Genomic DNA, 43,295 nt, shown 5'->3' with positions numbered 1-43,295 from the left:
GGCGGGGGAGGTCTGGTTGGGTGGTCGGCCTACTTGCGTTGCCGGCTCGCTGTTGCGGGGCGGGAGGCAACCTCAGCGATCATGCCCGCAAAGCCGCCGTCAGCCACTCCACCGCCGGCACCCGCGTGGGCACCTCCGGCCATCCGTTCATGATCGCCATCAGTTGCCAGTACCGTTCGGCCCTGCGGTCGGTCCCGACGGCGATCCGGTCGGCCACCGAGGCGCGGAACGCCGGATCCGCGGGGTCCTGCCCGTCCGGCGCCCACCCCCGCGCGATGTCGTCGGCCAGCTCGCGCCCCTCCGGTGAATCCGGGGCCAGCCCGGCTTCCAGTGCCTTCTGCGCCCGCTCGCTCCAGCCGATCCAGTCCTCCTGCGCCGGCACGGCCGCCTGGCCCGCCCGCAGGTCGTCGGCGTGCCGTTCGCTCATCCGCCGCGTCACCGCGCGGAACTCCGGGTCCTGGATAAGCTCGGCGAACTCGATCCACGCCTCCAGCTGCTCGGGCGACGGGTCGTCGGGCAGCTCCGGTTTCGCCGAACGCATCCGCTCGTAGAACTCCGCGTCGACCGGTAGGCCGTCGGTCACCTCCTGCCAGAACTCGTCGACCAGGCGGGCCCGCTCTTCGTCGGACATCGCCGCCAGCCTGTTCATCAGTTTCACTTCCTCCAGCTCGGATTCGCGTTTCACGACCGCACGCAGAACCGCGCGCCGCAGCCGCAGCCTGCGCATCTGCTCGTCGAGCGCGTCGATGTGCCGCCGGGCGAGGCGGGGGACGCTCGTCTCCCGCGCGAGCACAGCGGCCACATCCGTTAGCCCGAGGCCGAGTTCGCGCAGCGTCTTGATCAGTTCGAGCCGGGCCATCGCCGTCACGTCGTACAGCCGGTAGCCGGAACCGGTGCGGTCGGCGGGCGGGAGCAACCCCTCGTCGGAGTAGAACCGGATGGTCTTGACCGGCAACCCGGTCCGCCGGCTCAGCTCGCCGATCGTGAACGTCCCGTCCGCGCGTCCCATGCTCAACCCTCCAGCCGGTGGAGAGTCAACTGTGCCACGATCACCTGGGTACCGTGGCGGTATGCACTTCACCCGGACCCGAGAGCTGGTGATCGCCGGGCTGGTCGGGCTCGTGGCCGCGTACCTGTTGTTCAGGTTCGCCTACGGGGACCTGCCCCGCCTGCCGCGGCCGGTCGGCGTCACGCTGTTCGTGCTCGCGGTGATCGAAGTCGCACTGGCCTTCGTGATGCGGTCGCGGGTCAGGTCCGGCCGGCTCGTCAACGCGGTCTCGGCGGCGCGCACGGTCGCGCTCGCGAAGGCCTCCTCGTTGCTCGGCGCGATCATGCTCGGCGCGTGGGCCGGGATCGCCGGCGCGTTGATCCCGCGGGCGTCGGAGCTGGCCGCGGCGTCGAGCGACCTCCGCAGTGTCGCGATCGGAGCGGTGTGCGCGGCCGTGTTGATCGCCGCGGCGCTCTGGCTCGAGCACTGCTGCCGCACGCCGGAAGACGACGAAAGTGATCCCGATCATCACCCGACCGGTTAACGCTGAGAACCGACCGCTCGAAGTACCAACTAGGTCTCGGACGCATAACTAGCGGGTACGGTGTTGGTCATGACTGGCGAGGGTGACGAGACGCGCGGCCGCGTCGTGGGCAGGCCGTGGTTTCTCATCGGCCTGGTCCTCGCGGTCGGCGCCACGATTCCGCTGGTGGTCGCCGACGACATCCGCTACCTGCGGCTGGGGATCGTCGCCGCGTTGTGGGCGGCTCTGATCGGCGCGTTCCTCGCCGTGCGCTACCGCCGCCAGGCGACGAACACCGAAGAGGCCGTCGCACAGGCGCAGGAGGTCTACGAGCTGGAGCTCGAACGCGAGATCGCCGCGCGGCGCGAGTTCGAGCTGGAGGTCGAAGCCGAGACGCGGCAACGGGTCGAGTCCGAGTCCCGCAGCGAACTGGACGCACTGCGCACGGAAATCGCTTCCCTGCGGGACAACCTGCAGAGCCTGTTCGGCGGCGAGGTGCTGCTGGAGCGCGTCGCGCTGACCGCGCAGGCGACCCGGATGCGGGCGCTGCACGAGGAGCAGCGGGTCGTCGAGTACGGCACGAGCCAGCCGCCGCAGATCACCGCGGCGAAGAAGCGGGAGATCACCGACCGGCCGACCGAGTTCATCGAGCGGGTGCGGGAGAAGGAGCCGGTGCGCGCAGGCGGCCGTCCGAGCGCGCCGGAGCCGCGGCGGCCCGAGGTGTCGATGGACCTCCCCGTCCGCCGGGTCGCGAACGCCGAACCCGTCGACCCCGAGCGCACGCGGGTGCAGCCGGCGGCGAAGAAGCCGGAACGCCCACAGACCCGGCCCGTGGAGCCGAGCCGTCCCGCGCCGAGCCGTCCCGATCGTGGGCGCCCGACAGCCGCGACGACGCCGGTCAAGCGGGAACCGCAGCGGGTGGAGCAGCCGACGCAGGTCGCCAAGGCCGTCGATCCGGACTGGACGCCGCGAGCCGAGCGTTCGGCGACCGACCTGTCGGCGGCGTTCCCGACCCGCGTGACGCGGCCAGTGCAGCCGGAGCCGTCGCCGGTGGTCCCCGAGGACCACCCGGTGGTCAACGAGACGTTGCCGGTCGAGGTCCGGCGGCTGGCGCAGCAGGGCAGGCCGGGTGGCCGTCGGCGCCGCGCGGAGGAGGATGAGGCCCCCGCCGGCCGCCGTCGCCGCCCCGACGAGGCGCCGCGGGTGCCGGACGCCGACGAGGCGCCGCCCGGGCTGCGTTCGGACGCCGATGTGCCGGCGAGCCTGCGGACACCGGAGGCCGACGCGGGCCGTCGAGGCGCGGAGCGCGCTCCCGAGGCCGAGGCACTGCCGCGGCTCTCGGTGGCCGCGGAGGCGGAGGGCCCGGCACGCCGATCGAGCGCGGGCGCCGCGGTCGCCGGACGCCGCTCCGCGGAGTCGACCGGGTACCGTTCCGCCGCCGCGATCTCAGGCCGCCGCAGCGCCGAAGCGAGCGGCCACCGGGCAGCCGACGAGACGCCCACGGGCCGGCGCAGCGCTGAAGCGACGGGCCACCGCGCGACGGACGAGACACCCGCGGGCCGCCGCAGCGCCGAGGCAACGGGCCACCGCGCGACGGACGAGACACCCGCGGGCCGCCGCAGCGCTGAAGGAACGGGCCACCGTGCCGCCGATGAGACGCCCACGGGCCGCCGCCACCGCCCCGACGACGAAGCCGCCACGTGGGCGAGCACCGGCCGCCGGGCGAAGCCCGAGCCGGAAACCCCACGCGGCCGCCGCGCCGCGGTGGAGGAGCACACCGGTTCCCACTCCGCGGGCCGCTCGGTGAGCGAACTCCTGGCAGCGAACGGCAAAACGGCGACCCCCCGACGCCGCCGCCGCGCCGAGGACTGACCACTTCCGCGGATTGCTGTGAACTACGGCGATCCCGCCGCTGCCGACGACAGTGCGCCGCGATTCCGCGGGACGCGGCCGACCTGCCCCGCGCCGATCCCGCGCGGCGGAGGTTCTGAACCGTGGCGGTTTCGCGGGGGCGCCGACCTGGGCCGCCGCGATTCGCGGGGGTGGTGGATCTGAACCGCGACGATTGCGCGCGGTGGGGTTCTGAACCACGGCGGTTTCGCGGGCTGTGGATCTGCGTCACTGTGATCCCGCGGCGGCCGACCTGCCTCGCGACGTTTCCGTGCGGCGGGTTCTGAACCGTGGCGATTTCGCGGGGCTGCCGACCTGGGCCACCGCGATTCGCGGGCTGCCGATCTGCATCGCCGCGATTCCGCGGCCAACCGGAACCACGACGATCCCGCCGGCGGTGGATCTGACTAAGGACGATCCCGCGCGGCGGCTCACAGCAATTCCGCGGGGGTGGCCACCGTGCATCACGGCACCGCGGCGTTGCCGGAGGCAGTGCGCCGCCGAGCACCGCCGCCCGCGGCGGTTGCACGCTTCGCCCCACTGCGTCACTGACCGCCGCCGTGCCGCTCTCGCGGCAGCATCATCGCCGTGCTGCTGTGGTGGCTGACCGCCGCCGTGCTGCTCCGGTGATTGCGCCCGCAGCGGCTGTGCCGCTCCACGGCTGTGCCGCCCGCCGACCAGTGGCCTTCGTGGCTGCCCCCTGTCCCGCTTCTGCTGAGCCGGGGACACCGCCGAGGTGCCCGGCTCGCCGCTGCGCGGCCGGGCGACTCGGCGCTACGCCACCGCATCGCACGGCGCCGGCGCTGCGGCTGAGCCCGCTGCACCGGGGGCCCCGAAGCACCGCCCACCCCGCCCGCCCCCGCAGTCCGTCACCGTAGAGTGCCGGGCTGTGACGGCACCCCCTCGCAGGCTCACCGTGCTCCTGCCCGTGCTCGGCCTCGTCATCCTGGCCGTGTGCGGCCTGACCGTTCTCGGCCTGGTCACCGTGCAGATCGGGCCCCTCGCGGTGGCCATCGGCGTCGCCGCGGCGCTCGTTCCCGTCGCGGTCGTCGTGGCGACTATCCTGTGGGTCGACCGCTGGGAACCGGAGCCGGCGAAGTTCCTCCTGGTCGCCTTCTTCTGGGGCGCGTGCCTCGCCGCGATCACCGCCCTGCTGATCAACAACACCGCCGAAACGGTGGGCGACCTGCTCCTCGGCGAGGGCAGCGGCAGCAAGCTCAGCGCGCTCCTGTCCGCCCCGCTCGTCGAGGAGGCCGCGAAGGCCTCGTTCGTGCTCGCCGTCCTGCTGCGCCGCGCCGACGAGTTCGACGGGGTCATCGACGGCATCGTCTACGCGGGGTTCACCGCGGCCGGCTTCGCGTTCACCGAGAACATCTACTACTTCGGCCGCGCCTTCGCCGACTACGGCTTCGGCGACGCCACCAGCACCGGCGTGATCGCCGCGTTCGTGCTGCGCGGCGTGCTGTCGCCGTTCACGCACCCGCTGTTCGCCGCGATCACCGGCATCGGCCTCGGCTACGCCGCCCGCGCCGACAACCGGGCCGTCAAGATCCTCGCCCCGATCGGCGCCTACCTGGGCGCCGTCCTGCTGCACGCCCTGTGGAACGGCGCGGCGGTCCTCGGCGGGGCGCAAACGTTCCTCAACGTCTACTTCCTGATCATGGTCCCGATGTTCATCGCGGTCGTGATGCTCGTCCTCCTGCAACGCCGCCGCGAACAACGCATCGTCACCGCCGCCCTGCCCGCGATGGTCCAGGCGCGGCTGATCGCCCCGTCGGAGGTCGAGCTGCTGTCCACGCTCGCCGGCCGCCGCGAGTGGCGGCGGCAGGCCAGGCAGCAGTCCGGCCGCGAGGCCGCGAAAGCCGTGGCGCGCTACCAGGCCAGCGTGACCGAACTCGCGTTCCTGCGCCGCCGCAAGGAGACCCCGGACCACGAGAAGCGCAAGCGGGAACTGCTGGCCACGCTGCGCGCGGCCCGCGCCGACGCGGTCCGGCTGGCGGGTGAAGGCAGTCATACCGGGTAAACCGGGTCGGGTGAAGCTGGTCACCCGCCGCCGACCCGGGGCGTTTCCGCGAGCTACTCTCGCCCCGTCGTCCGGTACCCGCGAACGGAGCGGGACTGGAACGAGCTGAGGAGTTCTGCTGCCATGAGCGTCCACAGGGGCACGCCGTGAGTCGTCCCGCAAGGCTCGGTGTCGGAGTGATCTCCGCCGGCCGCGTGGGCAGCGTCGTCGGCGCCGCGCTGACCCGGTCCGGGCACACGGTGGTCGCCGCCTCCGGCATTTCCGCCGCTTCCCAGGCCCGCGCCGAGCGCATGCTGCCGGGTGTCCCGCTCAAACCGCCGGACGAGGTCGCCGCGGCCGCGGACCTCGTGCTGCTGGCCGTGCCCGACGACGAACTCGCCGGCCTGGTCCGCGGTCTGGCCGCCACCGGTTCCTGGCGCCCCGGCCAGATCGTCATCCACACCTCCGGCGCGCACGGCCTCGACGTGCTGGCCCCCGCCGCCGCGGCCGGTGCGCTGCCGCTGGCCCTGCACCCGGTCATGACGTTCACCGGCCGCTCCGAGGACCTCGACCGGCTCACCGCCTGCAGCGTCGGCGTCACCGCCGCGGCCGACGACGAGGCCGCATGGAGCGTCGGCGAGGCGCTGACCGTCGAGATGGGCGCGGAACCGGTGCGGGTGCCGGAAGCCGCCAGGGCGCTGTACCACGCGGCGCTCGCGCACGGCGCCAACCACTTGATCACGCTCGTCGACGACTGCGCGGACCTGTTGCGCGGCGCGGGGATCGGCGACGCGGAGCGCATGCTCGGCCCGTTGCTGTCGGCGGCGCTGGACAATGCGCTGCGGCACGGTGACCGAGCCCTGACCGGTCCGGTCGCCCGCGGTGACACCGGTACCCTGCGCAAGCACCTGGGCGTGCTCGAAGCCACCGAGCCCGCGATCGTGCCCGCCTACACCTCGCTCGCCCGGCGCACCGCGCAGCGAGCCGAAGCGGCCGGCCTGCTCGACGCCGGCGCCGCCGCCGAGATCACCGAACTTCTGGAAAGGCCGGAAAACCCGTGACCACACCGAAATTCAGCCGCGGGCAGCTGAACACCTACCAGACGCCCGGCGACGTGCACCGGGTCACCGCGGCGCTGCACTCGGTGGGCCGCAAGGTCGCGCTGGTGCCGACCATGGGCGCGCTGCACGCCGGTCACCGCGAACTGATCCGTCGCGCCAAGCGCCTGCCGAACACCGTCGTCGCCGTGTCGATCTTCGTGAACCCCCTGCAGTTCGGCGAGGGCGAGGACTTCGACGCCTACCCGCGGCCGCTGGAGCGGGACCTGGAGATCCTCGCCGAGGACGGCGTGGAGATCGCGTTCGTGCCCAAGGTCGGCGACCTCTACGCTGAGGGCCACGCGGTGACCCTGCACCCGGGCCCGCTCGGCGACGAGCTGGAGGGCGCCCACCGCCCCGGCCACTTCGCCGGTGTGCTGACTGTGGTGGCGAAGCTGTTCAACATCGTCACGCCGGACTTCGCGTTCTTCGGCGAGAAGGACTACCAGCAGCTGGTCCTGATCAAGCGAATGGTGCGCGACCTGAACCTCGACGTCCGCGTGATCGGGGTGCCGACGGTCCGGGAGTCCGACGGCCTGGCCCTGTCCTCGCGCAACGTCTACCTCTCGCCGGAACAGCGGGAAGCCGCCGTGGTGTTGTCCGCGGCGCTCGCGGCAGGCGGGCATTCCGGACCGAAGGGCGGGGACGCGGTCCTCGCGGCGGCGCGCGCGACGCTGGCCGCCCGCCCGGAGGTCGACGTGGATTACCTCGAATTGCGGGGAACCGATCTCGGTCCCGCACCCGTCGATGGGGAAGCACGGTTGCTGATCGCCGCCCGGGTCGGGCGGACCCGGCTGATCGACAACGTCCCGGTGGTGCTGGGCGCGTCGGAGGAAGAGGGATAACCATGTACCGCACGATGCTGAAGTCGAAGATCCATCGCGCGACGGTCACCCAGGCCAACCTGCACTACGTCGGGTCGGTCACGATCGACGAGACGCTGATGGAGGCGGCCGACCTGCTGCCGGGCGAGCTGGTGGCCATTGTGGACGTCACGAACGGCGCGCGGCTGGAGACCTACGTGATCCCGGGCGAGCGGGACAGCGGCGTCATCGGCATCAACGGCGCCGCCGCGCACCTCGTGCACCCGGGCGACCTGGTCATCCTGATCTCCTACGGTCAGATGGACAACGCCGAGGCGGCCACCTACCAGCCGCGGATCGTGTTCGTCGACGACGAGAACCGGATCAAGCACGAGGGCAGCGACCCCGGGCACGCGCCCGACGGCTCCGGCCTGGTGAGCGGCAGCATCCCGATCGCCTCGCCGGACCGGGAGAACCCGTTCCCGGTCGCCGAAACCGTCGACGCCGCACGGCTCGACGCGCTGCTGCACGCCGAGGGCTGAACTCCCTTGCTCCTGGCGATCGACGTCGGCAACACGAACATCGTGCTCGGCCTGTACGAGGGCAGTGGGGACGCGGCCAAGCTCGTCGGGGACTGGCGGATGCGGACCGACGCGCAGATGACCGCCGACGAGCTGGCGCTGACCATGCGCGGCCTGCTCGGCGAGCACGCCGACGCGATCACCGGGCTCAGCGCGTTGTCCACCGTGCCCGCGGTGCTGCGCGAGATGCGGGTCATGCTCGGCCGGTACTACGCGCGGGTGCCGAAGGTCGTCGTCGAGCCCGGCGTCCGCACCGGCGTGCCGCTGCTGGTGGACAACCCGCGTGAGGTGGGCGCGGACCGGCTGGTCAACACGCTCGCCGCGCACCACCTGTACCGCACGGCGTGCGTCGTGGTGGACTTCGGGACCTCGACCAACGTGGACGTGATCTCCGCGAAGGGCGAGTTCCTCGGCGGCGCGTTCGCGCCCGGCATCGAGATCTCGGTCGACGCGCTGGCCTCGCGCGCGGCGGCGCTGCGCAAGGTCGAGCTGGTCCGGCCGCGGTCGGTGATCGGCAAGAACACCGTGGAGTGCCTGCAGTCCGGCATCGTGTTCGGGTTCGCAGGCCAGGTCGACGGCCTGGTGCGGCGGATCGTGCGCGAGCTGACCGCGCGCACGCACGAGCCGGTCACCGTGCTCGCGACCGGCGGGCTGGCGCCGCTGGTGATCGGCGAGTCGGAGACGATCACCGAGCACGTGCCCGACCTGACGCTGCTGGGCCTGCGCCTGGCCTTCGAACGCCAGACGCGTTAGCGGCGGACGGCGCGCAGCACCGTCGTCAGCAGCGGCAGGTCGAATTCGCCGTTCGCGGTGGCCGGGTTGGCGCGGAGGAATTCCAGCGTCCGCCGCCGCGTCTCCACACGCTCGGCATCGTCCGCGACGAGCAGATGGGAATGCGTGGAGATCGTTTCGACCAGGCTTTCGGGTGTGCGGCGGTGCGAGTGCCGGAACGTCTTCTCCTCGAACGCGCTGAACGCGGGGTGTTCGGGCAGAGTCGCGACCGACCGGCCGCGCTGCACGAAACCGGACACGCGGGCGAATTCGGCGACCCACGGGACGGAATCGTCGTTGCCGTTCCACAGCCCCGCGACCACGCCGCCAGGGCGCAGCACGCGTGCGATTTCGGTGAGCGCGGCGCCCGGGTCGAACCAGTGGAACGCCTGGCCGGCGAGCACGGCGTCGGTGCCGGCGTCGGGCAACGGGATCCGTTCCGCCGTGCCGTCCAGGACTTCGATGCCGGGATGGCGCCGGGTGAACGCGGCGCGCATGGCCGGATCGGGTTCGACCGCGGTGACGCGCAGCCCGAGCGCACGCAGGCCGCCGGTGAGCTTGCCGGTGCCCGCGGCCAGGTCCACCACTTCCGCGGCACCGGGCGGCAACGCCCAGCGGAGACCGTCGAGCGGGTAATCGGGACGGTGCTCGTCGTAGGCGTCCGCGTGCCCCCCGAATGAGCGGGACCGCCGGTCCCACAGCTCACGATCGGCGGATGAAGTGGCTTCGCTCACTCGCGCGATGCTATCGGTGCGCTTGTGCTGGTCGATACAGGTAATCCGGTTGGCCTAGTAGTCACGGGGGTTCGTACCCTATCGGCATGACGGATTCCCCCTCCCCGGATCGCCCGGTGCCCGCTGACGACCTGCCCGAACAAATGCGGGTCCGTCGGGCCAAGCGCGATCGGCTGCTCGCGGAGGGCGTGGAGCCGTACCCGGTCGAAGTGCCGCGCACCCACACGCTCGCCCAGGTGCGCGCGGCGCACCCGGACCTGCCCGCCGACACGGCCACCGGCGAGGTCGTCGGCGTGACCGGTCGCGTCATGTTCTCGCGCATCGGCGGCAAGCTGTGCTTCGCGACGCTGCGCGAAGGCGACGGCACCGAACTGCAGGCGATGATCAGCCTCGCGAACGTCGGCGAGGAAGCGCTGGCCGCCTGGAAGGCGGACGTCGACCTCGGCGACCACGTCTACGTGCACGGCGAGGTCATCACGTCCAAGCGCGGCGAGCTGTCCATCATGGCCGACGAGTGGCGGATGGCCGCGAAGGCGCTGCGCCCGCTGCCGGTCGCGCACAAGGAGCTGGCCGAGGAGACCCGCGTCCGCCAGCGCTACGTCGACCTGATCCTGCGCCCGCAGGCCCGCGACGTGGTGCGCACGCGCGCGTCGGTGGTCCGTTCGTTGCGGGATTCGTTCCACCGCAGGGGTTTCACCGAGGTGGAAACGCCGATGCTGCAGACCCTGCACGGCGGCGCCTCGGCGCGGCCGTTCGTCACCCATTCGAACGCGTTCGACATCGATCTGTACCTGCGGATCGCGCCGGAGCTGTTCCTCAAGCGGTGCGTGGTCGGGGGGATCGAGAAGGTCTTCGAGATCAACCGCAACTTCCGCAACGAGGGCAGCGACTCCTCGCATTCGCCGGAATTCGCGATGCTGGAGTACTACGAGGCCTACGCCACCTACGACACGAACGCGGTGATGACGCGGGAGCTGATCCAGGAAGCGGCGCAGGCCGTTTTCGGCGGCCTCGAGGTCACGCTCGCCGACGGCTCGCCGTACGACCTCTCCGGCGAATGGACGTCGCTGAGCATGTACGACTCGTTGTCCGACGCGCTCGGCGAGGAAGTGACGCCGGAAACGTCGGTGGAGAAGCTGCGCGGGTTCGCCTCCGCGCGTGGCCTGGAGGTCGATCCGAAACTCGGCCACGGGAAGCTGGTCGAGGAACTGTGGGAGCACCTGGTCGGTGATCACCTGCACGAGCCGACTTTCGTACGGGATTTTCCGATCGAGACCTCGCCGCTGACGCGGCAGCACCGGACCAAGCCCGGCGTGGCCGAGAAGTGGGACCTCTACGTCCGCGGATTCGAGTTGGCCACCGGATACTCCGAGCTGGTCGACCCGGTGATCGAGCGGGAAAGATTGCTGGACCAGGCCCGCCAGGCCGCGGCCGGGGATAGCGAAGCGATGCGCCTCGACGAGGATTTCCTGCGCGCGCTCGAGTACGGAATGCCACCGAGTGGTGGCGTGGGAATGGGCATCGATCGTCTCCTGATGGCCCTCACCGGCCTCGGCATCCGCGAGACCATCCTCTTCCCGCTGGTGCGCCCCGAATAGCAGGCACGAACTAGTCACGGTATCGGTTACGTGATTTGCGTGCTGCCCTGATTCCGGGTATTAATGTCCTAGTCAATGGCTTCTGGTCAGGGCGCCTGCCCCTGCCCGATCATTCGTGGCTGGCCGAAAACAGGAGGAAACACATGGCACAGAAGGTGCTGGTGTCGCTCATCGACGACATCGACGGCTCGGAGGCGGACGAGACCGTCGAGTTCGGACTTGACGGCATCTCGTACCAGATCGACCTGTCGGCGGAAAACGCCGAGGAGCTCCGTGACGCGCTGGCCCAGTACGTCGAGCACGCGCGGCGTGCCGGTGGCCGCAAGCGGGGCACTCCGGGCCGTCAGCCCGCCGGCAAGGTCGCGGGTCGTTCCGCGTCGGTGGACCGCGAGCAGAACCAGGCCATTCGGGCCTGGGCGCGCAAGAACGGCTACCAGGTTTCCGACCGCGGGCGTATCCCGTCGGAGGTCGTGGAGGCCTACCACAAGAAGAACTGACTGCAGTTCGGGTAAAGAGGGGCGTGGAAGAGCCGCCGGGGATTCCCGGCGGCTTTTTTCATTGCCCGGCAGGTTGAACACGGTTCTGTCCGGCCGGGTCATTCGTGAGCGGCTGTCGCTTTTGTTCAAGACGGCGGCGCCGCCATTCGGCTGAATGGAGGCATGACCGACCTTCGACCGATGCTGGACCGGGCCGCCCGCGAGTTCACCGGGCTGCTCCGCACCATCGAACCAGCCCAACTGGACAACCGGACCCCCTGCACCGAATACGACGTGCGCGCCCTGCTCAACCACCTTCTCTATTGGGGCCCGTGGATGGCGGCGGCACTCCGCCGCGAACCGGCGCCCGCGGCGACTGGCGGCGAGCGGGACGTCGATCTCACGCAGGGTGACTGGCTGGGTGAGCTGTGCACGCTTGTGGATGGAATTGTGGATACCTGTGGGCGGCCGGGGGCGCTCGACGGCACCACGAAGTTCGGCGATGCGGAGATGCCGGCCGAGATGATCGCCGGAATGGTGCTGACCGAATGGGTGGTGCACGGCTGGGACCTGGCCCGTGCGACCGGCCGGCCGCTGACCGTCGACCCCGAGGTGGCGGCGGCGCTGCACAGCTCGGTCGAGGCGACGGCGGAGCAGGCGCGGGAGATGAAGGTGTTCGGGCCTGCGGTGCCGTGCGCGGACGAGGCGCCGGTGCTGGACCGGCTGCTGGCGCTGACCGGCCGTGATCCGGGGTGGCGCGCCTAGCGGGCGGATGCCCGGGGTGCCGGGGCCGGGGGCGTGCCTAGGGATGGCTGAACGTGGCCTCGGCGCCGGCCTTCTGGGTCTGGAGTTTCGAGGTGGCGTCCCTCGCGGGGTGCCGGGGCGTGGGGGAGGCGCCGGTGGCGGACCGGCTGCTGGCGCTGACCGGCCGTGATCCGGGGTGGCGCGCCTAGCGAGCGGACGCGCGGGGTGCCGGGTGACGCGCCTGGGCGAACGCGGCACCGGCTCCTGCCTTCCGGGCCCCGGAGCTCAGGGTGGAGTCCCTCGCGGGCTGCGGCGTGGCTGATCCCGGTCGGTGAACCGACCGGGATCAGCCACGCGGAGCCGGTGTGGTGAAAGTCACCGGCGGCAGGTGCGCGGGCAGCCCTCGCACAGCGGCTGCTCCGGCAGCAGGTACGAGAAGCAGCAGCTCTCCCGCCGCCGGGCCCACCCGTCGCCGGTCTGGCGCAGCCGGGTCGACGCCGTCAGCGGCGGGTAGTGCTCGTCCAGCACGAGCTGCGCGTCGGCGACGCCCGCCTCCTCGTCGCCGGCGTACAGGCCCGCCCACCAGAGCGTGCTGTCCAGCGCGTCCGTCGCCGCGGCCCACAGCATCCGGCGGCCGAGCCGGCTCAGCGGCGCGTACGCCTGCACGAACTGCGCCGCGTGCGCCGTATAACGAGCGCGCAGCACCGCGGCCAGCGCCCGCTCGTCCGCGACCACCGTCGCCTCGGGGCGGTCCGCGTCGGGGTCGCCGGGCAGGCAGTAGAACTCGTCCCCCAGCACCGCCACACCTTCGGGGTGTGGGCGGTCCGCGCACAGGCGGAAGGCGAGTTCACCCGGCCGCAGCATGGGTACTCGCCGTTCGTGATGGAGCAGCAACGCACCGGTGAACGCCGGCACGTGCAGGTACCACGACATGACGAACCCGGCCGTCGTCCGTTCGGGTGCCTCGCCGAAGCCGTCGCGCAGCCACTCGCCGAGGAGCTTGCGCCACACGTCGAACCGCGCGGGGTCGGCCAGCAGGTCGCCGCAGCGCTGCCAACCGCCCGTCGCGGGCAGGTCGGCGCGCACTTCCATGCGGTCCTGCAGGGCGGCCACCCTCGTGACGGACGCTCCGAGAGCGCCCAGCGCGGTTTCGATGGCGGACCTCCCTGCTCCATCCGAGTGGTTAGGTTGGCCTTACCTTACTCGTTCCGAGCGCGAGCGCCAGTCCCGTCCCCGTCACGAGGGTGTTCGCGGTGAGCGGACAAACCGGGGCTTGCGGAATCGCCGGGAGAAGTCCCGCGTTGCAGATGTACGTCAGCTACCAGCGCAGACTCATCGCCGGGGATTTCCGGCGTCTACACCAGCTGTGACCTAATCCGCCCCAGTGGTAGTCCGGTGGGACCGCATGGCTACTACAGTGGACTCACGGTGCTGAATCCATCGCGAAGTGATGGGTGCTCACCGCCGGCGCAGCAGTCGAGGGAGTGGGAATGTTCGAGAGGTTCACCGACCGCGCGAGGCGGGTGGTCGTCCTGGCCCAGGAAGAGGCCCGGATGCTCAACCACAACTACATCGGCACCGAGCACATCCTCCTGGGCCTGATCCACGAGGGTGAGGGTGTCGCCGCCAAGGCGCTCGAATCGTTGGGTATCGCGCTGGAAGGCGTGCGGCAGCAGGTCGAGGAGATCATCGGCCAGGGCCAGCAGGCCCCGAGCGGGCACATCCCGTTCACCCCGCGCGCCAAGAAGGTGCTCGAGCTGTCGCTGCGCGAGGCGCTGCAGCTCGGCCACAACTACATCGGCACCGAGCACATCCTGCTCGGCCTGATCCGCGAGGGCGAAGGCGTCGCCGCGCAGGTTCTCGTCAAGCTGGGCGCGGACCTGAACCGGGTGCGCCAGCAGGTGCTGCAGCTGCTCTCCGGCTACCAGGGCAAGGAGCCGGCCGAGGCCGGCGCCGGCCGCGGCGAGGGCACCCCGTCCTCCTCGCTGGTGCTCGACCAGTTCGGCCGCAACCTCACCCAGTCGGCGCGTGAGGGCAAGCTGGACCCGGTCATCGGGCGCGGCAAGGAGATCGAGCGGGTCATGCAGGTGCTGTCCCGCCGCACCAAGAACAACCCGGTGCTGATCGGCGAGCCCGGCGTCGGCAAGACCGCCGTCGTCGAGGGCCTGGCCCAGAACATCGTCAAGGGCGAGGTGCCCGAGACACTGAAGGACAAGCAGCTCTACACGCTGGACCTGGGCTCCCTGGTCGCCGGCTCCCGGTACCGCGGTGACTTCGAAGAGCGCCTGAAGAAGGTGCTCAAGGAGATCAAGACCCGCGGCGACATCATCCTGTTCATCGACGAGCTGCACACGCTCGTCGGCGCGGGCGCCGCCGAGGGCGCGATCGACGCCGCATCGATCCTCAAGCCCATGCTGGCCCGCGGCGAGCTGCAGACGATCGGCGCCACCACGCTCGAGGAGTACCGCAAGTACATCGAGAAGGACGCCGCGCTGGAGCGCCGCTTCCAGCCGATCCAGGTCGGCGAGCCCTCGCTCGAGCACACCATCGAGATCCTCAAGGGCCTGCGGGACCGCTACGAGGCGCACCACCGCGTGTCGATCACCGACTCCGCGCTGGTCGCCGCGGCCACCCTGGCCGACAGGTACATCAACGACCGGTTCCTGCCGGACAAGGCGATCGACCTGATCGACGAGGCCGGTGCCCGCATGCGCATCCGCCGCATGACGGCTCCGCCGGACCTGCGCGAGTTCGACGAGAAGATCGCCAAGGTGCGCCGCGACAAGGAGTCCGCGATCGACGCGCAGGACTTCGAGCGCGCCGCCCGGCTGCGCGACGAGGAGAAGAACCTCCTCGCGCAGAAGTCCGAGCGGGAGAAGCAGTGGAAGGACGGTGACCTGGACGTCGTCGCCGAGGTCGACGACGAGCAGATCGCCGAGGTCCTGGCCAACTGGACCGGCATCCCGGTGTTCAAGCTCACCGAGGAGGAGACCACGCGTCTGCTCCGCATGGAGGACGAGCTGCACAAGCGGATCATCGGCCAGGAGGACGCCGTCAAGGCCGTCTCCCAGGCGATCCGCCGCACCCGTGCCGGCCTGAAGGACCCGAAGCGCCCGTCCGGCTCGTTCATCTTCGCCGGCCCGTCCGGTGTCGGTAAGACCGAGCTGTCCAAGGCGCTGGCGGAGTTCCTGTTCGGCGAGGACGACGCGCTCATCCAGATCGACATGGGCGAGTTCCACGACCGCTACACCGCCTCGCGGCTGTTCGGTGCCCCTCCGGGGTACGTCGGCTACGAGGAGGGTGGCCAGCTGACCGAGAAGGTCCGCCGGAAGCCGTTCTCCGTGGTCCTGTTCGACGAGATCGAGAAGGCCCACCAGGAGATCTACAACACCCTCCTGCAGGTGCTGGAGGACGGCCGGCTCACCGACGGTCAGGGCCGCACGGTCGACTTCAAGAACACGGTGCTGATCTTCACCTCGAACCTGGGCACGTCGGACATCTCCAAGAGCGTCAGCCTGGGCTTCTCTTCCGGTAACGACGAGGGATCGCGTTACGAGAAGATGAAGCAGAAGGTCAACGAGGAGATGAAGAAGCACTTCCGGCCCGAGTTCCTCAACCGGATCGACGACATCATCGTGTTCCACCAGCTCACCCAGGAGCAGATCATCCAGATGGTCGACCTGATGGTGACGCGGGTGGAGACCCAGCTGAAGGCCAAGGACATGGCTCTCGAGCTGACCGACAAGGCGAAGGCGCTGCTGGCCAAGCGCGGCTTCGACCCGGTGCTCGGCGCCCGTCCGCTGCGCCGGACCATCCAGCGGGAGATCGAGGACCAGCTGTCCGAGAAGATCCTGTTCGGCGAGGTCGAGCCGGGTCAGATCGTAATCGTCGACGTCGAGGGCTGGAGCGGCAACCCGGAGGACCGCGACGAAGAGGCGCGGTTCGTGTTCCGCGGCGAGCCGAAGCCGTCCGACGTCCCCGACGCCCCGCCGGTGAGCATCGGCGCGGGCACCCACGAGGACGACGCCGAGGGCGAGCGCTGATCTCGTAGGCCGCCAGACGCGAGTGCCCCCAGGGAGTGGTTCCCTGGGGGCACTTTCGCGTTTCCGGGCATCTGCTGAAAACGGGGCGAAACACCGGCGTGGCCGGTCGCGACTCCGGTGGGGGCACTTCTCGTCCGGGACTCCCCGATGGTGTGAAAAAGTGGGCTGCGCTGAGGGGAGGCACATGAACGTCCTGGCGATCGACTTGGGCACGTCGAGCACGGTGGCCGTCCTGTCCGCGTTCGGCCGCGGGCCGCGTGTCATCGAGGTCGACGGGTCGGTCACCATGTCCTCCGCGGTCTTCGCGGGCGAGGACGGCACGCTGGTCGTCGGGCAGGATGCGGAGCGCCGGGCGCGCCTGGACCCGGCCCGGTTCGAGCCGAACCCCAAGCGGCGCATCGACGACGCGACCCTCCTGCTCGGCGACACCGTCGTTGAGGTGACCGACGCCCTCGCCGCGGTGCTGCGCCGCGTCGCGGAGGAGGCCCACCGCCAGCTCGCCGGGCAGCCGCTCGACCACGTCCGCCTCTCCCACCCCGCCCGCTGGGGCGCCACCCGCCAGCAGCTCCTCCGCCAGGCAGCGGTCAAGGCCGGTCTCGGCCCCAGCCCGGTCCTCATCCCGGAACCCGTCGCCGCCGCCGCGCACTACGCCTCCCTCGGCCGCACCCTGCCGCCCGGCAGCACCCTCGCCGTCTACGACCTCGGCGCGGGCACGTTCGACTGCGCCGTCGTCGGCGTCACTGAACGCGGCTTCACCGTGCTCGCCGACAACGGCCTGCCGGACCTCGGCAGCCTCGACATCGACCAGGCCCTCCTCGAACACGTCGGCCGCCAGGTCTCCCACACCGACCCGGCCCAGTGGCAGCGGATGCTGCGCCCGCAGAGCCTCGCCGACCGCCGCATCCGCCGCGCGCTCCTGCAGGACGTCCGCGAGGCCAAGGAAACCCTGTCCCGCCACGCGCACACCGAAGTGCCGATGCCGGAACCGTTCGACGACGTCCTGGTCACCCGCGCCGAGCTGGAGGCGCTCGTCCGGCCGAACCTGCTGCGCAGCGCCGAGATGCTCGCCGCGACCATCCGCGACGCCGGGCGCACCCCGCAGCAGCTCACCGGCGTGTACCTGGTCGGCGGGCCGAGCCGCATGCCGCTGGTCGCGGCACTGCTCGCCGAGCAGCTCGGCGTCCTGCCGACCACCCAGGACCAGCCGGAGACCGCGGTCGCGTTCGGACTGCACCACGTCCCGGCCGCCCCGCCGCCGACCCCGCCCGCGATCCCCGCGATCGACGGACGCACCGTCCCGGCCATGGCGCCGGCCACTCCGCCCGTTGCCTGGCAGCCACCGCCGCCCAAACCCAAGGGCGTGCGCAAACCGCTGCTCATCGGCGCCGGCGTCGGTGTGCTGGTCGCCGCGCTGGTGATCACCCTCCTCGCCGTCACCCGCGGCGGGTCCGGCGACCCGGCCGCGGCGGGCACCACCGGGAACGCGGCCCTGCCGAGCACCCAGCAGGTCTCCGCGGGCTGCTCGACCGGCGGCGAGCCGGACTCCGACGGCTTCACGTCCTGCCTGCGCCGCCTGGCCGGCGCCGTTCCGGACGTCGGGACCTGCGAGCGCGGCGGGGCAGGCGTGCCGATCCAGCAGGCGGGCGCCGAGAACGTGGTCACCTGCACGCTGCCCAGCGACTCGACCACCAGCGGCCGCTCCGTCGTCTACTACGAGGGCATGTCGTTCGACGCGCTGAAACCGGGCATCCAGTCCCAGCTGGGCACTTCGGACAGCGCGCTCGAAGGCCGCTGGAGCGGTGACGGGCTGAGCGGCGACTACCTGGCAGGCACGACCACCGGCATGGGGATCATGCTGTTCGGCACGGACGACGCCGAGATCTGCGGCCTGCTGGTGTGGATCGACTTCGGCACGGACGGCCCGACGCCGCAGGACATGGTCGACTACTTCGAGCAGAGCCTCAAGCCCGGCGCCTGATCTGGAACAGTGGTACCCGTGCGGGTGGCACTGCTCGGCCCGGTCCGGGCCCAGGCGGACGACGGCACGCCGATCGACATCGGCGGCGCGCGCCTGCGCATGCTCCTGGCCCGGCTGGCGCTCGACCCCGGGCGCGCGGTGGGCGCCGACACGCTGATCGACGACCTGTGGGGCGCCGAACCACCCACCGACGGCGCGAACGCCCTCCAGTCCCTGGTGTCCCGGCTGCGCCGCGCGCTGGGCAGCGCGGGCACGATCACCTCCGGCTCCGGCGGCTACACGCTCGACGCCGACGTGGACGCCCACCGGTTCGAGGAGCTGGCCGCGCGTGGCCGGCGCGAGCTCGCCGCCGGACGGCACCGCGAGGCCGCCGCGGTCCTCGGCGAAGCGCTCGCGTTGTGGCGCGGTGACGCGCTGGCCGACGTGCTTGACGCGCCCTTCGCGCAGGCCCCGGTCGCGCGGCTGGACGAGTTGCGGATCGCCGCGGTGGAGGACCGCTTCGAGGCCGAGCTGGCGCTCGGCCGCCACGCCGAGGTGCTCGCCGACCTGGACGCCGCCGGGGAAGCGCACCCGCTGCGGGAACGGCTCGCGTCGCTGCGGATGCGGGCGCTCGCCGCGAGCGGCCGCCAGGCCGACGCCCTCGCCGTGTTCGAGCGGACCCGGTCGACACTGGCCGAGGAGCTGGGCGTCGACCCGTCCGGCGAACTCCGCGAAGCCCACCTCGCGGTCCTGCGCGGGGAGGTGGCGCCACCGCGTGCCGAGCCCGCGCTCCCGGTGCGGCTGACCAGTTTCGTCGGCCGCGAGCGGGAACTCGACCAGGTCGCGCGGGCGCTGTCGGCGTCCCGGCTGGTCACGCTCGTCGGGCCGGGCGGGGCGGGCAAGACGCGGCTGGCGACCGAAGCGGCGGAGCGCCACCCGGCTCGCGCGTGGTTCGTCCCGCTCGCGGGTGTGCGGGACGCCGACGACGTGACCGGCGCGGTCCTTGGCGCGCTGGGGCCATTGGACTTCCGCGTCACCAGCGCGCCGAAGGCGCCGGTGGACGCGATGGCGCAGATCGTGGCGTTGCTCGACGGCGGCGACGCGTTGCTGGTGCTGGACAACTGCGAGCACGTCGTGGACACCGCGGCTGACGTGGCTTTCCAGCTGCTCGCGCGGGTGCCGGGGCTGCGGGTGCTGGCCACCAGCCGGGAACCGCTGGCGATCACCGGCGAGGCGCTGTGCCAGGTGGGTCCGCTGGAGGTCGCCGAGGCGGTGCGGTTGTTCACCGAACGGGCGGTCGCGGTGCGGCCGGGCTTCGTCCTCGACGAGTCCACTTCGGACGCCGTGACGGAGATCTGCCGGAGCCTGGACGGGATGCCGCTCGCGCTGGAGCTGGCTGCCGCGCGGCTGCGGTCGATGACGGCGGACCAGATCGCGCGACGGCTGGACGACCGCTTCCGGCTGCTGAACTCCGGCAGCCGCACCGCCGTGCCGCGGCAGCGCACGCTGCGGGCCGTGGTCGAGTGGAGCTGGGACCTGCTGGAGAAGCCGGAACGGATACTGGCCCGCCGGCTGTCGGTGTTCACCGGCGGCGCCACGGTGTCCTCGGCGGAGGCCGTGTGCGCCGACGAGCTGCTGCCCGCCGAGGACGTGCTCTACGTGCTCGGCTCCCTCGTCGAGAAGTCCATTGTGGACGCGGTGTCGACCGGAGGGGAGCCGCGGTACCGGATGCTGGAGACCATCCGCGCCTACGGCGCCGAACGGCTCGACGAGTCCGGCGAGCGGGACGACGTGGTGCGGCGGTTCACCGGGTTCTTCGCGGGGCTGGCCGAGGAGCACGAGCCGAAACTGCGCGGGCACGAGCAGGTCCGCGCGATCGAGGTGTTCGGCGCGGAGCACGACAACATCATGGCGGCGGTGCGGCGCGCCCTCGACGGCCAGGACGCGGGCACGGCGGCGCGGCTGGTCGTCGCGACCCTCTGGTACTGGGTGATCCGCGGGTTCAACGCCGAACCGGCGCCGCTGCTGGACGAGGTGCTGCGCCACGACGGCCTGCCGGACCACGCCCGCGCGTGCCTCAGTGTCATGCACGCGCTCATGACGAGCCTGCCGATGGTGCAGCGGGACGACCTCCCCGAGCTGACCGCCGAGTGCGTGCGCAGCGGCGCGGTCGAGCGGTACCCGATGCTGGCGCTCGCCCTGCCGATGAGCTGCTTCCTCGGCGGGCGCCGGGATCTCGCCGAGCAGGAGGTGCGCCGCGTGCTGCGCGGCTCGGACCGCTGGGCGATCTCGTGCGCGAGCTGGGCCGAGGGGTTCATGGCCGACCAGGACGGCGACCTGGACCGCAGCGGGCGCGCCAGGGACCGGGCGGTGGCGGGTTTCCGCGAGTGCGGGGACCGGTGGGGCACCGCGATGACGGTCGCGATGCAGGCGGAGGCGCACTCCCTGCGTGGTGAGCACGTCGCGGCGATCGCCGGGTTCGAGGAGGGCGTGCGGATCGCCCGCGAGCTGTCCGCCGCGGACGACCTGGTGCAGCAGCTGTCCCGGCTGGCCGAGGAGCGGTTCCGGGCCGGGGACGCGGACGCGGCTTGGCGGGATTTCGCCGAGGCCGAGCGGCTGGTGGGGGACAAGATCGACCGCAGGGCGACGGTGGCGCTGCGGAAGTTCGATGTGGCCCGGCGCTGCGGTGAGCTGGAGGTGGCGCGTGCCGAGCACGCGTGGCTGGCGGCGAACGCGTCGCGGATCCCGTTCCCGGTGGACATGGCGGGGGAGCTGGTCGCGGTCGCCGGCGCGTCGCTGCTCGTCGCCGAGGGGCGGCCCGCGGAGGCCTGGGCGTTGCTGGAGGCGCCGCTGCGCTCGTCGAGCGAGCGCCGGGACCTGCCGGACGTGGCGAAGGCGGCCACCGTGGTCGCCCGCGCGTTCCACGCGGAGGGCGACGCCGAGCAGGCCGCCTGGGCACTCGGCTTGAGCGCGGCCATCCGCGGCGTCTTCGACTCCGGCGACCCGGAGCTGCGCGCGGTGGTCGCCGCCCTCCGGGAGGCCCTCGGGGCGGACGCCTACGAGGCGGCCTACCAGCGGGGCGCGCGGCTCGGCAGCCCGCGGGCGATCGCCGCGGTCAAGGCCGCGGTCGCCGGTCGGATCAGGTGAACCGGGTCTCCGCCGACCCCCAGCGTGCGGCGGAGACCCGGCGCGTCACGCCACCCGGCGCCGGTAGGCGCGCATCGCCAGCGGGAAGAACACCGCGACGATCCCCGCCATCCAGGCGAGCGCGCCCAGCAGCGGCCCGGCGACCGGGCCGCCGTTCAGCAGGCCCCGCATGGCCTCGGTCAGCAGGCTCACCGGGCTGATGTCCGACCACGCGCGGAGCCAGCCGGGCATCGTGTCGGACGGGACGAACACGTTGCTGCCGAAGGTGATCGGCATCATGACCGCCACCATCACGCCCTGGACCGCGCCCGGGCTGCGCATGAGCATCCCGACGAACACCGCGATCCAGCAGAAGCACAGCCCGGCCAGCAGCATCAGCGCGACGCCGACCACCAGCGAACCCGGATCGGTGTGCAGCCGGTAGCCCATGATCGTGCCCGCGACCAGCAGCACCGCGAGCGCCACCGCGTATCGCACGACGTCCGACACCACCGCGCCGATCAGCGGCGCGGACCGGGCGATCGGCATGCTGCGGAACCGGTCGAACACGCCCTTCGTGACGTCGGTGTTGAGGGAGGTGCCGGTGGCCATGCTCGCGAACACCGTGTTCTGCACCATCAGCCCGGGCACCAGCACCTGCAGGTAGGCGCTCGTGCTGCCGGCGATCGCGCCGCCGAACAGGTACCCGAACATGAGCAGGAACAGGATCGGCTGCAGCGTGACGTCGGCCAGCTGCTCCGGGTTCTTGCGGATCTTCAGCACGCCGCGCCAGGCCAGGGTGAACCCGTCCTGCAGGGCCTTGCCCGGGCTGATGCGCCGGGGCAGTTCGAGCACGGTCACACCAGGCTCCCTTCCCGTGTGGTTTCCTCGGCCGGCTTCCCGGTCAGCGCCAGGAAGACCTCGTCGAGGCTGGGCAGGCGCAGCGCCAGCTCGTCGGCGGTGATGCCGGCCTCGTCCAGCTTCCGGACCAAAGTGGACATCAGGACCGGATCGCCGACCGGCGCCGTCAGCAGGCCGACATCGGAATCGCGGGCGGGTTCGATGCCGGTCAGGTCGGTCAGGATCCGCGCCACCGCTTCGAAATCGGCTCGCGCGGTGGGCCGGACCTGCACGGTCTGCCCGCCCACCCGGCGTTTCAGCTCGTCCGGGCGGCCCTCCGCGACGACCCGCCCGTGGTCGATCACCGTGATGGTGTCGGCGAGCTGGTCGGCCTCGTCGAGGTACTGCGTGGTCAGCAGCACGGTCGCGCCGTCGTCGACGAGGCGCCGCACCACCTGCCACACCTCGTTGCGCGCGTGCGGGTCCAGCCCGGTGGTCGGCTCGTCGAGGTAGAGCAGCTTGGGGCGGCCGACCAGGCTCGCGGCCAGGTCGAGCCGGCGCCGCATGCCGCCCGAGTACGTCTTCGCGGCGCGCCCGGCGGCGTCGGACAGCTCGAACTGCTCCAGCAACTCCGCCGCGCGCGCCCGCGCGTCGGCCCGGCTCAGCCCGAGCAGGCGGCCCAGCAGCACCAGGTTCTCGGTGCCGGACAGGTCCTCGTCGACCGACGCGTACTGGCCGGTCAGCCCGATCAGGCCGCGCACCCGGACCGCGTCGCGCACGACGTCGTAGCCCCCGACCGTCGCATGGCCGGCGTCCGGCCGCAGCAGCGTCGCCAGGATCCGCACCGTGGTGGTCTTCCCGGCGCCGTTCGGGCCGAGCACGCCGACCACCTTGCCGGTCGGCACCTCCAGGTCGACCCCGTTCAGCGCGGTGGTGCCGCCGAACCGTTTCACCAGGCCCTCAGCCTGGATCGCCAAGGTCATGAAATCCTCCTCCTGTGTCGGAACCGACTCTTCCGGGGGAACCTGACAGCGCGCGCACAGGCGACTGTCAGCCGCCGCCCAGACGTGACAGGAAGACTGGGCGGGTGGTCTTCTTCGCCGTCCTCGCCGCGGTCTTCGTGGTGTTCGCGGCGATGCGCCTGTTCGGCGTCGACGGCGGGCGGCTGACCGCGTCGCTGATCGCGCTGACGCCGTACTGGATCGTCTGCGGCCTGCTGCTGGCGGCGCTCACCCTCGCGCTCCGGCACTGGTGGATCGGCGGGACCGTGCTGGTGCTCGCCCTCGTGCTGGGCGGGGTGGTGGTGCCGCGCGCCTTCTCCGCGGCGCAGCCGCAGGTGCACGGGCGGACGCTGCACGTGATGTCGTCGAACATGTACTACGGCGAGGCCGATCCGCAGACCATCGTGCGGCTGGTGCGGGAGAACCAGGTCGACGTGCTGAACCTGCTGGAGCTGACGCCGCAGGCGGTGTCCGCGCTGGAGGCGGCCGGGCTGTTCGAGCTGCTGCCGCACCGGGTGCTGGAACCGGCCCGGCGTGGCGCCGGATCGGGGCTGGTGTCGCGCTACCCGGTCACGCAGCTGTCACTGGCCGGACCGTCCGAGTTCGCCCAGCCGAGCGCGCGACTGGACCTCGGCGGCGGCGTGTCCGTCGAGGTCGTGGCGGCGCACCCGACGGCGCCGGTCGCCGACGCCGGGGCGTGGAAGTCGGAGATCGCGGGGCTGCCGCACCCCGATCCGGACGGCCCGGTGCGCATCCTGGCCGGCGACTTCAACGCCACCCTCGACCACGGCACGCTGCGCGATCTGATCGCGACCGGCTACACCGACGCCGGCGACGCGACGGGCGAGGGCTTCACGTCGACCTGGCCGTCGAAACTGCTGCCGCCTCCGGTCGCGATCGACCACGTCCTGGTCGACCAGCGCGCCGCGGTGACCGCCTATCGCGTGTTCCCGATGCCGAACTCCGACCACAAGGCCGTGTTCGCCGCGATCACGCTCCCGTGAGCTGCGCGTGCCGGACGAACCGCGCGACGTCCGGGGACGTGGCGGTCGCGGCCCACACGACGTGCAGCTCGCTGGGTGACAGGCCGTGCACCGGCACCACGGCGATCCCGGTGAGCGGCAGCTCCGGCAGCAGCGTCCTGGGCACGAAACCGACCGCCTGGCCGAGCCGGACCGCGCTCGCGTACTCCGCGCCGCTGCGCACGAGCGGGCCTGGCTGCCAGTCGTAGGGGATCCGGTCGGTGCCGGTCCAGTACGCCGTCTCGGTGGCCGACATGTCGACCCACCGCGGGAACGTCTCGCCGTCCAGCTCGGCCCGCTCGATCGACTCCCGGCAGGCCAGCGGGTGCGACTGCGGCAGCAGGGCGACCCGTTCGTCGATCCGCACCGGATCGCTGTCCAGGCCCCGGCTCTCGAACGGGACGCGCAGCAGACCGACGTCGGCCGCGCCCGTGCGCAGCTCGTCCGCCTGGACCTGCCAGTCGGCCACGGTCGCGACGGCCCGCGGTTCGTGTTGCTCGTTGTAGGAATCGACCAGACCCTGGAGCGTGGCGACGTCGCAGGCGCGCGCGGTCACCCGCAGCTGCGGCCCCTCCTGCCCGAACCGCGCCACCCTGGCGATCGCCGCCCGCGCGTGCTCGTCGATGCCGCGGGCGTCCTCGGCGAGCATCCGCCCCGCCGCAGTGAGCTCCGCGCCCTGGTGCCCGCGGGCGAACAACGCCGTCCCGACCCCGTCCTCGAGCGCCCGGATCGCCCGTGACAACGCCGGCTGCGTCATGCCGAGCCGTTGCGCGGCCGCGGTGAACGTGCCCTCCGTGGCGACCGCCAGGAAATACCGCAGGTGCTTCAGATCCACTCCGACAGGCTGCCATGCCAGGCCGGCATGGGCCCATGTCCGCGCGGCTTTGGACGGATTCCCGCCACTGCGCTGAGCTGAACGGCATGACACAGAAGGCAATCGTGACCGCGGGCACCGGGGGACTCGGCTTCGAGGTGGCCCGGCAACTGGCCCGGCTGGACCACGACGTGGTGATCGTCGGGCGCGACCCGGAACGCGGCGTGGCGGCGGCGCGGACCATCGGCGGCCGGTTCGTCCAGGCCGACCTCTCGGTGCTGGCGGAGGTGCGTGCGCTCGGCGAGCGGCTCGCCGCGGAGGGTCCGTGGCAGTTGCTGGTGAACAACGTGGGCGGCATGTGGTCGCAGCGCTGGGAGACGGCCGAGGGTATCGAGGCGAGCTTCGCGGTGAACCACCTCTCGCCGCTGGTGCTGACCGAAGCGCTGCTGGACTCGCTGCGGGCCGGCCGTCCGAGCCGGATCGTCGACGTCACGTCGTCGTCCATCCAGGCCGCCCTGACGCTGGGCACGCCGTCGTACGCCGAGGTCGAACCCGGCGAGTACTACGGCATGGCGGTGTCCGGACGCGCGAAGCTCGCGCACCTGGCGTACAACCGGGAACTGGCGCAGCGGCTGCGGGGCAGCGGGATCGCGGTGTTCGCGGCGGACCCGGGCGCGGCGGCGACCCCCAACGCGGCCGAGATGACGCCCGAGATCCTGCCGCCGGCGCTGCGCCCCATGTGGGAGCAGATCCTGGAGGGCGTCCAGCGACCGGCGTCGGAGGCGGCGCGGTCCGTCGTGTTCGCGGCCACCGACCCGTCGCTGGAAACGGGACTGGTGATCGGCCCGGACTGCACGCCGTCGGAGGACCTGACCGGGGCGCTCACCGATGAACTGGTGGCGGCTGCCCGTGACCTGACCGAGCGGGTGCTGAAGCAGTAGTGCGCGTACCGGATCCGGCCGCTCGGGGGGCGTGACGGCCGGATCCGGTATGCCGGACGACTGCGAGGAGCACGGTGGCGCCCGTGCATCCGCAGCCGTCTGGTTAGAGGGAAAGACGGCTCCGACGGGACGCGTGGAACCCTCGTGTTCACCGGATCGAGTGGCGCTGGTCAGTAGTCCTTGACCGGATAGGAAGCCACGACCTGCGCGAAGTCCGCCACACCCGTTTCGACCAGGACCTCGGCCGCTGCGCTCGCGTCCGCCGCCTGACCGGCCTGGGCCCGGCGTTCGCGCAGGTTCGCGACCGCCATCTCCTGGTTCGCGCGGGCGTAGTCCCGCAGTTCCTTCTCGTACGCCGCGAACGCCGCCCGGTGGTCGCCGGCGGCCGCGGCCAGTTCGCCGGCCAGCACGTACGCGCCGATCATCGCCAGGCTCGTGCCCTGCCCGGACATCGGCGAGCCGCAGCACCCGGCGTCGCCGAGCAGCACGACCCGGCCCCGCGACCACGAGTCCAGGAGGATCTGGGCCGCGGAGTCGAAGTGGAAGTCCGCGGCCGCTCGGGCGTGCTCCAGCAGCCGCGGCATCTCCCAGCTGTCACCGGCCAGCGCGCGGGCCACGATCTCCTTCTGGCCCTCGACGTCGCGGTGGTCGTAGTCCACCGGCTCCGCCGAGCCGAACATCAGGTAGGCGCGAGCTTCGGTGTTGTCCCGCGCGCTCATCACCATCGCGCCGCGCATGTCGCCGTCCGGCATCTGGTGCATGACCTGCCAGTTGTCCAGTCCCAGGAAGTTCGGGACCGTGCACACGGCCATGTGCACGCCGAGGTGCCGGATGAACCGCTCGGTGGGGCCGAAGACCAGGCGGCGGGTGTTCGAGTGCAGCCCGTCCGCGCCGACCACCAGGTCGAAGGTGCGTGCCCGCCCGGACTCGAACACGACGCGGACCTCGTCGTCGTCCTGGTCCAGCTTCGCGATCGAGTCGCCGAACAGGTACTCGACGTCGCCGCCGACGGATTCGGTGATGATCCGGGCGAGGTCGTCCCGCAAGATCTCGACGTCCGGGTTGTCCAGCTCGCCGCCGCTGACCGTGCGGTCGGTGGTGCGGTAGACCTCGGCGCCGGTGGTGTCCACGACCGACATCCCACGCATGCCGGTGCTGTGCGCGCGCAGCTGGTCGAGGATGCCCATGCGCTCGGCGACGTCCAGCGCCGGGCCGCGGACGTCGACCGCCTGCCCGCCGGGTCGTGGGCTGGGCGCCCGCTCCACCACGGTGACGCTGAAGCCGTAGCGGGTGAGCCAGTGGGCGAGAGCGGGGCCGGCGATGCCGGCGCCGGAGATGAGGACCTTGGTGTTGTTCATGCCGCCACGCTGCCGGGCGCCGCTTACCGGTCGCTGACCGGAAGCTGTCAGCTGCCGAGCAACGTGGTCAGCGCAGGCAGCGCGGCACGGGGGATGGAGACGCCGCGGCCGTGCCGGACCTCCGGCTCCCGCGGGTTGATACGGATCAGCGCACCGGTCGCGGCGGAGGCCAGCTCGGCGTACCGGCGCACGGTCGGCACCGCGCGTCCGGCGCCGATCTCGACCACGACGGCGTTCCGGTTCGCGCGCCGCCACTCACCGAGCGCGCGCGTCTGGGCGTCGGTGCGGGACGGCAGCCAGTCGAAGTCGCCGAACATCATGATGTTCGGCCTGGCCAGGCCGCCGCAGTTCGGGCAGGACGGCAGCGGCGGGCGGGCGCGCATCGTCGATTCGTCGATGTCGAGGGAGAAGTCCGCGGGCCAGATGTCCGGGCCGCACGGCACCGCGCACTGCAGGTGGTGGATCGACCCGTGCGCCTCGGCGACCAGCTCGAACCCGGCGCGCTGGAACTGGCCGTCCACATTGGACGTGAACACGGCGACGCCGCCGGGCAGGCTGCGGCCGTGCCGCAGCAGCAGACCGAACCCGGCGTGCGGCTCGGTGCGCCGGTACATCTCCAGCCGGTGGCCGTAGAAACCCCACGCCAGCTCGGGATCCTCGGCGAAGTGGCGGGGGCCGGCGATCTCGGCGAAGCTCAGCCCGAGCCGCGCGTACGGCGGATAGGCCCGCCAGAACCCCTCGTTCCCGCGGAAGTCGGGCAGCCCGGAGTCGACGCCCATGCCGGCGCCCGCGCACACGAGGAGCGCGGAGGCGCCGGCGAGCATCTCGGCGGCCTCGGACAGGCCGTCGTCGGTCATCAGTCGAGCGGAACGACCTCGAACTCCAGCAGGTTCGCCCCGCTGGCCACCGGCCGCGAGCTCTGGCCCGCGTGCGCCTCCTTGGCCGGGCCGCTCGCCCACGCCTGGTACGCCTCCTCGGACTCCCACTTCGTGTAGACGAAGTAGCGGTTGTCGCCGGCGACCGGGCGCAGCAGCTCGAAGCCGAGGAAGCCGGGCTGCCCGTCCACCGAGTGGGCCCGGTTCGCGAACCGCTTCTCCAATTCGGGGCCCGCGCCCTCGGGAACCTCGATCGCATTGATCTTCACGACTGCCATGACCTCAGCCTACCCAGCCCGCATCGCTATGCTGGGACGTAATGGGGATCACAGGTGAAGATCGCAAGCTGGCCCGGGGGCTCGCCGGGGACCTGCGGAAACTCGTCCAGACGGCCGCGCTGGTGGTCGACGAGGACAACCCGGCCGAGGAGCTCATCGGCCGGATCACCGGGCACCTCGGCGTCGGGTTCCGGCAGATCGTGCTGGTGGGCCAGGACTTCCCGCCGTGGGAGCACGCCAACGTGCACCGGGGCGTCGAGGCCTACCTCGCCGAACGCGGCGGCGCGCCGGAGTGGTTCGGTGTCACCGGCGCGAACCGGGGGCACGAGGAACTGACCGGAATGCTGTCGTCCGCGCGGCGGCACGGCGCCTTCGAACTGGGCGCGGTCGACATGGCGACCGTCGCGATCGGACCGGAGGCGACCGAGGAGGTCGTGCAGTTCGGGCTGGTACTGACGACGGCGCCGGACGGCGAGCCGGTGGTGGTCGCGCTGCGCGGGCCGAACCCGCAGCACGGGCCGTCCGCGCTGTCCAAGGTCGAGGTGCTGGCAGGCGACCGCGCGGCGGCAGGCGCGGCACGCGACCGCATCGAGCAGCTCGCCCGCGAGCGCGACGTGCTGCGCGGCCAGGTGCTCGCCTTCGGCAGCAGCGAGTACCGGGGCAACGAGCTGCTGACGTTCCTGCCGCGGCCGGCACTGACCCCCGAGCAGGTCGTGCTGCCCGAAGGGGTGCTGCCCGCGATCGAGGACCACATCGTCGGCATCGCCGAGCACGCCGACCGGCTGCGCGCCGCGGGCCAGCACCTCAAGCGGGGGCTGCTGCTGCACGGTCCGCCCGGCACCGGCAAGACCCACACCGTGCGGTACCTGCTGAGCCGCCTGTCCGGCAGCACGGTGATCATCCTGACCGGCGCGGCGATGCGGTTCATCAGCAAAGCCGCCGAGCTGGCCCGGCGGTTGCAGCCGTCGATCCTGGTGGTCGAGGACGTCGACCTGGTCGCCGAGGACCGCACCATGCCCGGCGCGGGCGGCTCGTTGCTGTTCACCCTGCTCGACGCCATGGACGGGATCGGCGCGGACGCGGACGTCACGTTCGTGCTGACCACCAACCGGCCGGAGGCGCTGGAGGCCGCGCTGCGCGACCGGCCGGGCCGGGTCGACCTCGCCGTGGAGATCCCACGGCCGGACGCCGAGGGGCGGCGCAAGCTGTTCGAGCTGTACGCGCGCGAGGTGGAACTGGCGGCGGACCTCGAGCCGGTGATCGCCGAGACCGAGGGCGTCACCGCGTCCTACGTCAAGGAGCTGCTGCGCCGGGCGGTGCTGCACGAGATGCGCGACGGCGCGGACGGCGAGCGGATCCGGGTCGGCGACAAGGCGCTCACGACCGCGCTGCGGGACATGCAGGAATCGCGGAACTCGCTCACCCGGTCGCTGCTGGGCAGCTGATTCAATGGGCGCCGTGAGCGTCGTGGACTTCGGCGGCGACGGCCGTCCGATCGTGTTGCTGCACGGGCTGATGGGCCGGGCGCGCACGTGGTGGCGGGTGGCCCAGTGGCTGCGCCGGTACGGGCACGTCGTCGGCCTCGACGCCCGCGGGCACGGGCGCGGGCCGCGGGGCGGGCCGTGGACGACGGAACAGTTCGTCGCCGACGCCGCCGAAGTGGTGCGGTCGCTGGGCGAACCGGCCGTGGTGATCGGGCATTCGATGGGCGGCCTGCACGCGTGGTCGCTCGCGGCCGCCGAGCCGGAGCTCGTGCACGCCGTCGTGGTCGAGGACATGGCGCCGGACCAGCGCGGCAAGACGGTGGAGACGTGGCGCGGGTACTTCGAGTCGTGGCCGGTGCCGTTCCAGTCGCTCGCGCACGTGCGCAAGTTCTTCGGCGAGACGGGCGACTACTTCACCGAATGCGTGGAGGAGCGCGCGGACGGCTACCACCTGATCGCCTCGCTCGACGACCTGTACGAGATCGCCGCCGAGTGGGGCAGGCGCGAGTACTGGTCCTCGGTGGAGGCCGTGCAGTGCCCGATGCTCGTCGTGGAGGCCGAGCACACCCTCATGCCGCCCGGCCAGCAGGCGGAAATGGCGCGCCGTGCGCAATCCGGGCGGCACCTGGTGGTCCCCGGCGCGGGTCACGTCGTGCACGACTCGCAACCCGACATCTACCGCGGCGCGGTGGAGGCGTTCCTGTCGGCCGTGCTGGGGCGGTAGGCGCGCGTCACAAGCGGCTCAAGCGCTCCAGCGCCGACCGGCTCTCGTCGTCCGCGGGACGGTAGATCACCAGCAGTTGTTCCGCGTCGCGAAGTGGCGTGAGCGTTTCGAACTGCAGGGCGATGTTCCCGGCTTCGGGATGCCGCACCACCTTGTGGCCGCGGCCGTCGACCTTGACGTCCCGTTCCGCCCACCACCGCGCGAAGTCCGCGTCCCGCCTGGCGCATTCGGTGATCAGGTCCGTCAGCGCCTGGTCGTCCGGATGCGCCGCCCAGGCCGCGCGCAGGTGGGCGATCCCTTCCCGCACAACGCGTTCGCGGTCGACGTAGAGCTCACGCGTCTTCGGGTGCAGCAGGCACAACCACATCGCGTTGCGCTGAGACGGCGGGAGGGTGTCGAAATCGAGGAGGAGCTTCGCCATCTCGCCGTTCCAGGCGAGGATGTCGTAGCGGTGGTTCATCAGCATCGCGGGCAGCGGGGCGAGGTCCTCGACCAGCCGGGCCAGCTGCGGCGCGGCCGCGGTGGCGGGTTCGCCGGCGTCGCGGGGGCGCTGCCGGGTCAGGTCGAACAGGTAGGTGCGCTCGTCGGGGGCCAGGCGCAGGGCCTGGGCCAGCGCGTCCACGACCTCCGCCGATGGTCGCAGCCCACGGGCCTGCTCAAGCCGCACGACGTAGTCGACGCTGATCCCCGCCAGCTCGGCGACCTCTTCCCGGCGCAAGCCCGGGGTCCGCCGGGCCCGCCGCCCCGACGGCAGGCCGACATCGTGTGGCTCCAGCCGCTCGCGGCGGCTGCGCAGGAACGTGGCCAGCTCCTGCGCGGGGTCCACGGCGCGAGTGATCACGGAGCGTCCAACAGCCAGGGTGGGACCGGTGTTCCCAGGAAACCGGTTCCCTTACCCCCGGCTCGCCGTGCCCACAGACTCGTCCACGGCAACGGATCACGAGCACTGGAGGACACGATGCCGCTCACCCTCGACACCTACCGCCTGCTGGGCCGCTCCGGCCTGCGGGTCTCGCCGCTGGCGCTGGGCACGGCGACCTTCGGCACGGAGTGGGGCTGGGGCGCGGAGCCGGACGACGCGCGCAAGTTGTTCGACACCTACGTCGAGCGCGGTGGCAACTTCATCGACACCGCAGCCACCTACACCGACGGCAGCTCCGAGCGCCTGCTGGGGGAATTCACCCGGGGCAACCGGGAAAGCCTGGTGCTGGCGACGAAGTACACGACGCTCAGCCGGCCCGGCGACCCGAACTCCGGCGGCCCGCACCGCAAGAGCATGTTCACGTCGGTGGAGACCAGTCTGCGACGGCTGAACACCGACTACCTCGACCTGCTCTACCTGCACGTGTGGGACGACACGACGCCGGTGGAGGAGATCCTGCGCGGCATGGACGATCTGGTCCGGCAGGGCAAGGTCCTGCACGTGGCGATTTCCAACGTCCCGGCGTGGCAGGTGTCCCGCATGCAGGCGATCGCCGACCTGCGTGGCTGGTCGCCGCTCATCGCGCTGCAGATCGAGTACAGCCTGGCGGAGCGCACCGGGGAACGCGACCTGATCCCGATGGCACGCGAGCTGGGCCTGGCCGTGGTCCCGTACTCGCCGCTGGCGGGCGGGGTGCTGACCGGCAAGTACCGCCGCGACGACGGCCCCGCGGAGAGCACCCGCAGGAGCTTCAACGCCGATCTCGGCCTAATCACCGAGCGCAACCTCGCCATCGCCGACGTCGTGCGGGAGGTCGCCGCGGAGCTGGAGTGCACCCCCGCACAGGTCGCCCTCGCCTGGACCCTGCGGAACCCGGGTGTCACGGCGCCGATCATCGGCGCTCGCACCACCGCCCAGCTGGAGGACAACCTCGGCGCACTGGCGGTCGCCTTCACCCCAGCCCAGCTGGTCCGGCTCGACGAGGTCAGCGCGATCGACCCCGGCTACCCGCACGCCATGCTCGCCAGTGACCACATCCGGAAGGTCACCACGGGGGATCTGAAGATCGACAGCCGCCGCTGACCTACTTGTGTTCGCCCGGCAGCGCGAACCGGCCGTCCGCGGTCTGCTCCACCAGACCGTCCACCAAGAGCGAATCCAGGCAGCGGTCCCGCTGGCCGGTGTCCGGCCAGACGACGTCCAGGCTCGCCTTCCACACCGGTTCGGGCGTGCCCCGCAGGACGTCCAGCAGCAGGCCGCGCACGTGCCGGTCGGTGCCGGCGTACTTCTGCGTCGCCTTCGCGGGGCCGTTGTACGCCGGGCGGCCGGCCTTCTGCCAGGCGCAGTCCGCGTACACCGGGCAGTCCGCGCAGCGCGGCGAACGCGCCGTGCACACCACCGCGCCCAGTTCCATCAACGCCGCCGAGAACCGCGCGGCCCGTGCCTCGTCCAGCGGCAGGATCGCCGACACGTCGGCCATGTCGCGCGTGTTCGACGGCGGCCCCGCGTCGCCCGCGCCGTGGACCGCCCTGGCCACCACGCGCCGCACGTTCGTGTCCACCACCGGCGCCCGCTTGCCGTACGCGAACGCCGCCACCGCCCGCGCCGTGTACGCCCCGATGCCGGGCAACGACAACAGGGTGTCCACATCGGACGGAACAACGTCACCGTGCTCGGTGGCGATGGCCGTGGCCGCCGCGTGCAGCCGCAGCGCCCGGCGCGGGTAGCCGAGCTTGCCCCACGCCCGCAGCACCTCGCCCTGGCTCGCCGCGGCCAGCGCCGACGGCACCGGCCAGCGCGCCAGCCACTCGTGCCAGATCGGCTCGACCCGTGCGACCGGCGTCTGCTGCAGCATGATCTCGCTGACCAGCACACCCCACGCCGTGCACTCCGGACGCCGCCACGGCAGGTCCCGGGCGCACGAGTCGAACCAGTCGATCAGCAGTTCGGAGTCGATGGGCACGCGCCCAGACTAGTTGTCCTGGATTTCGGTGACCTTGCCGGTGAACACGTCGTAGACGAAGCCGCGCACCCTGTCCGTGTGCGGCAGGTACCGGCTGGTCCGCACGCGCCGCATCGACCGGCGCACGCTGTCCTCCACGTCCCGGAACGCCTCGACCGCCCACGTCGGACGGACCCCGCCCGCCTCTTCCAGCTCGTCCTTGAACCCGTCCTCGGTGACGGTCGCCAGGCCGCAGCCCGTGTGCTGCATGATCAGCACCTCTTCGGTGCCGAGCTTGCGCTGCGACAGCGACAGCGACCGGACCACGTCGTCGGTGACCACTCCGCCGGCGTTGCGCAGGATGTGCGCCTCGCCCTGGATCAGGCCGAAGATCTCGAACACGCGGATGCGCGCGTCCATGCAGGTCAGGATCGCGATCTTCATCGACGGGCTGGCGGTGGAACGGTCGCCGAGCACGGGGTCGGTCAGTTGCGTGTTGCGCTGCAGCAGGGTGTCGATCGCGGTCAAGAATGCCTCCCGGGTTGTGTCCGGATTTCATTCCACCGGACCCATCAACCCCCCGCAATGAGAGAGATCACGGCCCGAACCAGTGCTGCTCCATGGTGCGCGGCGGCGCGGACGTCGTGCCGATCCGCAGCTGCGTGTTGAGCGTGATGATCCGCGGCTTGACGTGGTCGCCGGAGGACAGCAGCAGCTTGCCGGCCGCGCGGCCCTTCTCCAGCACCGGCTGGTGCACCGTGGTCAGGCCGGCGCGCTCCGCCTCGGCGATGCCGTCGAATCCGGTCACCGTCAGGTCCGCGGGCACCCGCAGGCCGCGCCGGTTCGCCTCCGCCAGCGCGCCGAGCGCGAGGATGTCCGACGTGCAGATCAGGGCGGTCACCTGCGGGTGCGCGTCGAGCAGGTGACGGGCCGCGGCGGCGCCGTCGTCCACGGTGTGCTCGAAGCGCTCCACGACCGGCACCGTCGACCAGTCGACCCCGACCTTCGCGAACGCCTTCGCCAGGGCCTCCAGCCGGGCGCGCTGCACGTGGAAGTGCGCGCTCTGCTGCCGGTCCAGGTAGGCGAACCCGTCGTTGCGGTCGCGCGCGAGCCGCATGCACAGCACGCCGACCTGCCGGTGGCCGAGCTGGATGATGTGCTCGGCGAGCGCGGTGACCGCCGAGGTGTCGTCCGGTCCGACCCGGTCGACGCCCTCGATGCGCGGCTGGTCGATGATCACCGTCGGCACCGGGCGGGCCAGCACGGCGCCCAGGTGCGGGTCGTCGTCCGGCACCGAGTAGACGACGAAACCGTCGACACCGGCGCGGTGCACCGCGGCCACGTCGTCCCGGCCGGGGCTGGCCGGCACCAGGTGCAGCCCGACCCCGGCGTCCTCGCAGGCCAACGCGAGACCTTCGAGCACGCCGATCGCCGCGGGGTCGCGGAAGGCGTAGGACAGGTTCTCGGTGAGCAGCAGGCCGACCGCGCCCGCCTTGCGGGTGCGCAGCGACCGCGCCACCGGGTCGGGGCCGGGGTAGCCGAGGCGCCGGGCGGTCTCCAGCACCCGCTTGCGCAGTTCCGGCGACAGCTGGTCCGGGCGGTTGTAGGCGTTGGACACGGTGGTCCGAGACACGCCGAGCTCCGCGGCGAGCGACGCCAACGTCGCCTGTCGCCTCATGCGCATAGGACGCCCCATGGGGGAACCGTAACGGTTCAGAACGGAGTCGTGAAGTCGAACGCCGTCCGTGCGGCGTGCGCCACTGCGCAACGTGACGTTCAGGCGGGGGTAACCGAGGCGGTGAGATCGTCACCCGTTCAGGTAAGGTGAACTCGAAAACCGTTTCCAATAGTTCCGACCATGCGTCCCACCTCGTACTTCAGGAGTGCTCGCGATGAGTTTCCCCCGCCTGATCGGTCTGGCGTCCGCCGCGACGGCCCTCGTACTCGGCCTCACCGCCTGTGGTGGGACTAACACCGCGAGCGACACTGGCGGCAAGATCAACGTCGTCGCGTCCACCAACGTCTGGGGCAGCGTGCTGTCCGCGGTCGGCGGCGACCAGGTGGCGGTCACCTCGATCATCGACGACCCGAGCGCCGACCCGCACTCCTACGAGACCACCCCCGAGGACGCCATCGCCGCGCAGAACGCGCAGCTGACCCTCGCCAACGGCGGCGGCTACGACGACTTCTTCGGCAAGCTCGCCGACCAGGCGGCGAACGCCCGCAAGCTCAACGCGTACGAGATCGGCGCGACCGGCGACGAGAACGAGCACGTCTGGTACAGCTTCGCCACCGTCGCCAAGGTGGCCGACCAGGTGGCCGCGCAGCTCGGCCAGATCAAGCCGGAGGCGGCGCAGACCTTCACCACCAATGCCACCAACTTCAAGGCCCAGCTGGACCAGCTCACCGGCAAGGCCGGGCAGATCGGCGCCGGCCACCCGGACACCAAGGTCCTGGTCACCGAGCCCGTCGCGCACTACCTGATCCAGGCCGCCGGGGTCACCGACGCCACCCCGGCGGAGTTCTCCGAGGCCGTCGAGGAGGAGACCGACGTCCCGCCTGCCGCGCTGGCCGAGTTCAACTCGCTCATCACCGGCAAGCAGGTCAAGGCCCTGATCAACAACGAGCAGACCAGCACCCCGGTCACCGAGCAGGTCGTCGGCGAGGCGAACCGCGCCGGCATCCCCGTGGTGGGCGTGACCGAGACGCTGCCCGCCGGGACGACGGACTACATTGCCTGGATGACCAGCGAAGTCGACGACCTGGCGAAGGCCCTGAACTCTTGAGCCCTGCGGTTGAGATCTCCGGCGCGACCCTCGCGTTCGGTCAGCGCACGTTGTGGTCCGGCCTGGACCTCTCGGTCGAGCCCGGCGAGTTCGTCGCCGTGCTCGGCCCGAACGGATCGGGCAAGACCAGCCTGCTGAAGGTGCTGCTCGGTCTGCAGCACCTCTCGCGTGGCAGCGTGCGCATCAACAGCGATCACCCGGTCGGGTACGTCCCGCAGCAGCGGGCGATGTCCGAAGCGCTCACGCTGCGCGGGGTCGACCTGGTCGGGCTGGGCCTCGACGGCCACCGGTGGGGCACCGGGCTGCGTGGTCTCGCCGAGCGGCGGCGGCGGGTGTCCGCCGCCGTCGCCGCGGTCGGCGCCCAGTCCTACGCGAGGCAGCCGGTCGGCAAGCTCTCCGGCGGTGAGCAGCAGCGGCTGCGGGTCGCGCAGGCGCTGGTCGGCGAGCCGGACGTGCTGCTGTGCGACGAGCCGCTGCTGTCGCTGGACCTCGCGCACCAGCGCGCGGTGAGCGAGCTGATCGACGCCCGCCGCCGCGAAGCCGGCACCGCGGTGCTGTTCGTGACCCACGAGATCAACCCGATCCTGCCCTATGTGGACCGGGTGCTGTACCTGGTCGACGGCCGGTTCCGGATCGGCCCGCCGGAGGTCGTGATGACCTCCGAGACGCTGTCCGAGTTGTACCGCGCCCGCGTGGAGGTGGTCCGCGTCGGCGGCCAGATCCACGTGGCCGGCGCGCGCAGCGCGGTCTGCGAGGACGAACCCCACCACCTGGACGAGCGCGTTTCGTGAGCACCGAAGGTTCCCGCTGAACATGGACAAGTTCTTCGACTTCGGTCTGACGGCGCAGCTGCTCGGGCTGCCGTTCGTGCAGACCGCCCTCCTCGCCGCGGCCGTGCTCGGGCTGGTCGCCGGTGTGCTCGGACCGCTGATCGTGACCCGCCGAATGTCGTTCGCCGTGCACGGCACCGCCGAACTGGCCTTCACCGGCGCGGCAGGCGCGCTGCTGCTCGGCGTCGGCGTCGAGTTCGGGGCGCTGGCCGGCGCGGTGATCGCCGCGTTGCTGCTCGGCCTGCTCGGCGGGCGGGAGTCCGATCGCGACTCGGTGATCGGCGCGATCCTGTCCTTCGGCCTGGGCCTCGGCGTGCTGTTCCTGTGGTTCTACCCGGGCCGTGCGGCCAACAAGTTCGGCATCCTGGTCGGCCAGATCGTGTCGATCGAGACGACCAACCTCATCGTGCTGGTCATCGCTGCAGTCGTGGTGCTGCTAATCCTCGCGGCCATCTACCGGCCGCTGTTGTTCGCCAGCGTCGACCCGCACGTCGCGGCGGCGCGCGGGGTCCCGGCGCGCACGCTGTCCGTCGTGTTCGCGGTGCTGGTCGGCGTCGCGACGGCGCTCGGTGTGCAGATCGTGGGGGCGCTGCTGGTGGTGGCGATGATGGTGACGCCGGCGGCCGCGGCCGCCCGGCTGACCGCGAGCCCGTGGAAGGCCACCGTGCTGGCCGTCGTGTTCGCCGAGACGGCCGCGCTGGGCGGGATCGTCCTGTCGCTCGCGCCGGGCGCACCGGTGAGCGCGTTCGTCACCGCGATCGCGTTCACGATCTACCTGGTCTGCCGCCTGGTCGCCTACCTGCGCGACCGGGCGGCCCGCGTCACCGAGGACTCGCCTGCAGTTGCGCCTGCAGCGCCGTGAGGAACTCGTCGGTCAGGAACGGCAGCTGACCGCTGGAGACGCTGCGCTCCACGGTCTCCAGCACGATCACGTCCGAGTTGGCGAACATCCCGATCGCCTGGTCCCGGCTCGTCTTCGGGGTGAAATAGGCGAGCATCGTGAGGTTCGCGAACCCGGCCGCCAGGTAGCGCGAGGACGCCTTGGTGAACGAGTCGCCGTAGAACAGGGTCTTCTCGTTCACTGTCGAGGACATCGGCGAGGCGAACCGGTACGACGGGGTTTCGATGTCGGCTATGGTCTGCCCGGCCCGGTCGACGATGCCGTCCGGGCGCAGGTCGTAGAGCACGTTCGTCTTGTCGGCCTTCTTGCCGAGCAGCGGCGGCAGGTCGGCGGCGACGGTGTAGGTGCCGACCTGCTTGCTCTGCCAGGTCGCGGTGATGCCGGGCTGCACGGCCTCGGCGACCGCGCGGGTCATCACGAGTGAGCCCTCGTCGGTCCAGTGCGTGTCGTTGGACGGGTAGACGGGGCGGTTGACGCGCCGCGCCTCCTGGGTCAGGGCGGGCCGCAGGTCCACCGCCCCCGCGGCGTCGATCTGCTGCCAGGTGGGCGCCTCCGCGGCCCGGTGGCACTCCCGGCCCGGGTAGCTGGACGGCAGGTTCTCCGGGACCATCGTGGACTTGTCCGGCGCCACCACCCAGACGAACTTGCGCCCGGACGCCTCGATGATCGTGCGCAGCCGGTTCATCCGCTCCAGCGTGTCGGACAGCATCCGGACCGGGGAGCACTTGGCCTCGGCGTCGTAGCCGAAGTACAGCCAGCCGTCGCGGCCCTCGATGACCTGCCGGTAGCCGGCCTGGTCGAGCGGGCCGGAGGTGGTGGGCTGGTCGTCCGTGCCCTGCGTCTGGGTCGGCGGCGGGCTGCCGGGCAGGGGACCGGTCTCGGTGGTGCCTGCCTGGTCCCGCGGCGGGGTCTCGCCGAAGAACGTGCGGCTGATCCAGTCCGCGGCGTCGATCGCGGCGCTGCGGAAGGTGAGCTGGTCGGTGGCCCAGCCGGGCAGGCTGGTGAAGAACGCCCAGCCGTCGCCGAGGCTGGGGAAGCTCGCCAGGTGCCGGTTCTCGATCTCGGCGGGGCGCGCGCCGAACACCCACAGCAGCGCCGGGGTCGTGAAGAACACGATCGCGCTGATCAACGCGGTGAGCTGACGGCCGCCGTGCCGGGGCCGGTGCAGGGAGTGCTCGCGGGGAAGCCACGCCTCGTGCACCGCGGGGAGCTGCTGCGGTTCGTGCGCCACGCGCACACGTTAACCGTTCACCTAGTGAAGCATCAGCAAAACCTGCAACTCACCGACGACGAACCCGATCACACCGCCCACCGCGATCAGCTTCCACTCCTCCTGGCGGAACGCCGGGCGCAGCAGGTTCTCGTACTCCTCGGGCGTCAGCGCGATCATCCGCCGCTCGACCATGTTCGCCAGGTCCATCGCCTCGACCAGGTACGGCTCGGCGTGCCGGAGCAGGTACGGCATCTGCGCGAGCGACCCGGCCGCCGCGGTAGCGGTCATCTCACGCAGCCGCTCGCCGCCGACCGTCGCGGACACCAGCGGCCGGATCAGGCCGACCTGCTCGTCGACGGCCCTGGCCACCACGCGCCGCACGAGCGCGGCGAGCCGGTCGGCGCGCGGGCCGGTCAGCAGCTCGTCGAGGAGGTTGGGGACGGTCAGCACCTCGCGGGCGATGATTTCGCCGTACTGGCGGGCCACCTCGGCCTTGCGGCGCTGGAACTTGCCCTGCAGCGTGATCGGCCCGATCTTCACCGGGCGGCGCGGCAGGAAGATCATCTTGATCGCCAGCCAGTCGGTGAACAGGCCGATGGCGCCGCCGAACACCGGCAGCACCCACGGGTTCTTCGTCAGCGCCCACACCACCGCCTGCACGATGCCGAGGACGAATCCGAAGTAGATCCCGCAGCGGGCGATGAACGCCATCTCCGGCCGGGACGTCTCGCGGATCAGTCGCACCAGCAGGGCGCGGTCGCGGGTGAGCCGCTCGACGGTCATGTGCTTGACGTCGAGCACGCCGTCGAGGTTGGCGCGGACCTCGTCCAGCAGCTCGCGAACCAGCTTCGGCGAACCGGCCTGCAGCTGTTTGACGATCAGGTCCTGCGCCATCGGCGGCAGCGACTCCCACAGCCGCGGGTGGTGCTTGGCCATCACGTCGCGGGCCAGGTCGTCGATCGCCCGCAGCAGCGGCTGCTCGATCTCCCGCACCAGCCGGTCGGGCTGGATGCGGCCGATGACCTCGCCGAGGTCGATCAGGTTCTTGGTGAGCAGGTCGGTGGCGATGGCCGCCATCCGGCCGCCGTGCTTGGGCACCACGCCCTGCCAGCCGAAGATCGGGCGGATGCCGACGAACTCCAGCGGGCGGAACATCATTTCGATGGCGACGCGCTTGGTGACGTAACCGATGAGCGCGGCGATGAACGGGATCGCGGTGTAGAGCGGCCAGTGCTGCGCGAAGTCGGCCAGCACCCCGTCCATCCGGCCACCCCCTCGTACATCCTGGCCGCGAGATTAGTGGAGGAGCAGGATCGCCTGGAGCTCACCCACGAGCCCGCCGATGATCGCACCGACGGCGATCAACTTCCACTCGTCCTGCCGGAACGCGGGCCGCAGCAGCTCCTCGAACTCCATCGGGGACAGCTGCCGCATCCGGTCGACGATCGTGTTCCGCACGTCCAGGGCGTTGACCGCGTACTCCTCGGCGTACCGGATGGTGTCCGGCACCCGCTCCGCCGCCTTGAGCGCCGCGGCCTGCTTCATCTCCTGCCACTTGCGCGTGCCCACCGCGGCCGCCACGAGCGGCTTCACGACGCCGGCCTGCGCGTCGATGGTCCGCTGCACCTCGCGGCCGATCAGGTGGAACAGCCGGTCGGCCTTCGGGCCCTTGAGGATGGCCTCCAGCAGGTTCGGGATGGTGATGATCTCGCGGGCGATCATGTCGCCGTAGTCGGCGGCCACCTGGTCGCGGCGCTTCTGGAACACGCCCTGCCAGGTGTAGAGGCCGAAGAACTCGCGCGGCTCACGCGGCAGGAAGATCATCTTCAGGGCGAGCCAGTCGGTGAACCAGCCGATGCCGAGGCCGAACAGCGGCATCACGATCGGCGACTTGGTCAGCGCCCACACGAGCAGCTGGACACATCCGAGGGCGAAGCCGAACACCAGCCCGGAATTCGCGATGAACCGCATCTCAGGTCGTGAGATGTCCCGGATGAGCCGGTTGAGGAGGCTCTTGTCGCGGACCAGGTTGGTGATGACCATGTTCTTGAGGTCGAGGACGTCCTCGATGTTGTCCGACAGCTCCCGCATGATCTTCGCGATCACCTTGGGCGCTTCGGCCTGGACGCGGCGCAGCAGCAGTTCCTTCGCGCCGCTGGGCAGGGCCTCCCACAGGCGCGGCTGGTACTGCTCCATGACCTCCTCGGTGATCTCTTCGACCACCTGCAGGAGCGGTTGCTCGATCTCCTTGGCGAGCTGGTCCGGGTCGAGCCTGGCGAAGATCTCCTTCGGGTCGACCAGGTTGTTCGTGAGCATGTCGGTGGCGGTGGCCGCCATGCGCTCGGCGTTGGCGGGCAGCACGCCCTGCCAGCCGAGGAACGGCCGGATCCCGACGAACTCGATCGGCCGGAACATCATCTCGATGGCCACGCGCTTGGTCACGTAGCCGATGAGCGCGGCGATGAACGGCATCGAGACGTAGAGCGGCCAGTGTTCGGCCAGGTCGGCCACGATCTCCTGCAGTTGCACCGGCCCCTCCTCGCGAGTTCCGCCGAACCGTATCCCAGCCGTTTGGAGGGAGGCGCGGACCGGATTCAGTTGATCTTCGATAATGTGTCACCCGAAAGTATGGAAACCCAGGTCCAATAGCACTAAGGTGCCCGCATGCCTCCTGCCGAGTCCCAAGATCCCATCGCTGGTAATCCCCTGTTCCCGCTCGTGTTCCGCGGCTACGACCGGCCGCCGGTGGACGAGAAGTTCGCCCAGCTGAACGCCGAGCTCAAGGAGACGGCCGTCTCCCGCGACGAGGCCCTCTCGTCGGTCGCCGAGCTGACCCGTGCCCTGTCCTACGCCCAGCAGGAGCTGAGCGAGGCCAAGCAGGCGCTGTCGCGGATGGCGAGCGACCCGTCGAGCGCCGCGACGATGACCGAGCGCGTCCGCACGATGATGACGCTCGCCGAAGAGGAGATCGCCGAGCTCAAGAACCGCGCCGAAGCGCAGGCCGACGACATCCGCGCCGCGGCCGAAAAGTACGACCTGGACACCCGCAAGGCCGCCGACAAGATGGTCGCCGAGCGCGAGGCCGAGCTCGCCAAGCGGCGCGACGACCTCGAGCTGGAGTTCCAGGAGCGGCACACCGCGCTCACCACCGAGCACGAGAACCTCATGGAGCAGGCCCGCGCCGAGATCGCGCGCCTGAACGAGGAGGCCGCCGAGGAGCGCGCCCGCCTGGACGCCGAAGCCGCCGAAGCGCGTGCCAAGGCCGAGCAGGAGACCGGCGAGGCGCTGGCCCGCAAGACCGAGGAGGTCGAGACCGCGCTGGCCCGCAAGACCGAAGAGGTCGAGACGGCGCTGGCCCGGAAGACCCAGGAGGTCGAGGAGCGCCTGGCGAAGGACACCCGGGAGACCGAGGAGCGCCTGGCCAAGCTGGTGGCCGACACCGAGGCGAAGATCGCCAAGGACACCGAGGAGACCGAGACCCGGCTGGCGAAGATCACCGCCGAGACGGAGTCGCGCCTGGCGAAGCAGACCTCCGAGGCGGAGACCCGGGCGAGCACCCTGGTCGCCGACGCGGAGCGCCAGCTGTCCGAGGCGCAGCACGCGCGCACCGAGGCGTTCGAGTTCCGCCGCGAGGTCACCGAGCGCCTCACGGCCACCCACTCGGCCCTGCAGGAAGCGCTGGAAACCCTCGTTCCCGCGGGCGACCGGACGCCGGTCGCCTGACGGGGTTTTTGAGGAGGCGCCGACGCGTTTTTGCGCGTCGGCGCTTCTTTTTTGCAGGGAGCCTGAGCTGGGTGGTCCTCCCTTCGCCTGCCCGTCCGGCTTTAGAGCCGCGCCGTCGCGCGGCGAAGAGCCCGCCCTGCGGGCGGTGCGCCTCACGGGCGGGAAGCGCCTCACGGCGCTCGGAAGGTCACCTTTGCGACCACCCCCGCCCCCGATGCCTGATTGTGTTTCAGTCGCCGAGCAGCCGTGTCAAGGCGGGAAAGAGTACCTTGACACGCCTGGTCGGCGACTAAAGATCGGCTGTGGAT

The 43,295-nt window shown here is 71.6% G+C and carries 37 protein-coding genes and 1 pseudogene; 22 read left to right on the top strand and 16 right to left on the bottom strand.

Translation table 11 applies throughout. From position 1 onward, the window contains the following. Nucleotides 1-79: 79 nt before the first annotated feature. A complete protein-coding gene (locus ACCP09_RS24555; RefSeq protein WP_123684632.1) occupies nucleotides 80-1,009 on the bottom strand; it encodes a MerR family transcriptional regulator in 930 nt (309 codons plus the stop codon). A 61-nt stretch (nucleotides 1,010-1,070) separates the two neighbouring features. Between ACCP09_RS24555 and ACCP09_RS24550 the strand changes: the two genes are divergently transcribed. The 7 genes from ACCP09_RS24550 (at nucleotide 1,071) to ACCP09_RS24520 (ending at nucleotide 8,637) form a co-directional block, all read left to right on the top strand. After that, on the top strand, nucleotides 1,071-1,532 hold the full coding sequence (locus tag ACCP09_RS24550; protein WP_433750561.1) for a DUF3180 domain-containing protein: 462 nt from the start codon (nucleotides 1,071-1,073) through the stop codon (nucleotides 1,530-1,532). Nucleotides 1,533-1,601: 69 nt separating this feature from the next. Then, nucleotides 1,602-3,383 (top strand): DUF6779 domain-containing protein, encoded by a 1,782-nt coding sequence (locus tag ACCP09_RS24545; RefSeq protein WP_433750558.1) that lies wholly within the window; start codon nucleotides 1,602-1,604, stop codon nucleotides 3,381-3,383. Between the two features lie 934 nt (nucleotides 3,384-4,317). Next, entirely contained in the window at nucleotides 4,318-5,424 is a 1,107-nt protein-coding gene (locus ACCP09_RS24540; protein ID WP_433750565.1) for a PrsW family intramembrane metalloprotease, read from the top strand. Nucleotides 5,425-5,519: 95 nt separating this feature from the next. Continuing rightward, nucleotides 5,520-6,464 (top strand): Rossmann-like and DUF2520 domain-containing protein, encoded by a 945-nt coding sequence (locus tag ACCP09_RS24535; protein WP_378333637.1) that lies wholly within the window; start codon nucleotides 5,520-5,522, stop codon nucleotides 6,462-6,464. Beyond that, nucleotides 6,461-7,345: a pantoate--beta-alanine ligase gene (panC, locus tag ACCP09_RS24530; RefSeq protein WP_400983809.1), complete on the top strand. Its 885-nt coding sequence runs from the start codon at nucleotides 6,461-6,463 to the stop codon at nucleotides 7,343-7,345. Before ACCP09_RS24535 ends, panC begins: the two co-directional genes overlap by 4 nt. Nucleotides 7,346-7,347: 2 nt before the next feature. Further along, a complete protein-coding gene (panD, locus tag ACCP09_RS24525) occupies nucleotides 7,348-7,845 on the top strand; it encodes an aspartate 1-decarboxylase (RefSeq protein WP_027933627.1) in 498 nt (165 codons plus the stop codon). A gap of 6 nt (nucleotides 7,846-7,851) precedes the next feature. Next, nucleotides 7,852-8,637, top strand: coding sequence for a type III pantothenate kinase (locus ACCP09_RS24520; RefSeq protein ID WP_433750554.1), 786 nt, complete (start codon nucleotides 7,852-7,854; stop codon nucleotides 8,635-8,637). Here the strand turns inward: ACCP09_RS24520 and ACCP09_RS24515 are convergent. After that, complete coding sequence (locus tag ACCP09_RS24515; RefSeq protein WP_433750551.1) at nucleotides 8,634-9,389, bottom strand: class I SAM-dependent methyltransferase; 756 nt, start codon at nucleotides 9,387-9,389, stop codon at nucleotides 8,634-8,636. The two genes, ACCP09_RS24520 and ACCP09_RS24515, sit on opposite strands and share 4 nt — an antisense overlap. An 86-nt stretch (nucleotides 9,390-9,475) precedes the next feature. On the opposite strand from ACCP09_RS24515, the gene lysS reads away from it, so the two are divergent. From lysS to ACCP09_RS24500, 3 genes are all read left to right on the top strand, one after another. Beyond that, a complete protein-coding gene (gene lysS, locus ACCP09_RS24510; RefSeq protein WP_123684637.1) occupies nucleotides 9,476-10,987 on the top strand; it encodes a lysine--tRNA ligase in 1,512 nt (503 codons plus the stop codon). Nucleotides 10,988-11,130: 143 nt separating this feature from the next. After that, on the top strand, nucleotides 11,131-11,484 hold the full coding sequence (locus ACCP09_RS24505) for a histone-like nucleoid-structuring protein Lsr2 (protein ID WP_020417087.1): 354 nt from the start codon (nucleotides 11,131-11,133) through the stop codon (nucleotides 11,482-11,484). A gap of 162 nt (nucleotides 11,485-11,646) precedes the next feature. Continuing rightward, nucleotides 11,647-12,228 carry a TIGR03086 family metal-binding protein gene (locus ACCP09_RS24500; RefSeq protein WP_433750547.1) on the top strand — a complete coding sequence of 194 codons (582 nt, stop codon included), beginning with the start codon at nucleotides 11,647-11,649 and terminating at the stop codon, nucleotides 12,226-12,228. Between the two features lie 354 nt (nucleotides 12,229-12,582). Here ACCP09_RS24500 and ACCP09_RS24495 read toward each other — a convergent pair whose 3' ends face one another. Then, nucleotides 12,583-13,320 (bottom strand): (2Fe-2S)-binding protein, encoded by a 738-nt coding sequence (locus ACCP09_RS24495; protein ID WP_378364645.1) that lies wholly within the window; start codon nucleotides 13,318-13,320, stop codon nucleotides 12,583-12,585. A 377-nt stretch (nucleotides 13,321-13,697) separates the two neighbouring features. Here ACCP09_RS24495 and ACCP09_RS24490 point away from each other — a divergent pair, with 377 nt between their 5' ends. The 3 genes from ACCP09_RS24490 to ACCP09_RS24480 all read left to right on the top strand — a co-directional run bounded on the left by ACCP09_RS24490 (nucleotide 13,698) and on the right by ACCP09_RS24480 (nucleotide 21,354). Beyond that, complete coding sequence (locus tag ACCP09_RS24490; RefSeq protein WP_017985417.1) at nucleotides 13,698-16,250, top strand: ATP-dependent Clp protease ATP-binding subunit; 2,553 nt, start codon at nucleotides 13,698-13,700, stop codon at nucleotides 16,248-16,250. A gap of 184 nt (nucleotides 16,251-16,434) precedes the next feature. Further along, the gene (locus ACCP09_RS24485) at nucleotides 16,435-18,228 is read left to right on the top strand and encodes an Hsp70 family protein (protein ID WP_123684640.1); all 1,794 of its coding nucleotides are present in this window, start codon (nucleotides 16,435-16,437) and stop codon (nucleotides 18,226-18,228) included. An 18-nt stretch (nucleotides 18,229-18,246) separates the two neighbouring features. After that, nucleotides 18,247-21,354, top strand: a complete 3,108-nt coding sequence (locus tag ACCP09_RS24480) for a BTAD domain-containing putative transcriptional regulator (protein WP_433750542.1) — start codon at nucleotides 18,247-18,249, stop codon at nucleotides 21,352-21,354. 45 nt (nucleotides 21,355-21,399) lie between these two features. Here ACCP09_RS24480 and ACCP09_RS24475 read toward each other — a convergent pair whose 3' ends face one another. Further along, on the bottom strand, nucleotides 21,400-22,194 hold the full coding sequence (locus tag ACCP09_RS24475) for an ABC transporter permease (protein ID WP_017985414.1): 795 nt from the start codon (nucleotides 22,192-22,194) through the stop codon (nucleotides 21,400-21,402). Next, the gene (locus ACCP09_RS24470) at nucleotides 22,191-23,156 is read right to left on the bottom strand and encodes an ATP-binding cassette domain-containing protein (protein ID WP_433750537.1); all 966 of its coding nucleotides are present in this window, start codon (nucleotides 23,154-23,156) and stop codon (nucleotides 22,191-22,193) included. The genes ACCP09_RS24475 and ACCP09_RS24470 overlap by 4 nt, the downstream gene beginning before the upstream one ends. 104 nt (nucleotides 23,157-23,260) lie before the next feature. Here ACCP09_RS24470 and ACCP09_RS24465 point away from each other — a divergent pair, with 104 nt between their 5' ends. Continuing rightward, on the top strand, nucleotides 23,261-24,178 hold the full coding sequence (locus tag ACCP09_RS24465) for an endonuclease/exonuclease/phosphatase family protein (RefSeq protein ID WP_027933637.1): 918 nt from the start codon (nucleotides 23,261-23,263) through the stop codon (nucleotides 24,176-24,178). Here the strand turns inward: ACCP09_RS24465 and ACCP09_RS24460 are convergent. Further along, on the bottom strand, nucleotides 24,165-25,031 hold the full coding sequence (locus ACCP09_RS24460; protein ID WP_378333485.1) for a LysR family transcriptional regulator: 867 nt from the start codon (nucleotides 25,029-25,031) through the stop codon (nucleotides 24,165-24,167). The genes ACCP09_RS24465 and ACCP09_RS24460 overlap by 14 nt on opposite strands. Nucleotides 25,032-25,117: 86 nt before the next feature. Between ACCP09_RS24460 and ACCP09_RS24455 the strand changes: the two genes are divergently transcribed. After that, nucleotides 25,118-25,951: an SDR family NAD(P)-dependent oxidoreductase gene (locus ACCP09_RS24455; RefSeq protein WP_027933639.1), complete on the top strand. Its 834-nt coding sequence runs from the start codon at nucleotides 25,118-25,120 to the stop codon at nucleotides 25,949-25,951. 215 nt (nucleotides 25,952-26,166) lie between these two features. Here the strand turns inward: ACCP09_RS24455 and ACCP09_RS24450 are convergent. The 3 genes and pseudogenes from ACCP09_RS24450 to ACCP09_RS24440 all read right to left on the bottom strand — a co-directional run. After that, nucleotides 26,167-27,309 (bottom strand): annotated as a pseudogene (locus ACCP09_RS24450) (FAD-dependent monooxygenase); the annotation flags it as partial. Between the two features lie 47 nt (nucleotides 27,310-27,356). After that, nucleotides 27,357-28,166: an SIR2 family NAD-dependent protein deacylase gene (locus ACCP09_RS24445; protein WP_433750532.1), complete on the bottom strand. Its 810-nt coding sequence runs from the start codon at nucleotides 28,164-28,166 to the stop codon at nucleotides 27,357-27,359. After that, on the bottom strand, nucleotides 28,166-28,462 hold the full coding sequence (locus ACCP09_RS24440) for an antibiotic biosynthesis monooxygenase family protein (RefSeq protein WP_017985407.1): 297 nt from the start codon (nucleotides 28,460-28,462) through the stop codon (nucleotides 28,166-28,168). Before ACCP09_RS24440 ends, ACCP09_RS24445 begins: the two co-directional genes overlap by 1 nt. 41 nt (nucleotides 28,463-28,503) lie before the next feature. Between ACCP09_RS24440 and ACCP09_RS24435 the strand changes: the two genes are divergently transcribed. Together ACCP09_RS24435 and ACCP09_RS24430 are read left to right on the top strand one after the other, a co-directional pair. After that, entirely contained in the window at nucleotides 28,504-29,907 is a 1,404-nt protein-coding gene (locus ACCP09_RS24435; RefSeq protein ID WP_433750528.1) for an AAA family ATPase, read from the top strand. 4 nt (nucleotides 29,908-29,911) lie between these two features. Next, nucleotides 29,912-30,670 (top strand): alpha/beta fold hydrolase, encoded by a 759-nt coding sequence (locus ACCP09_RS24430; protein ID WP_433750525.1) that lies wholly within the window; start codon nucleotides 29,912-29,914, stop codon nucleotides 30,668-30,670. 7 nt (nucleotides 30,671-30,677) lie between these two features. On the opposite strand, the gene ACCP09_RS24425 is transcribed toward ACCP09_RS24430, so the two are convergent. After that, nucleotides 30,678-31,511 (bottom strand): helix-turn-helix transcriptional regulator, encoded by an 834-nt coding sequence (locus ACCP09_RS24425; RefSeq protein WP_027933644.1) that lies wholly within the window; start codon nucleotides 31,509-31,511, stop codon nucleotides 30,678-30,680. A 117-nt stretch (nucleotides 31,512-31,628) separates the two neighbouring features. Between ACCP09_RS24425 and ACCP09_RS24420 the strand changes: the two genes are divergently transcribed. Next, complete coding sequence (locus tag ACCP09_RS24420) at nucleotides 31,629-32,675, top strand: aldo/keto reductase (protein ID WP_433750521.1); 1,047 nt, start codon at nucleotides 31,629-31,631, stop codon at nucleotides 32,673-32,675. Nucleotide 32,676: 1 nt separating this feature from the next. Here ACCP09_RS24420 and ACCP09_RS24415 read toward each other — a convergent pair whose 3' ends face one another. From ACCP09_RS24415 to ACCP09_RS24405, 3 genes are all read right to left on the bottom strand, one after another. After that, nucleotides 32,677-33,555 (bottom strand): A/G-specific adenine glycosylase, encoded by an 879-nt coding sequence (locus ACCP09_RS24415; protein ID WP_378333471.1) that lies wholly within the window; start codon nucleotides 33,553-33,555, stop codon nucleotides 32,677-32,679. 9 nt (nucleotides 33,556-33,564) lie between these two features. Next, nucleotides 33,565-34,062, bottom strand: a complete 498-nt coding sequence (locus ACCP09_RS24410; RefSeq protein WP_027933647.1) for a beta-class carbonic anhydrase — start codon at nucleotides 34,060-34,062, stop codon at nucleotides 33,565-33,567. 67 nt (nucleotides 34,063-34,129) lie between these two features. Next, nucleotides 34,130-35,230: a LacI family DNA-binding transcriptional regulator gene (locus ACCP09_RS24405; protein WP_027933648.1), complete on the bottom strand. Its 1,101-nt coding sequence runs from the start codon at nucleotides 35,228-35,230 to the stop codon at nucleotides 34,130-34,132. Between the two features lie 196 nt (nucleotides 35,231-35,426). Between ACCP09_RS24405 and ACCP09_RS24400 the strand changes: the two genes are divergently transcribed. The 3 genes from ACCP09_RS24400 to ACCP09_RS24390 are packed head-to-tail and all read left to right on the top strand — an operon-like array spanning nucleotide 35,427 to nucleotide 38,012. After that, the gene (locus ACCP09_RS24400) at nucleotides 35,427-36,320 is read left to right on the top strand and encodes a metal ABC transporter solute-binding protein, Zn/Mn family (RefSeq protein WP_027933649.1); all 894 of its coding nucleotides are present in this window, start codon (nucleotides 35,427-35,429) and stop codon (nucleotides 36,318-36,320) included. Then, entirely contained in the window at nucleotides 36,317-37,111 is a 795-nt protein-coding gene (locus ACCP09_RS24395; RefSeq protein WP_123684651.1) for a metal ABC transporter ATP-binding protein, read from the top strand. Before ACCP09_RS24400 ends, ACCP09_RS24395 begins: the two co-directional genes overlap by 4 nt. A 22-nt stretch (nucleotides 37,112-37,133) precedes the next feature. After that, nucleotides 37,134-38,012, top strand: coding sequence for a metal ABC transporter permease (locus ACCP09_RS24390; protein ID WP_027933651.1), 879 nt, complete (start codon nucleotides 37,134-37,136; stop codon nucleotides 38,010-38,012). Here the strand turns inward: ACCP09_RS24390 and ACCP09_RS24385 are convergent. Genes ACCP09_RS24385 through ACCP09_RS24375 form a run of 3 tightly spaced genes read right to left on the bottom strand, consistent with a single transcriptional unit; the run spans nucleotide 37,972 to nucleotide 41,793 of the window. Beyond that, nucleotides 37,972-39,282 carry an alginate O-acetyltransferase AlgX-related protein gene (locus ACCP09_RS24385; protein WP_431905339.1) on the bottom strand — a complete coding sequence of 437 codons (1,311 nt, stop codon included), beginning with the start codon at nucleotides 39,280-39,282 and terminating at the stop codon, nucleotides 37,972-37,974. The two genes, ACCP09_RS24390 and ACCP09_RS24385, sit on opposite strands and share 41 nt — an antisense overlap. Before the next feature lie 21 nt (nucleotides 39,283-39,303). Next, nucleotides 39,304-40,527: a DUF445 family protein gene (locus ACCP09_RS24380; RefSeq protein WP_123684654.1), complete on the bottom strand. Its 1,224-nt coding sequence runs from the start codon at nucleotides 40,525-40,527 to the stop codon at nucleotides 39,304-39,306. Nucleotides 40,528-40,560: 33 nt separating this feature from the next. Then, entirely contained in the window at nucleotides 40,561-41,793 is a 1,233-nt protein-coding gene (locus ACCP09_RS24375) for a DUF445 domain-containing protein (protein ID WP_027933654.1), read from the bottom strand. A gap of 135 nt (nucleotides 41,794-41,928) precedes the next feature. Here ACCP09_RS24375 and ACCP09_RS24370 point away from each other — a divergent pair, with 135 nt between their 5' ends. Continuing rightward, nucleotides 41,929-42,987, top strand: coding sequence for a hypothetical protein (locus ACCP09_RS24370; protein WP_433750512.1), 1,059 nt, complete (start codon nucleotides 41,929-41,931; stop codon nucleotides 42,985-42,987). The last annotated feature ends 308 nt before the right edge of the window (nucleotides 42,988-43,295 follow it).

It is taken from the genome of Amycolatopsis sp. 3B14 (genome assembly GCF_050958625.1).
Taxonomy (GTDB): domain Bacteria; phylum Actinomycetota; class Actinomycetes; order Mycobacteriales; family Pseudonocardiaceae; genus Amycolatopsis_E; species Amycolatopsis_E thermoflava.
The sequence above is the reverse complement of the archived record's forward strand: the minus strand, read 5'-3'. Positions and strand labels throughout refer to the sequence as shown.

Bases quoted from the DNA above. Each gene is read 5' to 3' on its own strand.
- panD (WP_027933627.1), top strand. From the start codon at position 7,348: ATGTACCGCACGATGCTGAAGTCGAAGATCCATCGCGCGACGGTCACC.
- ACCP09_RS24500 (WP_433750547.1), top strand. From the start codon at position 11,647: ATGACCGACCTTCGACCGATGCTGGACCGGGCCGCCCGCGAGTTCACC.
- ACCP09_RS24445 (WP_433750532.1), bottom strand. From the start codon at position 28,166: ATGACCGACGACGGCCTGTCCGAGGCCGCCGAGATGCTCGCCGGCGCC.
- ACCP09_RS24550 (WP_433750561.1), top strand. From the start codon at position 1,071: ATGCACTTCACCCGGACCCGAGAGCTGGTGATCGCCGGGCTGGTCGGG.
- ACCP09_RS24505 (WP_020417087.1), top strand. From the start codon at position 11,131: ATGGCACAGAAGGTGCTGGTGTCGCTCATCGACGACATCGACGGCTCG.
- ACCP09_RS24405 (WP_027933648.1), bottom strand. From the start codon at position 35,230: ATGGGGCGTCCTATGCGCATGAGGCGACAGGCGACGTTGGCGTCGCTC.
- ACCP09_RS24485 (WP_123684640.1), top strand. From the start codon at position 16,435: ATGAACGTCCTGGCGATCGACTTGGGCACGTCGAGCACGGTGGCCGTC.
- ACCP09_RS24400 (WP_027933649.1), top strand. From the start codon at position 35,427: ATGAGTTTCCCCCGCCTGATCGGTCTGGCGTCCGCCGCGACGGCCCTC.
- ACCP09_RS24435 (WP_433750528.1), top strand. From the start codon at position 28,504: ATGGGGATCACAGGTGAAGATCGCAAGCTGGCCCGGGGGCTCGCCGGG.
- ACCP09_RS24470 (WP_433750537.1), bottom strand. From the start codon at position 23,156: ATGACCTTGGCGATCCAGGCTGAGGGCCTGGTGAAACGGTTCGGCGGC.
- ACCP09_RS24555 (WP_123684632.1), bottom strand. From the start codon at position 1,009: ATGGGACGCGCGGACGGGACGTTCACGATCGGCGAGCTGAGCCGGCGG.
- ACCP09_RS24380 (WP_123684654.1), bottom strand. From the start codon at position 40,527: ATGGACGGGGTGCTGGCCGACTTCGCGCAGCACTGGCCGCTCTACACC.
- lysS (WP_123684637.1), top strand. From the start codon at position 9,476: ATGACGGATTCCCCCTCCCCGGATCGCCCGGTGCCCGCTGACGACCTG.
- ACCP09_RS24430 (WP_433750525.1), top strand. From the start codon at position 29,912: ATGGGCGCCGTGAGCGTCGTGGACTTCGGCGGCGACGGCCGTCCGATC.
- ACCP09_RS24390 (WP_027933651.1), top strand. From the start codon at position 37,134: ATGGACAAGTTCTTCGACTTCGGTCTGACGGCGCAGCTGCTCGGGCTG.
- ACCP09_RS24455 (WP_027933639.1), top strand. From the start codon at position 25,118: ATGACACAGAAGGCAATCGTGACCGCGGGCACCGGGGGACTCGGCTTC.
- ACCP09_RS24440 (WP_017985407.1), bottom strand. From the start codon at position 28,462: ATGGCAGTCGTGAAGATCAATGCGATCGAGGTTCCCGAGGGCGCGGGC.
- ACCP09_RS24490 (WP_017985417.1), top strand. From the start codon at position 13,698: ATGTTCGAGAGGTTCACCGACCGCGCGAGGCGGGTGGTCGTCCTGGCC.
- ACCP09_RS24545 (WP_433750558.1), top strand. From the start codon at position 1,602: ATGACTGGCGAGGGTGACGAGACGCGCGGCCGCGTCGTGGGCAGGCCG.
- ACCP09_RS24420 (WP_433750521.1), top strand. From the start codon at position 31,629: ATGCCGCTCACCCTCGACACCTACCGCCTGCTGGGCCGCTCCGGCCTG.
- ACCP09_RS24370 (WP_433750512.1), top strand. From the start codon at position 41,929: ATGCCTCCTGCCGAGTCCCAAGATCCCATCGCTGGTAATCCCCTGTTC.